The organism is Rhodopseudomonas infernalis (assembly GCF_022271405.1).
Lineage (GTDB): Bacteria > Pseudomonadota > Alphaproteobacteria > Rhizobiales > Xanthobacteraceae > Rhodopseudomonas > Rhodopseudomonas infernalis.
Genome location: NZ_JAJNAL010000014.1, coordinates 57,672 through 113,773, shown reverse-complemented (window position 1 = coordinate 113,773; position 56,102 = coordinate 57,672). Strand labels below are relative to the sequence as shown.

At 66.4% G+C, this 56,102-nt stretch carries 50 protein-coding genes, 1 tRNA gene and 2 riboswitches (2 of these 53 cut by a window edge); of the genes, 24 read left to right on the top strand and 27 right to left on the bottom strand.

Annotated features, from left to right (window positions below; translation table 11 throughout):
• From fdhD to LPW26_RS12105, 6 genes are all read right to left on the bottom strand, one after another.
• On the bottom strand, positions 1–317 hold the start of the coding sequence (fdhD, locus tag LPW26_RS12130) for a formate dehydrogenase accessory sulfurtransferase FdhD (protein WP_238735483.1). Its footprint begins 508 nt before the window's first position; 317 of the gene's 825 nt are visible here — the first part of the coding sequence; it begins with the start codon at positions 315–317; the stop codon falls past the left edge of the window.
• A gap of 2 nt (positions 318–319) precedes the next feature.
• The gene (gene fdhF, locus LPW26_RS12125) at positions 320–3,166 is read right to left on the bottom strand and encodes a formate dehydrogenase subunit alpha (protein WP_238735482.1); all 2,847 of its coding nucleotides are present in this window, start codon (positions 3,164–3,166) and stop codon (positions 320–322) included.
• An 11-nt stretch (positions 3,167–3,177) separates the two neighbouring features.
• Positions 3,178–4,734, bottom strand: coding sequence for a formate dehydrogenase beta subunit (locus tag LPW26_RS12120; protein ID WP_238735481.1), 1,557 nt, complete (start codon positions 4,732–4,734; stop codon positions 3,178–3,180).
• Positions 4,731–5,201 (bottom strand): formate dehydrogenase subunit gamma, encoded by a 471-nt coding sequence (locus LPW26_RS12115; RefSeq protein WP_238735480.1) that lies wholly within the window; start codon positions 5,199–5,201, stop codon positions 4,731–4,733. Before LPW26_RS12115 ends, LPW26_RS12120 begins: the two co-directional genes overlap by 4 nt.
• Positions 5,202–5,319: 118 nt before the next feature.
• A complete protein-coding gene (locus tag LPW26_RS12110) occupies positions 5,320–6,219 on the bottom strand; it encodes a LysR family transcriptional regulator (protein ID WP_238735479.1) in 900 nt (299 codons plus the stop codon).
• Between the two features lie 277 nt (positions 6,220–6,496).
• Positions 6,497–7,720 carry a DUF3419 family protein gene (locus tag LPW26_RS12105; RefSeq protein ID WP_238735478.1) on the bottom strand — a complete coding sequence of 408 codons (1,224 nt, stop codon included), beginning with the start codon at positions 7,718–7,720 and terminating at the stop codon, positions 6,497–6,499.
• A gap of 152 nt (positions 7,721–7,872) precedes the next feature.
• Between LPW26_RS12105 and LPW26_RS12100 the strand changes: the two genes are divergently transcribed.
• The 7 genes from LPW26_RS12100 (at position 7,873) to cbiB (ending at position 13,927) form a co-directional block, all read left to right on the top strand.
• A complete protein-coding gene (locus LPW26_RS12100) occupies positions 7,873–8,577 on the top strand; it encodes a class I SAM-dependent methyltransferase (protein ID WP_238735477.1) in 705 nt (234 codons plus the stop codon).
• A complete protein-coding gene (locus LPW26_RS12095; RefSeq protein WP_238735476.1) occupies positions 8,574–8,897 on the top strand; it encodes a DMT family transporter in 324 nt (107 codons plus the stop codon). The genes LPW26_RS12100 and LPW26_RS12095 overlap by 4 nt, the downstream gene beginning before the upstream one ends.
• Positions 8,898–8,950: 53 nt before the next feature.
• Positions 8,951–9,158: riboswitch (cobalamin riboswitch) on the top strand.
• Positions 9,159–9,232: 74 nt separating this feature from the next.
• Positions 9,233–10,306, top strand: coding sequence for a HoxN/HupN/NixA family nickel/cobalt transporter (locus LPW26_RS12090; RefSeq protein ID WP_238735474.1), 1,074 nt, complete (start codon positions 9,233–9,235; stop codon positions 10,304–10,306).
• A gap of 7 nt (positions 10,307–10,313) precedes the next feature.
• Entirely contained in the window at positions 10,314–11,339 is a 1,026-nt protein-coding gene (locus tag LPW26_RS12085; RefSeq protein WP_238735498.1) for a FecCD family ABC transporter permease, read from the top strand.
• Positions 11,336–12,112, top strand: coding sequence for an ABC transporter ATP-binding protein (locus LPW26_RS12080; RefSeq protein WP_238735471.1), 777 nt, complete (start codon positions 11,336–11,338; stop codon positions 12,110–12,112). Before LPW26_RS12085 ends, LPW26_RS12080 begins: the two co-directional genes overlap by 4 nt.
• A 2-nt stretch (positions 12,113–12,114) precedes the next feature.
• On the top strand, positions 12,115–12,954 hold the full coding sequence (locus tag LPW26_RS12075; protein ID WP_406677457.1) for an ABC transporter substrate-binding protein: 840 nt from the start codon (positions 12,115–12,117) through the stop codon (positions 12,952–12,954).
• A gap of 1 nt (position 12,955) precedes the next feature.
• On the top strand, positions 12,956–13,927 hold the full coding sequence (gene cbiB, locus LPW26_RS12070) for an adenosylcobinamide-phosphate synthase CbiB (protein ID WP_238735468.1): 972 nt from the start codon (positions 12,956–12,958) through the stop codon (positions 13,925–13,927).
• Here the strand turns inward: cbiB and LPW26_RS12065 are convergent.
• The 6 genes from LPW26_RS12065 to LPW26_RS12040 form a co-directional block, all read right to left on the bottom strand.
• On the bottom strand, positions 13,900–15,381 hold the full coding sequence (locus LPW26_RS12065) for a cobyric acid synthase (RefSeq protein WP_238735466.1): 1,482 nt from the start codon (positions 15,379–15,381) through the stop codon (positions 13,900–13,902). The two genes, cbiB and LPW26_RS12065, sit on opposite strands and share 28 nt — an antisense overlap.
• Positions 15,382–15,772: 391 nt before the next feature.
• Positions 15,773–16,399 (bottom strand): cob(I)yrinic acid a,c-diamide adenosyltransferase, encoded by a 627-nt coding sequence (gene cobO, locus LPW26_RS12060; RefSeq protein WP_238735464.1) that lies wholly within the window; start codon positions 16,397–16,399, stop codon positions 15,773–15,775.
• Positions 16,396–20,283, bottom strand: a complete 3,888-nt coding sequence (gene cobN / locus LPW26_RS12055; RefSeq protein ID WP_238735461.1) for a cobaltochelatase subunit CobN — start codon at positions 20,281–20,283, stop codon at positions 16,396–16,398. Before cobN ends, cobO begins: the two co-directional genes overlap by 4 nt.
• Before the next feature lie 165 nt (positions 20,284–20,448).
• Positions 20,449–21,456 (bottom strand): cobalamin biosynthesis protein CobW, encoded by a 1,008-nt coding sequence (gene cobW / locus LPW26_RS12050; RefSeq protein WP_238735458.1) that lies wholly within the window; start codon positions 21,454–21,456, stop codon positions 20,449–20,451.
• Positions 21,453–21,995, bottom strand: a complete 543-nt coding sequence (gene cobU / locus LPW26_RS12045; protein ID WP_238735457.1) for a bifunctional adenosylcobinamide kinase/adenosylcobinamide-phosphate guanylyltransferase — start codon at positions 21,993–21,995, stop codon at positions 21,453–21,455. The genes cobW and cobU overlap by 4 nt, the downstream gene beginning before the upstream one ends.
• Entirely contained in the window at positions 21,992–22,441 is a 450-nt protein-coding gene (locus LPW26_RS12040; RefSeq protein WP_238735454.1) for a DUF1636 family protein, read from the bottom strand. Before LPW26_RS12040 ends, cobU begins: the two co-directional genes overlap by 4 nt.
• Before the next feature lie 122 nt (positions 22,442–22,563).
• Positions 22,564–22,780, bottom strand: a riboswitch (cobalamin riboswitch).
• A 96-nt stretch (positions 22,781–22,876) separates the two neighbouring features.
• Between LPW26_RS12040 and cobT the strand changes: the two genes are divergently transcribed.
• From cobT to LPW26_RS12025, 3 genes are all read left to right on the top strand, one after another.
• Positions 22,877–23,932, top strand: coding sequence for a nicotinate-nucleotide--dimethylbenzimidazole phosphoribosyltransferase (gene cobT, locus LPW26_RS12035; RefSeq protein ID WP_238735452.1), 1,056 nt, complete (start codon positions 22,877–22,879; stop codon positions 23,930–23,932).
• Between the two features lie 18 nt (positions 23,933–23,950).
• Positions 23,951–24,628 (top strand): 5,6-dimethylbenzimidazole synthase, encoded by a 678-nt coding sequence (gene bluB / locus LPW26_RS12030; protein ID WP_238735449.1) that lies wholly within the window; start codon positions 23,951–23,953, stop codon positions 24,626–24,628.
• A gap of 141 nt (positions 24,629–24,769) precedes the next feature.
• Positions 24,770–25,015, top strand: coding sequence for a hypothetical protein (locus LPW26_RS12025; RefSeq protein ID WP_238735446.1), 246 nt, complete (start codon positions 24,770–24,772; stop codon positions 25,013–25,015).
• A gap of 201 nt (positions 25,016–25,216) precedes the next feature.
• On the opposite strand, the gene LPW26_RS12020 is transcribed toward LPW26_RS12025, so the two are convergent.
• Both LPW26_RS12020 and LPW26_RS12015 read right to left on the bottom strand, forming a co-directional pair.
• Positions 25,217–25,714, bottom strand: a complete 498-nt coding sequence (locus tag LPW26_RS12020) for a hypothetical protein (protein WP_238735443.1) — start codon at positions 25,712–25,714, stop codon at positions 25,217–25,219.
• A 95-nt stretch (positions 25,715–25,809) separates the two neighbouring features.
• The gene (locus LPW26_RS12015) at positions 25,810–26,022 is read right to left on the bottom strand and encodes an FmdB family zinc ribbon protein (protein WP_238735440.1); all 213 of its coding nucleotides are present in this window, start codon (positions 26,020–26,022) and stop codon (positions 25,810–25,812) included.
• A 98-nt stretch (positions 26,023–26,120) separates the two neighbouring features.
• Here LPW26_RS12015 and cutA point away from each other — a divergent pair, with 98 nt between their 5' ends.
• Together cutA and LPW26_RS12005 are read left to right on the top strand one after the other, a co-directional pair.
• Positions 26,121–26,447, top strand: coding sequence for a divalent-cation tolerance protein CutA (cutA, locus tag LPW26_RS12010; RefSeq protein ID WP_238735438.1), 327 nt, complete (start codon positions 26,121–26,123; stop codon positions 26,445–26,447).
• A gap of 8 nt (positions 26,448–26,455) precedes the next feature.
• Complete coding sequence (locus LPW26_RS12005; RefSeq protein ID WP_238735436.1) at positions 26,456–27,430, top strand: YheT family hydrolase; 975 nt, start codon at positions 26,456–26,458, stop codon at positions 27,428–27,430.
• Between the two features lie 51 nt (positions 27,431–27,481).
• On the opposite strand, the gene LPW26_RS12000 is transcribed toward LPW26_RS12005, so the two are convergent.
• From LPW26_RS12000 to LPW26_RS11990, 3 genes are all read right to left on the bottom strand, one after another.
• Positions 27,482–28,699 carry an ABC transporter substrate-binding protein gene (locus LPW26_RS12000; RefSeq protein WP_238735434.1) on the bottom strand — a complete coding sequence of 406 codons (1,218 nt, stop codon included), beginning with the start codon at positions 28,697–28,699 and terminating at the stop codon, positions 27,482–27,484.
• A 59-nt stretch (positions 28,700–28,758) separates the two neighbouring features.
• Positions 28,759–29,736, bottom strand: coding sequence for a Bug family tripartite tricarboxylate transporter substrate binding protein (locus tag LPW26_RS11995; protein ID WP_238735432.1), 978 nt, complete (start codon positions 29,734–29,736; stop codon positions 28,759–28,761).
• A gap of 79 nt (positions 29,737–29,815) precedes the next feature.
• Entirely contained in the window at positions 29,816–30,688 is an 873-nt protein-coding gene (locus LPW26_RS11990; protein ID WP_238735431.1) for an IclR family transcriptional regulator, read from the bottom strand.
• Positions 30,689–30,697: 9 nt separating this feature from the next.
• Here LPW26_RS11990 and LPW26_RS25405 point away from each other — a divergent pair, with 9 nt between their 5' ends.
• The 7 genes from LPW26_RS25405 to LPW26_RS11955 all read left to right on the top strand — a co-directional run bounded on the left by LPW26_RS25405 (position 30,698) and on the right by LPW26_RS11955 (position 37,042).
• Positions 30,698–31,036, top strand: a complete 339-nt coding sequence (locus LPW26_RS25405) for a hypothetical protein (protein ID WP_406677450.1) — start codon at positions 30,698–30,700, stop codon at positions 31,034–31,036.
• Between the two features lie 253 nt (positions 31,037–31,289).
• A complete protein-coding gene (gene fsrB / locus LPW26_RS11980; RefSeq protein WP_238735429.1) occupies positions 31,290–32,603 on the top strand; it encodes a siderophore utilization protein FsrB in 1,314 nt (437 codons plus the stop codon).
• A 230-nt stretch (positions 32,604–32,833) separates the two neighbouring features.
• Positions 32,834–33,043, top strand: a complete 210-nt coding sequence (locus tag LPW26_RS11975) for a hypothetical protein (protein ID WP_238735428.1) — start codon at positions 32,834–32,836, stop codon at positions 33,041–33,043.
• Positions 33,040–34,431, top strand: a complete 1,392-nt coding sequence (locus LPW26_RS11970; protein WP_238735427.1) for an amidohydrolase family protein — start codon at positions 33,040–33,042, stop codon at positions 34,429–34,431. The genes LPW26_RS11975 and LPW26_RS11970 overlap by 4 nt, the downstream gene beginning before the upstream one ends.
• Complete coding sequence (locus LPW26_RS11965) at positions 34,424–35,164, top strand: ABC transporter permease (RefSeq protein WP_238735426.1); 741 nt, start codon at positions 34,424–34,426, stop codon at positions 35,162–35,164. The genes LPW26_RS11970 and LPW26_RS11965 overlap by 8 nt, the downstream gene beginning before the upstream one ends.
• Positions 35,165–35,216: 52 nt before the next feature.
• Entirely contained in the window at positions 35,217–36,035 is an 819-nt protein-coding gene (locus LPW26_RS11960) for an ABC transporter ATP-binding protein (protein WP_238735425.1), read from the top strand.
• A 35-nt stretch (positions 36,036–36,070) separates the two neighbouring features.
• Positions 36,071–37,042, top strand: a complete 972-nt coding sequence (locus tag LPW26_RS11955; protein WP_238735424.1) for an ABC transporter substrate-binding protein — start codon at positions 36,071–36,073, stop codon at positions 37,040–37,042.
• Between the two features lie 45 nt (positions 37,043–37,087).
• Here the strand turns inward: LPW26_RS11955 and LPW26_RS11950 are convergent, their stop codons facing one another.
• A complete protein-coding gene (locus LPW26_RS11950) occupies positions 37,088–38,029 on the bottom strand; it encodes a LysR family transcriptional regulator (protein ID WP_238735422.1) in 942 nt (313 codons plus the stop codon).
• Between the two features lie 131 nt (positions 38,030–38,160).
• Between LPW26_RS11950 and LPW26_RS11945 the strand changes: the two genes are divergently transcribed.
• The 3 genes from LPW26_RS11945 (at position 38,161) to LPW26_RS11935 (ending at position 41,004) form a co-directional block, all read left to right on the top strand.
• Complete coding sequence (locus LPW26_RS11945; RefSeq protein WP_238735420.1) at positions 38,161–39,378, top strand: acyl-CoA dehydrogenase family protein; 1,218 nt, start codon at positions 38,161–38,163, stop codon at positions 39,376–39,378.
• 75 nt (positions 39,379–39,453) lie between these two features.
• Entirely contained in the window at positions 39,454–39,957 is a 504-nt protein-coding gene (locus LPW26_RS11940; protein ID WP_238735418.1) for a flavin reductase family protein, read from the top strand.
• A gap of 105 nt (positions 39,958–40,062) precedes the next feature.
• On the top strand, positions 40,063–41,004 hold the full coding sequence (locus LPW26_RS11935) for a sensor domain-containing diguanylate cyclase (RefSeq protein ID WP_238735416.1): 942 nt from the start codon (positions 40,063–40,065) through the stop codon (positions 41,002–41,004).
• Between the two features lie 599 nt (positions 41,005–41,603).
• Here the strand turns inward: LPW26_RS11935 and LPW26_RS11930 are convergent.
• The 4 genes from LPW26_RS11930 to LPW26_RS11915 all read right to left on the bottom strand — a co-directional run bounded on the left by LPW26_RS11930 (position 41,604) and on the right by LPW26_RS11915 (position 45,783).
• Positions 41,604–43,925: a S8 family peptidase gene (locus LPW26_RS11930; RefSeq protein ID WP_238735414.1), complete on the bottom strand. Its 2,322-nt coding sequence runs from the start codon at positions 43,923–43,925 to the stop codon at positions 41,604–41,606.
• Between the two features lie 19 nt (positions 43,926–43,944).
• Positions 43,945–44,808 carry an AAA family ATPase gene (locus LPW26_RS11925; protein ID WP_238735413.1) on the bottom strand — a complete coding sequence of 288 codons (864 nt, stop codon included), beginning with the start codon at positions 44,806–44,808 and terminating at the stop codon, positions 43,945–43,947.
• Positions 44,809–45,190: 382 nt separating this feature from the next.
• Positions 45,191–45,267, bottom strand: a tRNA-Arg gene (locus LPW26_RS11920).
• Between the two features lie 108 nt (positions 45,268–45,375).
• Positions 45,376–45,783 (bottom strand): YccF domain-containing protein, encoded by a 408-nt coding sequence (locus tag LPW26_RS11915; protein ID WP_238735412.1) that lies wholly within the window; start codon positions 45,781–45,783, stop codon positions 45,376–45,378.
• Between the two features lie 228 nt (positions 45,784–46,011).
• Between LPW26_RS11915 and LPW26_RS11910 the strand changes: the two genes are divergently transcribed.
• Both LPW26_RS11910 and LPW26_RS11905 read left to right on the top strand, forming a co-directional pair.
• Entirely contained in the window at positions 46,012–47,616 is a 1,605-nt protein-coding gene (locus tag LPW26_RS11910) for a histidine kinase famiy protein (protein ID WP_238735411.1), read from the top strand.
• A 99-nt stretch (positions 47,617–47,715) separates the two neighbouring features.
• On the top strand, positions 47,716–48,249 hold the full coding sequence (locus LPW26_RS11905; protein WP_238735410.1) for a hypothetical protein: 534 nt from the start codon (positions 47,716–47,718) through the stop codon (positions 48,247–48,249).
• A gap of 349 nt (positions 48,250–48,598) precedes the next feature.
• Here the strand turns inward: LPW26_RS11905 and LPW26_RS11900 are convergent, their stop codons facing one another.
• The 5 genes from LPW26_RS11900 to kdpB all read right to left on the bottom strand — a co-directional run.
• Positions 48,599–50,191: a gamma-glutamyltransferase family protein gene (locus LPW26_RS11900; RefSeq protein WP_238735409.1), complete on the bottom strand. Its 1,593-nt coding sequence runs from the start codon at positions 50,189–50,191 to the stop codon at positions 48,599–48,601.
• Between the two features lie 125 nt (positions 50,192–50,316).
• The gene (locus LPW26_RS11895) at positions 50,317–51,009 is read right to left on the bottom strand and encodes a response regulator (RefSeq protein ID WP_238735408.1); all 693 of its coding nucleotides are present in this window, start codon (positions 51,007–51,009) and stop codon (positions 50,317–50,319) included.
• On the bottom strand, positions 51,006–53,702 hold the full coding sequence (locus LPW26_RS11890) for a sensor histidine kinase (RefSeq protein WP_238735407.1): 2,697 nt from the start codon (positions 53,700–53,702) through the stop codon (positions 51,006–51,008). The genes LPW26_RS11895 and LPW26_RS11890 overlap by 4 nt, the downstream gene beginning before the upstream one ends.
• Positions 53,702–54,322 carry a K(+)-transporting ATPase subunit C gene (locus LPW26_RS11885; protein ID WP_238735405.1) on the bottom strand — a complete coding sequence of 207 codons (621 nt, stop codon included), beginning with the start codon at positions 54,320–54,322 and terminating at the stop codon, positions 53,702–53,704. Before LPW26_RS11885 ends, LPW26_RS11890 begins: the two co-directional genes overlap by 1 nt.
• A gap of 11 nt (positions 54,323–54,333) precedes the next feature.
• Positions 54,334–56,102: the 3' portion of a potassium-transporting ATPase subunit KdpB gene (gene kdpB / locus LPW26_RS11880; protein WP_319942179.1), read on the bottom strand. It continues 304 nt past the right edge of the window; the window shows 1,769 of its 2,073 coding nt (coding positions 305–2,073); its start codon lies off the right edge, out of view — the gene reads right to left on this strand; it ends in the stop codon at positions 54,334–54,336.

Sequence of the window (56,102 nt, the reverse complement as noted above, 5' to 3'; positions counted from 1 at the left end):
GGGCCGGCGATATGGCGGCGGCGCTGCTGCAGCCGATCGGCGACATCGCCGCCGATCCACATCCGCAGCTCGACGCCGTCGTCGTGCGGCACGATCTCGAAGCTCTCGATCTGCGCGGCGCGTTCGACCACGCCCTCGGAGAGGCTGAAGCCGATCGCGAAGTCTTCGAGATCGGCCGGCGTCGCCATCATCACGGCTTGGGTCGAGCCGTTGTAGCTGATCGCGACCGGCACCTCTTCGGGGATGGCGCGGGCGCCGTCCTGCATCCGGCCGTTGCGCCAGACTTTGCTTGCGGCGGTGTGGACCGTCGGCTTCATCGTCACTCCGCGGCTTCGGCCGGCGTTGCGATCCGGCGCGCGGCGGCTGCCTGTTCTTCATAGGCACGCTGCCATTCGGACGGGCCGTTCGATGGCGCCACCTGCACGGCCGTCACCTTGTATTCCGGGCAGTTGGTGGCCCAGTCCGAATACTCGGTGGTGACGACGTTGGCCTGCGTGTCCGGATGATGGAACGTGGTGTAGACCACGCCGGGCGCGACGCGGTCGGTGATCAGCGCGCGCAGCGTGGTTTCGCCGGCGCGGCTGGCGAGCCGCACCCAGTCGCCGTCCCGCACGCCGCGCTGCTCGGCGTCGTGCGGATGGATCTCGAGCCGGTCTTCCTCGTGCCACACCGTGTTGGCGGTGCGCCGCGTCTGCGCGCCGACATTGTACTGCGACAGGATGCGGCCGGTGGTCAGCAGCAGCGGGAAGCGCGGCCCGGTGCGCTCGTCGGTGGCGACATATTCGGTGATGACGAACTTGCCCTTGCCGCGGACGAAATGATCGATGTGCATCACCGGCGTGCCTTCGGGCGCGCGTTCGTTGCACGGCCACTGGATCGAGCCGAGTTCTTCCAGCCGGTCGTACGACACGCCCGTGAAGGTCGGGGTGAGCGCCGCGATCTCGTCCATGATCTGCGACGGATGCGTGTAGTTCATGGTGTAGCCGATCGCATTGGCGAGGCGCTGCGTGACTTCCCAGTCTTCCAGGCCGTTCTTGGGCGTCATCACCTTGCGGACGCGCTGGATGCGGCGCTCGGCATTGGTGAAGGTGCCGTTCTTCTCCAGGAAGGTGGAGCCGGGCAGGAAGACGTGGGCGTAGTTGGCGGTCTCGTTGAGAAACAGGTCGTGCACGATGACGCATTCCATCGCAGCGAGGCCCGCGGCGACGTGCTTCGTATTCGGGTCGGACTGCAGGATGTCCTCGCCCTGCACGTAGAGCGCCTTGAACGAGCCGTCGACGGCGGCGTCGAGCATGTTGGGAATGCGCAGGCCCGGCTCGTTGTCGAGCTTGACGTTCCACAGCGCCTCGAAGCTCTCGCGTACCGCGTCGGTCGAGATGTGCCGATAGCCCGGCAGTTCGTGCGGGAACGAGCCCATGTCGCAGGCGCCCTGCACGTTGTTCTGGCCGCGCAGCGGATTGACGCCGACGCCTTCGCGGCCGAGATTGCCGGTGACCATCGCGAGGTTCGCGATCGCCATCACGGTGGTCGAGCCCTGGCTGTGCTCGGTGACGCCGAGGCCGTAATAGATCGCGCCGTTGCCGCCGGTGGCGTACAGCCGCGCCGCTTCGCGCAAGCTTTGCGGATCGACGCCGGTGAAGGCTTGGGTGGCTTCCGGACTATTGCGCTCGTCGGAGACGAACGCCGCCCAGTGTTCGTATTCGCTCCAGTCGCAGCGCTCGCGCACGAAGGCTTCGTTGGCGAGGCCTTCGGTGACGATGACGTGGGCCAGCGCGGTGAGCACCGCGACGTTGGTGCCGGGCTTCAGCGGCAGATGCTGTGCCGCCTCGATATGCGCCGAGCGGACGAGATCGGTGCGGCGCGGATCGACCACGATCAGCTTGGCGCCGGCGCGCAGCCGCTTCTTCAGGCGCGAGGCGAACACCGGATGGCCGTCGGTCGGATTGGCGCCGATGATCATCACCACGTCGGTGTGCTCGACCGAGTCGAAATCCTGGGTGCCGGCCGAGGTGCCGAACGCGGTGGAGAGGCCATAGCCGGTCGGCGAGTGGCAGACGCGGGCGCAGGTGTCGACATTGTTGTTGCCGAAGCCGGCGCGGATCAGCTTCTGCACCAGGAAGGTTTCTTCATTGGTACAGCGCGACGAGGTGATGCCGCCGATCGAGTCGCGGCCGTATTTCGCTTGAATCCGTTTCAACTCCGATGCCGCGTAGGCGAAGGCCTCGTCCCAGCTGACTTCGCGCCACGGCTCGCTGATGCTGGAGCGGATCATGGGATTGAGGATGCGCTCCTTGTGATTGGCGTAGCCCCAGGCGAACCGGCCCTTGACGCAGGAATGGCCGCGATTGGCCTTGCCGTCCTTGTAGGGCACCATGCGCACCAGCTCTTCGCCGCGCATCTCGGCCTTGAAGGTGCAGCCGACGCCGCAATACGCGCAGGTCGTCACCACGGAGCGTTCCGGCGTGCCGATCTCGATCACGCTCTTCTCGTTCAGCGTCGCGGTCGGGCAGGCCTGCACGCAGGCGCCGCAGGACACGCATTCCGAGCCGAGGAAGCTTTCCTGCATGCCGGGCGAAACGACCGAGTCGAAGCCGCGGCCCGCGATCGTCAGCGCGAAGGTGCCTTGCACTTCCTCGCAGGCGCGGACGCAGCGCGAGCAGACGATGCACTTCGATGCGTCGTAGGTGAAGTAGGGGTTGGACTCATCGAGTCCCGGATTGGGATGCTTGTCGCCGGAGTAACCGTAGCGCACGTCGCGCAGGCCGACCGCGCCGGCCATGTCCTGCAGCTCGCAATCGCCGTTGGCCGAGCAGGTCAGGCAGTCGAGTGGATGGTCGGAGATGTACAGCTCCATCACGCCCTTGCGGATCTGCTTCAGCCGCTCGGTCTGGGTGTGGACGACGAGGCCGTCGGCGACCGGCGTGGTGCACGACGCCGGCGTCCCGCTGCGGCCGTCGATCTCGATCAGGCACAGACGGCACGAACCGAACGCATCGACCATGTCGGTGGCGCAGAGCTTCGGGATCGCGGTGCCGATCTCCATCGCAGCGCGCATGATCGAAGTGCCCTCGGGCACGCTGACGCTGCGGCCGTCGATCGTCAGCGTCACCATATTGGTCGAGGGCGAGCGCGGCGTGCCGAAATCGGTTTCGTGTACCAGAGCCATATCGTCGTCCTTTATTCCGCGGCCTGCAGGCGGCGCGGCGCGAGGCCGAAATCTTCCGGGAAGTGCGTCAGCGCGGAAAGCACCGGATAGGGCGTCAAACCGCCGAGCGCGCACAGCGAGCCGAACTTCATGGTGTTGCAGAGGTCTTCGAGCACGGCGATGTTCGCCGCGGCCTTGTCGCCGGCGATGATCTTGTCGATCGTCTCTGCGCCGCGGGTCGAGCCGATCCGGCACGGCGTGCATTTGCCGCAGGATTCATGCGCGCAGAATTCCATCGCGAACCGCGCCTGCTTGGCCATGTCGACGGTGTCGTCGAACACCACGACGCCGCCATGCCCGACCATGCCGCTTCTTGCAGCAAAGGCTTCGTAGTCGAACGGCGTATCGAACAGCGCCCGCGGGAAGTAAGCGCCGAGCGGTCCGCCGACCTGCACGGCGCGCACCGGCCGGCCGCTCAGTGTGCCGCCGCCGATGTCGTCGATCAGTTCGCCGAGCGTGATGCCGAACGCGACCTCGAACAATCCGCCATGCTTGATATTTCCGGCGAGCTGGATCGGCTTGGTGCCGCGCGACTTGCCCATGCCGCAATCCGCATAGGCCTGCGCACCGCCATCGAGAATGTACGGCACCGCCGAGAACGTCAGCACGTTGTTGATCACGGTCGGCCGGCCGAACAAACCATGATGAGCCGGCAGCGGCGGCTTGGCCCGCACCGTGCCGCGCTTGCCCTCGAGACTCTCCAGCATCGAGGTCTCTTCGCCGCAGATATAAGCGCCGGCGCCGACCCGGACTTCGATGTCGAACGAGTCGGTCGAGTGGCAGATGTTGTCGCCGAGGAACCCGGTCCGCCGCGCGGCCTCGATCGCGGCGTTCATGGTTTCGATGGCGTGCGGGTATTCGGAGCGGATGTAGATGTAACCTTTGGTCGCCCCGACCGCGATACCGGCAATGGTCATGCCCTCGATGATCATGAAGGGGTCACCCTCCATCAGCATCCGGTCGGCGAAGGTACCACTGTCGCCTTCGTCGGCGTTGCAGCAGATGTATTTCTGGCCGCGGCCGGCGTGGCCGACAGTGCGCCATTTGATGCCGGTCGGAAATCCGGCGCCGCCGCGGCCGCGCAGCCCCGACTTTGCCACATCATCGATGATGGCTTCGGAGCTCATTTTCAGCGCCCGTTCGAGCCCGCGATAACCGCCATGGGCGCGGTAATCGTCGATCGACCGCGGATCGACGATGCCGCAACGCACGAAGGTGAGCCGAGTCTGCCGCTTCAGCCACGGAATCTCCTCGGTCAGCCCCTGCTTCAGCGGATGCGGACCGTCGCTGATGATCGCATCGAGGATCGTCGGCACATCCTCCGGCGTCACGGGGCCGAAAGCTACACGCCCGGCCGGCGTATCAACCTCGAGCATCGGCTCCAGCCAATACAGACCGCGTGACCCCGGCCGCACCAGATCGAGGCCCAGTTCGCGCTCATGGGCGACGCGGCTGAGTTCGGCCGCAACTTCGTCGGCACCGACCGCCAAAGCCCCGGAATCACGCGGGATAAACACACGGAGCGTCATCGCTGCGCCTCCGCCATCAGCCGGTCGAGCCGCTTGGTATCAAGCCGGCCGACCACCCGATCGTTCAGCATCGCAGCCGGTGCGGTTGCGCACAGTCCGAGGCAGTACACCGGCTCCAGCGTCACCGAGCCATCCGCGCAAGTGCCGCCGAACGCGACGCCAAGCCGGGTTTCGGCATGCACCGCCAGTGCATCGCCACCCGCGGCCTGACAAGCTTCAGCGCGGCACAGCTTGAGCACGTGACGGCCCGGCGGCTCGCGGCGGAAATCCGGATAGAAGGTGAGCACGCCATGCACCTCGGCGCGCGACAAATTCAGCTCCTGCGCCACCATCGGCACCGCCGCCTCCGGCACGTAGCCGAACGCCTCCTGCAACGCATGCAGGATGATCAGCGTCGGTCCTTCCTTGTGCGTCAACCCGGCGATGATCTCAGCGGCGCGGGTCCTGTCCCATGGTTCTTGATGCATCGGCGCTCTTTTCGGCGTTGGTTCGCGCGCGATGAAAATAAGAATCGTTCAAAGAATCAATAAAGCTATCGCATGCTGCGATAAGGAAACGGTATCGAGGGAAGGATCACGAGGTCTCTCAGGCGTCTCTTTCGAGCGACGGCGCGACCTCCCGTGCGGTTTGCATCAGCGCGGCGACCAGCGGCGTGTAAGGTTCGCGCGGCGGCACGACCAGGCCGATGCTGTAGGACACCACCGGATCGACGATCGGAATGGTGCGGACGCCGTCGCCGAGGCCGAGTGTTTCGGCGAGCTTGGCCGGCATCACGCTGGCCCAGCGCCCGGTTTTGACGTGGGTGTAAAGCACGATGATCGAATTCGACGTCAAGGTCGGGTGCGCGATGGTGCCGGCGGCGCGCAGCGCGCGGTCGATGATCCGGCGGTTCTGCATGTTGGGCGTCAGCAGGCACAGCGGAACCTGGCCGACCTCTTTCCAAGTGACCTGATCGCGATCGCCGAACAGGCCGTCCGGCGAGGTGATCAGCCGATAGCTCTCCTGATACAGCGGAACGCTGCGGACTTTGCCGAGCGGCTCGTTCTCGATGTAGGTCAGGCCGGCGTCGGCTTCGAGATTCTCCAGCAAGCCCAGCACGTCCGACGAGGTGCAGGAGATGATGCTGAAGCGGACGTTCGGATGGCGGGCCCGGAACGGCGTGGTGAGCTGCGCCACCATGCCGAGCACGGTCGGGATCGCCGCGATGCGCAGCTCGCCCGACAATTCGCCTTTCATGGCGCCGATATCCTGGCGCATAGCCCGTGTGTCGGCGACGATCCGGCGGGCCCATTCCAGCGTCCGCTCGCCTTCCGGCGTGAAGCCGAGAAAGCGCGAGCCGCGCTGCACCAGCATGACGCCGAGGATCTCCTCGAGCTGCTTGATGCTGGTCGACATCGTCGGCTGGGTCACGCCGCAGGCTTCCGCGGCGCGGCCGAAATGCCGTTCCTTGGCGAGCGCAAGCAGCAGCTCGAGCTTGTCGATCACACCGGTCCCTCGACGATCGTGAAGAGCAATGACTCTTGCCCGATCGCACAGGCCTCGGCAAGGCAGCAGCGCCGCATCGGCGCGCCGGCCATAAAAACCCCGCCTCCCGATGGCGGCATCGGAAGTGCGGGGCTCAGTCAGGGGAGAGACGAAACCAGCGCGTCAAAACAGGCACCGTCGCGCTAAGCATCGCCGGGTATTTAAGTATCTGATCCTGGCGACCCCAGATTGAGCTGAATCAAACAGCAGGCGCCGTTCAGATCATTTCGGCCTGCCCTCATGCGTCGCCGGCCGACCGCCGTGCGTAGCAGTGGAAGCCGCCATAGATGCCGGAGCGGTCGCGGTCGAAGCCGATGGCGCTGCGTTCGGCGTCGCGCTGCCAGACCTGCTGCAGCGGCGCCAGCGCTTCGGTTTCGAGCGGCGACTCGGCTCCCGCGGTGCGGAAGATCACCCGCACTGACTCCTTGCCGGAGCGGTCGATCGCGTCCCACAGCGCGCGGATTTCGTCCGGCGCCATCCAGTCCTGCGAGTCGAGCAGTACCACAGCGTCGATCTGCCGGGCGGGCAGGTTCTCGAGGAAAACGCGCAGGTTTTCGTGGACCGGAATGATCAGTCCGGCGCCCGAGCGCATCTGCGCATAGCGGCTGCGCTGCAGATACAGCGGCAGGCAGTCGTCGCCGGGGCCACGATAGCGCCGGCTCAGCGCCTGCCAGGCGAAGTAATTGGTCTCGTTCGGATAGACGTTGATCAATCGCAGCAGGCGCTGATGCAGCACCTCGTTGAGCGGCTGGTCACCGCCGAGCAGATCGCGCTGCTGCGGCGGGATGCCGAGGCTGAACAGCAGTGCCGGCGTGCGCGTCAGCAGCCGCGCGAAGCCTGAATGGAACAGATGATCGATGCGGCGCAGCGCATCCTGTCGCTCCGCCGAGTCCGGCGCGGCTTCGAGCAGCGCCGACAGATCGATCTTGGCGAATTTCGCCAGCAGATGCGCGAAGCCGATAAAGCTGCCCAGCGCGCCATGGCGATAGAAACCGTTGGTGAAGTAACGGTAGCGCGCCCGGCCGCGGAAGTCGCGTTCGTCCCAGTAGCTGCGGGCGTCGCGGTCGAGCTGCGGCCGCAGCCGCTGGCGATACAGATCGGCGTTGTCGTCCGCCTCGCCCTCGCCGAAGAAGCGCCAGAACTGCTCATAGTCCGGCAGCGCGCGCAGCCCCGCGAGCTTCAGCTTCAGCAGCGCCAGATGCGCCTCATTGAGATCGACCGCGAACACCTGCGCCGGCTTGGCGGTCAGATAGGACAGTGCGTTGCAGCCGCCGGACGAGATGGTGACGATGGTCGAGCCGATCGGGAGCTGCAGTGCAGCAAGATCCGCCTCGGGATCTTCCCAGATCTGGGTGTACACCAGCCGGCGGAACCAGATCGAAAACAGCCGGTCCCAGATCGTGGACTCGCTGCGATCCTTGCTGTTGCGGACCGCGTCCGCAATGAGTTGCTGCGTATTCATACCGTCCTCGACTCGCTCATCGGTCGAGAATAGCCGCGCAGCACTGCAGTTTTGCGACAGTCTGCGGGCGTTCGAGCCGGCTGCTGTCATCACTCTGTCGTGGCAAAATCGGATGGAAAGCGGACGATTCCCCGTGCGCGAGGGTGCATTCGATGACGATGATCCGCTCGGAACTAACCGTTGATCCGTCCTGGCCGGTCGATGCGACGACCCGCATGAACCGGATGTATCGCTATCAGCGACATATCTATGATATTAGCCGTCGGTACTATCTTCTTGGCCGCAACGAACTGATCGTCGGGCTGATGCCGCCGGCCGGTGGGAACGTGCTCGAAATCGGCTGCGGTACCGGTCGCAATCTGGTGACCGCGGCGCTGCGCTATCCGCAGGCGCGGTTCTACGGCTTCGACGTCTCGACCGAGATGCTGACCTCGGCAATCGGCGCGATCGCCCGCGCCGGCCTCGGCAGCCGGGCCAAAGTGGCGCATGGCGATGCGACGAACTTCACCGCCCAGGGCGTGTTCGGCCAGCCAGTCTGGTTCGATCGCGTGATGATCTCCTACAGCCTGTCGATGATTCCGGACTGGACCGCGGTGATCGAGCACGCGGTCGCGAGCCTGAAGCCGGGCGGGCAGCTGCACATCGTCGATTTCGGCGACCAGTCCGGGCTGCCCGGCTTCGCCCGCCGGGCGCTGCGCCGCTGGCTCGGACTGTTCGGCGTCGAGCCGCGCGATCAGCTCGAAGCGACGCTGAGCCAGATCGCGGTGCGCACCGGTGCCGGCCTCACATTCGATCGGCCGTATCGGGGCTACGCACAGGCCGCGGTGCTGACGCTGCCGCTCCGCCGACCGGCATGACCGGCTGGCTCGCGCTGTTTGCCGCGGGCCTGATGGAGATCGTCTGGGCGCTGGGACTGAAGCACTCGGACGGCTTCACGAAGTTCTGGCCCGCACTCGGGACGCTGGCGGCGATCGCCACCAGCTTCGGCCTGATGAGCATCGCGCTGAAGTCACTGCCGTTCGGCACCGCCTATGCGGTGTGGACCGGCATCGGCGCCGCCGGCAGCATCGTGATCGGTATGGTGCTGTACGGCGAGTCCGCCAACGCGGTGCGCGTGCTGTGCCTGTCGATGATCGTCGCCGGCATGGTCGGCCTCAAGCTCAGCACGCCGACCTGACCCACGCCGCGCGCCCCGACCAAGGCGGCGATTGACAAAGCAGGCCCCGCCGCCTTTGATCGCGCCGTTCAGGTGTGTCGGAGTGATCCGGCACAGGGAAGCCGGTGCAGGCGCCTTTCGTGGCGCCCCAAGCCGGCGCTGCGCCCGCAACTGTAGGCGGCGAGCGATCCTTCATCATGCCACTGGCCCTATGGGGACCGGGAAGGCGAGGGAGCGCGACGACCCGCAAGCCAGGAGACCGGCCTGAGCCACGTCATCTTCCAGCGTGCGGTGCGCGCGGCTGGGGCGGTCCGCCGCATGGGTGACAGGAAGCTGCTCACCGTTCGGGGACTCTCATGTCAGACTCACTCTCACGCCCGCCCGCCGCCGTCGCTCGTCCGGATGGATTCCGCATCCGGCTGTTTGCCGTATTGGGTGGCCTGGTGCTCGCCAATATCGCCGCCTGGGCCTGGGCGCTCACCGCCTTCGCGGGCCAGCCGGTGCTGATCGGCACCGCCGTTTTGGCCTACAGCCTCGGCCTGCGCCACGCGCTCGATGCCGATCACATCGCGGCGATCGACAACGTCACCCGCAAGCTGATGCAGGAAGGCAAGCGTCCGGTCGCGGTCGGGTTCTTCTTCGCGCTCGGCCATTCCACGGTGGTGCTGGTGGCGTCGCTGGCGATCGCGCTCGCCGCCAATTCCCTCACCGAGCGGTTCTCCGGCTATCGCGAGATCGGCGGCATCATCGGCACCTCGGCGTCGGCGCTGTTCCTGTTCGCGATTGCGTTGGCCAACCTGTCGGTGCTCAGCGGCGTGTATCGCGCGTTCAAGAAGGTGCGGGCCGGCGAGGTGGTGCACGACGACGACATCGATCATCTGCTGCAGCAGCGCGGCTGGCTGACGCGGCTGTTCCGGCCGCTGTTCCGGTTCGTCTCCAAGAGCTGGCAGCTCTATCCGATCGGCCTGTTGTTCGCGCTCGGCTTCGAGACCGCCAGCGAGATCAGCCTGTTCGGCCTCGCCGCCAACAATGCGGGCACGATCTCGCACTGGTCGATCCTGATCTTCCCGGCGCTGTTCGCGGCCGGCATGACGCTGGTCGATACGCTCGACGGCGTGCTGATGCTCGGGGCCTATGGCTGGGCCTATCGCAATCCGGTGCGCAAGCTGTACTACAACATGACCATTACGTCGGTGTCGGTGCTGGTCGCGATCGTCATCGGCGGCATCGAAACGCTCGGCCTGCTGGCCGGCCGGTTGCATCTCGAAGGTGCGTTCTGGGAATGGATCACCGACCTCAACGCCAATTTCGGCGCGCTGGGCTACGGCATCGTCGCACTGTTCGTCGCCAGCTGGATCGTGTCGACCATCATCTATCGGCTCAACGGCTATCACCGGCTCGACGCCCGCGCCTCGGTCGCACAGGAATGAGGACTTGATCGACGCACGTCCCTATCCGGCGTCGCGCCCGGCGGTCGTCACGGGCGCGTTGCTGCTGGCCGTCGCGCTGCTGGCGATCGGCTCGCTCGGCGTCGGTCCGGTGAAGCTGTCGCCGCTTGCGGTGATCGACGGCCTGATCGGCCGCGGCGGCGACGTGCAGCAGATCATCGTGCAGCAGATCCGTTTGCCGCGCGCCATCCTGGCGCTGGCGATCGGTGCGATCCTCGGCCTGTCGGGCGCGGCGCTCCAAGGGTTGCTGCGCAACCCGCTGGCCTCGCCGTCGTTGTTCGGCGCGCCGCAATCGGCGGCGTTCGGCGCGGTGCTGATCATCGCGCTGGGCTGGGCCGATGTACGCTCCTACGCGCTGCCGGTTGCGGCGATCAGCATGGCGTTCGTCTCGGTGTTCGCGCTGCTCGCGGTGGCCGGGCGGGGCGCGAGCCTGTTGCTGCTGATCCTGGCGGGCCTGGCGATTTCCAGCCTCGCCGGCGCCGCGACCGCGCTGGTGATGAACCTGTCGCGCAATCCGTTCGCCAGCCTGGAGATCGCGTTCTGGCTGCTCGGCTCGCTCGAAGACCGCAGCTTCCGCCATGTGATGCTGGCGCTGCCGTTCATCGTGGTCGGCGGAGCGCTGCTCTTGACCCAGCGCGCGGCGTTCCGCGCGCTTAGTCTCGGCGAGGAAACGGCGCAGAGCCTCGGCGTCGACGTCGGGCGGCTGCGGCTGATCGTGATCATCGGCGTCGCGCTCGGCGTCGGCGGCGCCGTGTCGGTGTCGGGCACGATCGGGTTCATCGGCCTGGTGGCGCCGCATCTGATGCGGCCGCTGATCGGGCACGATCCGGCGCGGCTGCTGGTGCCGAGCGCGCTCGCCGGCGCGGCGCTGTTACTCGCCGCCGATATCGCGGTGCGGATCATTCCGGCGACGACCGACATCAAGGTCGGCGTGCTGACTTCGATCATCGGGGTGCCGTTCTTCCTGTATCTGATCGTGCGCGAACGCCGTTCGCTGGGCGGAGGGGTCGGATGACCGCCTTGCTGATTGCGCGCGATCTTCGGGTGGCGCTCTCCGGCCGCGCCGTGCTGCACGGCGTTTCGCTGGAGCTGATGAAAGGTCATCTGGTCGCCTTGGTCGGCCCGAACGGCGCCGGCAAGACCACGTTGTTGCGCGCGCTGGCCGGGCTGATCGAGGCGAACGGCGAGATCAGCATCGGCGGCGATCTGCTGTCGGCGCTGCCGCTGCGCGAACGCGCGCGGCGGTTCGGCTATCTTCCGCAGGGCCATCTGGTGCACTGGCCGCTGCCGGTGCGCGATGTCGTCGCGCTCGGCCGCTTCCCGCACGGCGCCACCGATCCGGCACGGCTGTCGCCACACGACGCCGAGGCTGTGGCCCGCGCGATGGCAGCGACCGATCTCGAGCCGTTCGCGGATCGCAGCGTCACCGAACTCTCCGGAGGCGAGCGCAGTCGCGTCGCGCTGGCGCGCGTGCTGGCGGTCGAGGCGCCGGTGGTGCTGGCGGACGAGCCGACCGCGTCGCTCGATCCGCGCTATCAGCTCGACGTGATGCAGACGCTGCGCAAGGCCGCCGATGCCGGCACGCTGGTGATCGTGGTGACGCACGATCTCGGCCTTGCCGCACGCTTCGCCGATACGGTGCTGGTGATGGCGGCGGGGCGGCTCGCGGCGCAGGGCACGCCGCATGACGCGCTGTCGGACGAGGTGCTGCAACAGGTTTTTCGCGTCAGCGCCTATCGGGCGGACTATCAGGACAGCGGCGTGATCCTGCCGTGGTCCGGGATCTGACGATGCGCGCGCTGTGGCGCCTGATGCTCATCACGGCGCTGGCCGCCTGTCTGCCATCGGCCACGCAGGCGGCGCCGTTGCCGCGCATCGCCTCGATCAATGTCTGCACCGATCAGTTGCTCATGACGCTCGCCGATCCGGAGCAGATCCTCGGCCTCAGCCCCTATGCGCGTGACGAGGCGCGATCGTTTCTCGCCAGCAAGGCGGCCCGCTTCCCGAAGCTGTCGGGCGAGGCCGAGGACGTGCTGACGCTGAAGCCGGACATCATCGTCATGGGCCGCTTCACCAAGCGGGCGACCCGCGAGATGCTCCAGCAACAGGGCCAGCGTGTCGTTGCGTTCGACGCAGCCCGCACGCTCGACGAAGTCAAGGCGCAGATCGTCAAGATGGGCGAACTCGTCGGCCATCCCGATCGCGCTGACGCCGCCAATGCTCGCATCGATGCGGCGGTGGCGCGCGCACGGAAAGCCGCGTCCGACAAGCCCTTTCGCGTGCTGCCGCTGGAGCGGCGCGGCTGGGTGTCGGGCAGCGATAGCTTGATCAACTCGCTGCTCAACACGGTCGGCCTCGTCAACGCCGCCGGCGCGCTCGGCATCAAGCACGGCGGCTTCGCCACGCTCGAAGTCGTGGTGGCGCTGCGGCCGGACTATCTGCTGATTTCCGAAGACGGCGATTTCGCCGAGGACGAAGGCCGCGCCTTCGTGCTGCATCCCGCGCTAGAAAAATTCTATCCTGCATCGAAGCGGATCGCGATTCCCGAGAAGCTGACGGTGTGCGGCGGCCCGATGCTGGCCGATGCGCTCGATCGGCTCACCGACGAACTCTCGCGCGTGGAGCGCTGACATGCTGATCGATTCTCATGCCTTGCTGATCGTGCTCGTTGCGCTGTTGATCGACGCGCTGATCGGCGATCCCGACTGGCTGTGGAAACGGATGGCGCATCCCGTCGTGCTGATGGGCGCGCTGATCGGGCGGCTCGATCGGGCGCTCAATCGCGATGCCTGGTCGGAAGGGCGGCGGAAGTTGGCCGGTATTCTGGTGGTGATTTTGCTCGTCGTGCTGTCGGGCGCGATCGGCTTTTTGCTGCAGACACCCTTGCGGCAAACTTGGGGCGGCTGGATTGCGCTCGGCGTGCTGGCCTCGGCGCTGATCGCGCAGCGGAGTTTGTACGATCACGTCGCCCGGGTCCGTGATGCGTTCGCCGAAGGCGGGCTCACCGCAGCGCGCGAAAAGGTGTCGCTGATCGTCGGGCGCGATCCGGAGGTGCTGGACGAGGTCGGGGTGTGCCGTGCGGCGATCGAATCCTGCGCGGAGAATTTTTCCGACGGCGTGGTGGCGCCGGTGTTCTGGCTGGCGCTGTTTGGGCTGCCAGGGTTGCTGATCTACAAGATGGTCAACACCGCGGATTCGATGATCGGGCATCTGACGCCGACGCATCGCTCGTTCGGCTGGGCGGCGGCGCGGCTCGACGACGTGCTGAATCTCATTCCGGCGCGGTTATCGGGGCTGCTGATCGCCGCGGTGGCGCCGGTGGTGGGCGGATCGATCAAGCAGGCCTTCGCGGTGATGCGCCGCGACGCAACTAAGCATCGCTCGCCCAATGCCGGCTGGCCGGAATCGGCGATGGCGGGCGCGCTCGGTGTGGCGCTGGCGGGGCCGCGGGTCTATGGCGGGCAAGTGGTGGATGATCTGCCGCTCAATGCCGAGGGACGTAGTTCGGCGACGCCGGCCGATATCGGCCGTGCGCTGCGCCTGCTGTTCGCTGCCTGCGCGCTGCAGGCGGTGATCTATGCGGCGCTGGCGTTGGTGCTTTGACGGCTGCGGGCGATCGCCAGCATCGCGTCGATGTCGAGATGCGCTTCGAGATGATCGGCCAGCGCGTCGAGCGCGGTTTCGATTTGTGAGTCGTAAGCGAGCTGCGAGGCGATGCCGAGGCCGGCGAGCCAGGCCTTGCGGAAATTGTCGTTGGTGAACAGCCCATGCAGATAGGTGCCCTGCACGCGGCGGTCGCGCGAGATCGCGCCATCGGGCCGGCCCGCGATAGTGACGACGGGACGGGCGCAGTCGGGCCCCGAGGTGCGGCCGAGGTGAATCTCGTAGCCTTCGACCGGCGCACCGGTGGCGCTGTGGGTGCCGCTCACCAGCGTGGTCGATTTGTCGCCCTGCATGATCGTGGTGATATCAAGCAGTCCGAGTCCATCGACCGTGCCGGGCGCGCCGTCGATGCCGTCCGGGTCGGCGATGGTGCGGCCGAGCATCTGATAGCCGCCGCACAGGCCGAGCAGATGGCCGCCGCGGCGGACATGGGCGGCGATGTCGATGTCCCAGCCCTGCGCGCGCAGAAAAGCGAGATCGCCCAGCGTCGATTTGCTGCCCGGAATGATCACCACGTCGGCCTCGGCCGGGATCGGATGACCGGGCGGCACAAACATCAACTTCACGCCGGGCTCCATGCCGAGCGGATCGAGGTCGTCGAAATTGGCGATCCGCGCCAGCATCGGCACGGCGATGACCCGCGTCGCCGCGGAGGCGCGGGCGCGGTCGAGATCGACGGCGTCTTCGGCCGGCAGCAATGCGGCGCTCGGCAGCCATGGCACGACGCCGAGTGACGGCCAGCCGGTCAGCTCGGTGATTGAGACGAGGCCGGCATCGAACAGGCTGACGTCGCCGCGAAACTTGTTGATCAGATAGCCGCGCACCAGCGCGCGCTCATCGTCGTTCAGCACCAGATGCGTGCCGGCGAGGCTGGCGATCACGCCGCCGCGTTCGATGTCTCCGGCGATCACCACCGGGACGTTTGCGGCCTGGGCAAAGCCCATATTGGCGATGTCGCTGGCGCGCAGATTGACCTCGGCCGGCGAGCCCGCGCCTTCGATCAGCACGATGTCGGCGTCACGGGCCAGCCGCGCGAAGCTGTCCAGTACATGCGGCAGCAGCGCCGCCTTCTTGTCCAAGAAATTCCTCGCGCCGAGCCGGCCGAAGCGTTGGCCCTGCACGATTACTTGCGCGCCGGTGTCGGTCTCGGGCTTTAGCAGCACCGGGTTCATATGCACGGTCGCTGGCAGCCTCGCGGCGCGCGCCTGCACCGCCTGCGCCCGCCCGATCTCGCCGCCATCGACGGTGACAGCGGCGTTGTTCGACATGTTCTGCGGCTTGAACGGCGCCACCTTCATGCCCCGCCGCACCAGCACCCGGCACAGCCCCGCCACCAGCGTCGACTTGCCGGCATTGGAGCAGGTGCCCTGGATCATCAGCGCGGGGGTGGGCATGGCGCGCTTTCAAGAAAAGGATGCGTGAGGTGCCTATGGCGCAGTGCGCCTGAAACACGCACGGCGCGCTCCCTCTCCCCGCGAGCGGGGAGAGGGGTGGGGTGAGGGGGCGCCAGCCACGCGGCCGAGCGGCGCGATGAAATGACGAAGTATGTCAGCCGCTGCTGTTGAACGTTGTGGTGAGTCATCAACCCCCTCACCCGGATGGCTTCGCCATCCGACCTCTCCCCGCAAGCGGGGAGAGGTGAGGAGGCCGTGCGATGCTGCGCACGCCGTGCCCGGGGCTCACCCCACCCCAGCGCGTACCGCGCTTCGCGCGCTACACGCCGACCCTCCCCCTCCAGGGGAGGGTGAAGAGGGCGCCCCGGAATGACTAAGGATAGGATGTTGTTCAAAACTCCACGCCCTTCTGCGCCTTCACGCCGCTGCGGAACGGGTGTTTCACCAGGGTCATCTCGGTCACCAGGTCGGCGATGTCGATCAGGGCCGGGTTGGCGTTGCGGCCGGTGATGACGACGTGCTTGTCGGCCGGCTTCTCGTCGAGCAGGAAGGCGATCACTTCGGAGATCGGCAGGTAGTCGTAGCGCAGCACGATGTTGAGTTCGTCGAGCAGCACCATGCGATGGCGGTCGTCGCGGATCAACTCCTTGGCGCGTTCCCAGCCGGCGCGGGCGGCGGCGACATCGCGTTCGCGGTCCTGGGTTTCCCAGGTGAAGCCTTCCCCCATGATGTGCAGCGTTACCAGATCGGGAAATTTCGCCAGCAGCTTGGCCTCGCCAGTGTTCCACTTCTCCGATTTGGTGAAATGCACCACGCCGACCGGCATGTCGTGGCCGATATGGCGAAATACCATGCCGAGCGCGGCCGAGGTCTTGCCCTTGCCGGTGCCGGTGTGAACGATCAGCAGGCCCTTCTGATCGGTCATGCCCTCCAGCTTCTTGTCGTGTGCGGCCTTGCGCTTCTTGGCTTTCTCGGCGTGGCGCGTGTTGTCGTCGCGGCCTTGCGCGGCGTCGGTCATGCGATTTCCTTGTGCGTCGTGAGTTCTGCGAGCAGGTCGGCGGCGCGGTTGGAGCGCGGCGTCCACAGCTCGCGGCGGATCGCTTCGGCGAAACGCTCGGCGATGTCACGCAGCGCCGCCGGATTGGCGTCCTGCAGAAAGTCGCGCACCGTCTCGTCCTCGAGATAGGCGGCGAACAGCTGATCGAAATGATGCGGGCCGACGGCGTCGGTCGAGGCGGCGAAGCCGAACAGATAGTCGACCGTGGCGGCGATCTCGAACGCGCCCTTGTAGCCGTGCCGCATTACGCCCGCGATCCATTTCGGATTGGCGGCGCGGCCGCGCACCACGCGGGAGATTTCGTGCGCCAGCGTCCGCGGCAGCGGCGCCTCGGGCCGCGAGGTGTCGACATGGGCGATGCGCGGCGCCGCGCCGCTCAGCGTCTCGATCGTCGCGGCGAGGCCGCCGATGAACTGGTAGTAATCGTCGGAATCGAGGATGTCGTGCTCGCGATTGTCCTGCGCCTGCGCGACGAGCTGCGTGGTCTGCAGCCGCGCCGCGAAGCCGTCGCGGGCCTCCGCGCCGTCGCGGCCGGACCCGTAAGCGTAGCCGCCCCAGGCCAGATACGCGTCGGCGAGATCGCCCCGGGTCTGCCAGCCGCCATCGTCGATCAGCGCCTGCAAGCCTGCCCCATAGGCGCCGGGCTTGGCGCCGAACACGCGGTCGGCCGCCTGCTGCCGCGCGCGCTCGGGGGCGTGCCCGGCCTTGATCAGCTCGTCGGCGCGGGCGCGGACATGCGCGGCGATCGGATTGGCATCGTCGGGCTCGTCCAGCGCGGCGATAGCCGCGACTGCGCTGGCGATCAGGTCCATCTGCACCGGGAAGGCGTCGCGAAACAGGCCGGAAACCCGGAAGGTGACGTCGACGCGCGGGCGCTTCAAGTCGGATAGCGGCACGATGGCGAAGCCGGTGACGCGGCCAGTGGCATCCTCCCAGGTCGGGCGCGCGCCGATCAGCGCCAGCGCCTGGGCGACGTCGTCGCCGCCGGTGCGCATGTTCGCGGTGCCCCACGCCGACAGCGCGACCGAGCGCGGCCACTCGCCTTCGTTCTGCCAATAGGATTCGACCAGCCGTTCGGCCGCGAGCGCGCCGATCCGCCACGCCGACGGCGTCGGCACGGCGCGGACATCGACCGCGAAGAAATTGCGCCCGGTCGGCAGGACATCGGGGCGCCCGCGGGTGGGCGCGCCCGAGGGGCCGGGCCGCACGAAGCGCCCGCCGAGGCCGCGCAGCAGCGCCGCGCGCTCGGCATCGCCGGAGATTTCGATCGCCGGGCGGAGCGAGGCGGCGATCCAGTCGAGCACGGGCTGGGTGTGGGGCCAGCACGCCTCTTCACCCTCTCCCCTCGTGGGAGAGGGTGGCGCGGACATCGTCCGCGCCGGGTGAGGGGGCGCCGCGCGAACTGCTAACAAATCGAGCGCACGGTCTGCGGCCAACCCCTCACCCGGCACCGACTGCGTCGGTGCCACCCTCTCCCACAAGGGGAGAGGGGTGGGCCGTGCTCGGGGGAGAGCCGAGACCAGGCGAGATGCAAGTAACTCGATGCGTTCGACTGTGTCGCCGGTGGTGCGCCATAGGCCGTCGCTCAGCGCGGCGAGCAGCGCCGGGCGGGGGCCGGTGTAGTCGGCGGCGAGGTCGCGGGTCAGCGGATCGAACGGGCCGCCGGTTGCATCGGTGAGTCCGAGATCCAGCGCCAAAGCCCGGTGCAGCGAAGCGTCCTGCGGCTTCAGGTCGGAGCGCGGCAGCCGTGCGATCGACACCAGCAGGTCGTCGCGCTGCGCCGGCTTCGGCGTGCGGCCGAAGATGTGCAGGCCGTCGCGGATCTGCATTTCCTTGAGGTCGCACAGATGCGCGTCGATCGCGCGCAGCGCATCCAGTGTCGGCGTGCCGCGATCGATCGCCACATCGGCGTCGAGCCGCGTCGCGCGCGCCAGCGACAGGATGTCTTCGGCGATGGCGTCGGCGCGCTTCGGGTCGAGGTCGGCCGCGAGCGCGTATTCGTCGACCAGGCCTTCCAGCCGCGCCATCTCGTCGTGCAGCTCGGCGCGCGTCAGCGGCGGCGTCAGATGATCGACGATCACCGCGGCGGTGCGGCGCTTGGCCTGGATGCCTTCGCCGGGATCGTTGACGATGAACGGATACAGATGCGGCAGCGGGCCGAGCAGCGCACTCGGGAAACAGTCGCGCGACAGCCCGGCGCTCTTGCCCGGCAGCCATTCGAGATTGCCGTGCTTGCCGAGATGGATCACCGCATGAGCGTCGAAGCCGCGCCGCAGCCACAGATAGAACGCCAGATAATGATGCGGCGGCGGCAGGTCAGGATCGTGGAAGCTCGATTTCGGATCGATATTGTAGCCACGCGCCGGCTGCACGCCGACCAGGATGGCGCCGAAGCGATGCAGCGCCAACCGGAAGCAGCCATCGGCCACATGCGGATCGGCCTCCGGCCTGCCCCAGCGCGTCTCGACCGCGCGGCGCACGGCGTCGGGCAGCGTCGCGAACGCGGCCTTATAGTCGGCGACCGGCCAGCTCACGCCGCCGCTGCGCTGCTCGCGCGCGCCGAGTTCGTTGGTCGGTCCGTTCTGCAGCGTCTGCATCAGCTCGGCGGTGTCGGACGGCAGCGCGCCGGTGGTGTAGCCCTCTTCGCGCAGCGCGTAGAGCAGGTCCTGCAGGGATTGCGGGGTGTCGAGGCCGACGCCGTTGCCGAGCCGGCCGTCGCGGTTCGGATAGTTGGCCAGCACGATTCCGACGCGCCGCTTGCGGATCGGCAGCCGGCGCAGCCGCACCCATGCCTTGGCGAGATCGGCCGCGGCGTCGATCCGGTCGTCCAGCGGTTGATACACTGTCGGCGCGTAGTTGCCGTCGTCGCCGCCGCGCTGCTTGAACGCGACCGCGCCGGCGAAGATGCGGCCGTCGACTTCCGGCAACACCACATGCATCGCCAGATCGCGCGGGTTGAGGCCGCGGCTGGATTGCTCCCAGTTCTCGCGGCTGACGCCGGCCTGCGCAATCTGCAGGATCGGGCAATCGGCGGCGGCGAGGATGCCGGCCTCGTCCGCGGCGGTCGCGGTGGCGAACGCGGTCGCGTTGAGGATCACATCGGGCGGATCGGCCGCGATTGCGCTTCGCAGGAACGCGATCGAGCGCGCATCCTTCAGGCTGGTGACGTAGAGGCACGCTGCATCGAGGCCGCGCGCCTCCAGCGCGGCGCGTAGTGCCGCGATCGCCGCGGTGTCGCCGCTCGCCATCAGCGCCCGGTAGAAGATGATCAGCGCCCGGCTGCGCTTTGCGGTGGGCGGCTCGTCGGGCCAGAAGCCGGCGGCCGGCATCGGCCGCGGCGGCGGCGGCGGGTCGTCGCGCAGGATCATCCAGGCGGCGTAGCGCAGCGCCAGCCGCAGATTGTCGACGCCGCCTTCGGTGCAGTAGCGCCACAGCGCGTGGGCGTCGTCGATATCGGCATTGCCGCGCGCCGCGAGGTCTGCGTTCCAGTACATCTCGCCCGGGATGCAGACGAACAGCGCGCCGCGCGCGAATGCATCGCGGCGCAGGCTCTCGACGCCGTGCGGCCAATAGGCTTCGCCGCCCAGCATCCGCAGGATCACGATCCGCGCCTTGGCGAGCGTGCGTTCGACATAGAGATCGACCGACGCCGGATGGCCGAGCGCCAGCAGATTGGTCAGGCGCAGGCTCGGGAAGTCATCGGGGAGTTCGGCACGCGCCGCCGCGAAGGCGGCGAGGTCGGTGTCGGCCGCCGACAGCACGACGATCTCGGCCGTCTCCTGCCCGAGGTCGCGCGCGACGTCGCCGTCGTCGATACTCGCCGTGGCGTCGAGCTTCAGGTGCATGGGATGCACCTCGTCGTTTCAACGCATATCAGCGTCATCCTGAGGTGCGCGCACGCAAGTGCGCGCCTCGAAGGATGGCCGCGAGTCCGTGCCCCCGCCATCCTTCGAGGCACGCCGAAGTCGGCGTGCACCTCAGGATGACGAACGCGAGGACTTATCATCGTGTCAGGCACCGACCAGCGCGCGGCGGGCGGCGTCGGCGTCGAAGCCTTTGAGGCCGATCACCACCAGATGGTCGGCGCGGGCGGCGTCGGGGCGGGCGAAGGCGAGGTCGATTCGGGTGCCGACGGCCTGCACCACCACCGCGGCCGGCTTGCCGGCGATCCGGCCGTGGCCCTTGACGCGGAGCACGCCGTCGAGCCCGAGCGCCGCATCGACACGGCTGCGCATCGCGTCGAGCGTGTCGGCCGGTTGCGGCGTCACCACGATGGAGTCGAAATCGTCGTGGTCGTGTTCGACGCCCTCGGGGTGGTGGCCGATGCGGGCCGCCAGGTCATCCTCGGCGGCGGAGCCGAGGCCGATCAGCACCGACGGCGCCAGCGCGCCGTGCGAGCGCACGATGCGGACGTTCGGCCGCAGCCGCGCCGCGAGTTTTGCTTCCAGCGCGTCGAGCAGATCGGGCGCCACCAGGTCGCTCTTCGACAGCACCACGAGATCGGCGCAGGCGAGCTGATCCTCGAACACTTCCTCGACCGGATCGTCATGGGTGACGTCGCGCTTGGCCTTGGTGGCATCGTCGTCGAGCGGGATGCGGCCTTCGCTGAGCGCCAGCGCATCCACCACGGTGACGACGCCGTCTGCGGTGGCGCGGGTCTTCACCGCCGGCCAGGCGAAGGCCTTCAGTAGCGGCTGCGGCAGTGCGAGCCCCGAGGTCTCGATCACGATGGCGTCGAGCGGGCGGTCGCGGTTCAGCAGCTTCTCCATGGTCGGAATGAAGTCGTCCGCCACCGTGCAGCAGATGCAGCCATTGGTGAGTTCGACGATGTCGTCGGGCGCGCAGGCGGCGTCGCCGCAATCCTCGACCAGCGATCCGTCGAAGCCGGCGTCGCCGAATTCGTTGACGATCACCGCGATGCGGCGGCCGTTCGATTGAGTCAGCAGTTCGCGCAGCAGCGTGGTCTTGCCGGCGCCGAGAAAGCCGGTCAGCACGGTGACGGGGATACGGTTCGTCATGATGGGGTCTCCGGATTCGAACGCTTTAGCCACAGCGGCAGGCCCGCGGCGACGAACACGACTTGAGGGACGGTGGCGGCGACGATCTGATTGAGGCGGCCCTGCGCGTCGCGGAAAGCGCGGCCGAGCGGCGTTTCCGGCACCAGGCCGAAGCCGACTTCGTTGGAGACGAGCACGATCGGCGCGGTGGCGACGCCGAGATAGCGGGTCAGCCGCTTGGCTTCGACTTCAGGATCGCGGCCGGCTTCCATCAGGTTGAACAGCCACAGCGTCAGGCAGTCGACCAGCACGGCGCGGCCGCGGCCGGCTTCGCGCGTCAGCGCATCGACCAGCGCCAGCGGCTCCTCGACGGTGGTCCAGCCGGAAAAGGCGCGGCGACTGCGGTGATGCGCGATGCGCTCGGTCATCTCGCCGTCGCTGCGCGTCGCGGTGGCGAGATAGATCTTGGAGAGGCCGCTGCCGAGCACCAGCTTTTCGCCGAACACCGATTTGCCGGAGCGCGCACCGCCGAGCACCAGCGTGGAGACCAGCGCGGTCATGTCGGTGCGCGGCCATCGTCGGGCGACCAGCCGAGCGGCGGCAGCCGTGTCACCATGCCCTTGCGCAGCACCTCGGCGCGCTGCCGCCACGGCACCAGGCCGTAGGGACTATCGCGATAGGACGCGGCGAACGACGCGATGGCCTCCGCGGCCGTCTCCGGGACAAGATCGCCGAACACGAAGCTGTAGCCATCCGCGCTTGTCACCGCGACGGTGGTGGGGCGCTTGCAGACGCTGAGGCACTGCACCGGCCGCACCTGGACGTCGGCGGCGTCGGCCAGCGCGGCACGCATCGCCTCCAGCATCGGCGCGCCGGCATTGAGGCCGTCGGCCGATTTGCAGGAGACGCAAACGCTGATCACCACCGGGCCGGTCGGCTGCGGCGATGCCACAGCGTCGCCGGCAGATGGCGTGCTCTTCGATTGATCGGTGGGGCGGTGATCCATGCCCTCGCTCGCGGCTGCGCCGTCGGCGCCTGACAGCTTCGAGCTTTGTCGGATCGCGCGAGGTGACGCGCGATGCGCCACCGTGCTGCTTTCCGTCCGGTGCACCCCGCCCCGACGCCTCCAAAGCACTGTTGCCGATGGCAGGTCTCCTGGCTCGCGAGTCGTTGCCCTGTCGCCGCCTTCCCAGGATCCCGTTGTCAGGAATGTCCCAGTGGCAGAGGCGCGGGCTCGTCGCTTACAGTTGCGGGGGCAGCACCGGGATTGGAGCGATCAAACGTCGCCCGCACCGGATTCCCTTTTCACCTTCCATGCGGAAGGACCATCACCGGTCACGGTATCTGCGGCCACCGCCTGGGTCAACCGCGCGGAAGGTGGAGTTGACGTCGCTGCCGACTTCCGTCACTTGCGCAGGTTCACGCATAGCAGGGACCGACGATGCCGATCGATACACTCGTTGCCTGGCAGCCGCCGACGATCGTGCCGGTGGACCGCGCGCTGGAAGCGGGGCTGCGCGCCCGGATCGACGGCAAGGCCAAGCCGCCCGGTTCGCTCGGCCGCATCGAGGATCTGGCAGTCGCGCTCGGCGCGATGCGTCAGCCGGCGGAGCCGTGCTGCGACAACGCGGTGCTGATGGTGTTCGCCGGCGATCATGGCCTCACCGCCGAGGGCGTGTCGCAATATCCATCCGCCGTCACGGTGGCGATGGTGATGACCTATCTGGCCGGCAAGGCCTGCGCCAACGCCTTCGCGGCCGGCAGCCATGTTGATGTCAGGGTGATCGACGCCGGCGTCGCGGCCGAACTGCCGAAGCATCCCGATCTGATCGACGCCAAGGTGCGGATGGGCACCGGGAATGCGGCGCGCGAGCCGGCGATGACGCCGGATGAGGCGGCGCTGGCGCTGAGCCGCGGGGCCGAGCTGGCGATCGCCGAGATCAAGGCGGGCGCCGACGTCATCGCGCTCGGCGAGATGGGCATCGGCAACACCGCATCGTCGTCGCTGCTGCTGCACCGGCTGGCGCCGGCGCCGCTCGATGCCTGCATCGGCGTCGGCGCCGGGCAGGACGCGCCCGGCATGGCCAAGAAGCGTGCGGCGATCGAGATGGCGGCCGCTCGCAGCGCCGCGACCGAGCCGTTCGAGGTGCTGTGCGAATTCGGCGGGCTGGAGATCGCCATGATGGCGGGCGCCGTGCTGGGCGCGGCGTCGCAACGCCGGCCGGTGATCATCGACGGCTTCATCGCCACCGCGGCGGCGCTGCTGGCGGCGCGGCTCGTCCCCGCCGCGCGCGATTACTGCGTGTTCGCGCATCGCTCGGCCGAGCGCGGCCACGACCTCGCACTCACGGCGCTGCAGGCGCGGCCGCTGCTCGATCTCGACCTGCGGCTCGGCGAGGGCACGGGCGCGATCCTGGCGGTGCCGCTGCTGCGCGCCGCCGCGCGTCTGATGACCGACGTGGCCGATTTGTCCGACGTTCTGGCCGGTAAGCTGTAGATCGATCGGGAGAGCCAGATGGCCGAGCCTCGCAACGGTGACCAAGCCCATGTTCAGCCCAGGCCGCCAGTGTTCGACGCGGCATTCCAGCAGAGATTCGCCGAGCTGATCGCGTGGCGGCGCGACGTTCGCCGCTTCAAGCCGGATCCGGTGGATTCGGCCCTGATCGAGCACCTGCTCGATCTCGCCCAGCTGGCGCCCTCGGTCGGCAACAGCCAGCCGTGGCGCTGGGTCAGCGTCGACAGCGCGGCGATGCGGGCCAGGATCCGCGGCAATTTCATCCGCTGCAACGAAATGGCGGCGAGCGCCTATCGGGGCGAGCGCGCGGTCCAGTACGCGCAGCTCAAGCTCGAGGGCATCGACGTCGCGCCGCGGCAGTTCGCGCTGTTCTGCGACCGCGCCACGCCGCAGGGGCTCGGCGTCGGACGCCAGACCATGCCGGAAGCGCTGGACTATTCGGTGGTGGCGATGATCGAGACGTTCTGGCTGGCGGCCCGCGCGCTCGGCCTCGGCGTCGGCTGGGTGTCGATCCTCGATCCGCAAGCCGCGACCGCCGATCTCGACGTGCCGGAGGACTGGAAGTTCATCGCCTATCTGTGCGTCGGCTGGCCGGTCGAGGAGCATGTCGACCCGGAGCTGGTGCGCTTCAACTGGCAGGATCGGACGTCAGCCGGACGCGGCGTGCTGTATCGCTGACCTTGATAAGTACGCATCCGTACGCATGCGGGTGGCTTTTTAACAGCCATTAAGCAAGACGTCTTTGGCGCGCCACATTTGCAAGAAGTTGTCACAATTTGTCGGAATAGTCCGGCCCGTTCCGACAAAGGAGGACCGGACATGACATCTTCCCGCATTCAGATCTTAGGCATCGCGACCCTTGCGGCAACGACGCTGCTGTCGGCGCCGACGCTGGCCAACAATCAGGGCCAGCAACGCAACGCCAGCGAAGCGACCTCGAACGGCTGCACATCTTATATGAAGGCCCCGGACGGGAGCTGGACCCCGATCCCCTGCAGCGAAGCCGGCGCCAGCGCCTCAGCCGCGCGCCGCGGCACTACGCGGACGACGGAGAAGGCGGAGTAGCTCGCGTCGCGGCTGAATTTCTTGCAATAGCAATCGAGGGACTGCCGAGCCGCAGCCCCGCGCACCCCATCTCCCGCCTGCGGGAGAGGGCTGGGGTGAGGGCGCCTCAGGCATTGAATCCGCGATCCAAGAAGCGGAGTGCCCTCAACCCTATCGCTATGCGATCCGACCTCTCCCGCTGGCGGGAGAGGCTAGGCAGCATCAGCTGCGCTTGGTCGAATCACCCGTCAGCTTCGGCGTCGGCCGGATCAGTAGCGGGAAGCCCGAGAAGAACGTATCCGAATCAATCAGTTCGGGAATGCCGAGCAGCTGCGACAGGGTGCGCGGACCGCTCCTGACGCCGTCGTGCGAGCCGCTGCGAGCCGGCGCGGCGGTCTTGGCGCCAACGGTCTTGGCTGGGGCGGTCGAGGCCGGCGCGGTTTGCGTCCGCGGGACGGGTTGCGGCTCTGCGGCGGGGGGCGCAGCGGCCGGCGCGGCCACCGGCTCAGGCTTGGCCGGCGCACCGCCATTGGCATGGCGCTTCAGAATGGCTTCGACCTTGAGGGCGGTGCCGAACGGCGCGTCCACCCGCAGCAGGCTGCGGCCGCGCTGCTCGGCGATCGGCGTCAGTTCGGCATCCGCAAAGCCTTGCGCCTTCAATTCGCCGAGCGCGGCCTGGGCGCGGCCAGGATTTTCGAAAACGCGGGTGATCTGCGCCATAATGCTTCGCTGCCTTTGGAGAGTGAGAGGTCAGCGGGCAGAACGGCGACGGACGCGGGTTCGTTCCTTCAGGCAAAGCGCCGCAAGGTCGCGGATCAGGCGCACAGATCGGGCGAGCAGCGGCCGCAGCCGCCGGCGCCGTCGCACATCGGCACGTCCGGGCCGGCCTTGGCCGGTTTGGCGATCAGCGACAGCTGCTGGTCGAGGTCGGTGCTCTGGCAGGACGGGCAGTTCGCGGTCTCGTTCGCGTACAGCAGCGTTTCGAAGCGGTGCCCGCATTTGTTACAGACATAGCCGTAGATCGGCATGACGGCCTCCTGAGCGGAACTGCGGATCGGGCTGCGTTAGCAAACAACCAAGCCCGCGCGCAACGCACGGGACCTAGGCCATAAGGAGCATGACGGTGATGGATCAGGCCGACGCCTGCGTGGTGATGGTCACGGCGCCCAGCAAGGAAGAAGCGGAACGATTAGCGGTCGCAACGCTCGAAGCCCGGCTCGCCGCCTGCGTCCAGATCCAGGCGATCACCAGTCACTATTGGTGGGACGGCAAGATCACCAGCGACGCAGAGCAGTTGCTGCTGTTCAAGACCATGCCGGAGAGATTCGCCGCATTGCGCGATCTGATCGTCTCGCTGCACAGCTACGACACGCCGGAGATCATTCAGCTGCCGGTGACAGCCGGCGCCGACAAATATCTCGGCTGGCTGCGGCGCGAGGTGGCGGCGGAGTAGGGGATTTGATGCGCGACGTTCTGGGCGATTACCGAGCGCCGTGGTGGCTGCCGGGTGGCCATCTGCAGACGATCTGGCCGGCGCTGTTCGCCAGGCCGCGGCGGTCCGACGCGCTGCGGCTGGATCGCGAGCGCTGGCAGGCGCCGGACGGCGATTTCATCGACGTCGATCACCTCGCGGGGCCGGCCGGCGCACCGTGGCTGGTTCTGTTTCACGGGCTCGAAGGCTCGTCGTCGAGCAGCTACGCGATCGCCTTCGCGAAGGCCGCACAGGCGCGCGGCTGGCGGTTCAGCGTTCCGCATTTCCGTGGCTGCTCGGGCGAGCCCAATCTGGCGCCGCGCTCCTATCACTCCGGCGACTTCGAGGAAATCGGCTGGATGCTCGGCCGGCTGCGCGAGCGCGCCGGTGCGCCGGTGATCGCCGCCGGCGTCTCGCTCGGCGGCAATGCGCTGCTGCGCTGGACCGAGGAGGCGGGAGACGGCGCGGCGCAGACGGTGCGCGCGGTGGCGGCGATCTCGGCGCCGCTCGATCTGCTCGCCGCCGGCGCCGCGATCGACTCCGGCCTCAATCGGCGGATCTACACCCGCAATTTCCTGCGCACCATGAAGCCACGTGCGCTGGCGAAATGGCGGCAGCATCCCGGCCTGTTCGATCGCGACCGGATGCTCGAGGCGACCACGCTGCGCGCCTTCGACGACGCCTTCACGGCGCCGCTGCACGGCTTTGCCGATGTCGACGATTACTGGACGCGGGCGTCGTCGAAGCCGCATCTGCACAGGATCCGCGTGCCGGCGCTGGTGTTGAATGCGCGCAACGATCCGTTCGTCCCCGGCGCCGCGCTGCCGGCGCCGCATCAGGTCGGCGACGACGTCAAGTTGGTGCAGCCGAACGACGGCGGCCATGTCGGATTCGCGACGGGGCCGTTTCCGGGCGAGGTCCACGCGATGCCCGAGGCGGTGTGCGCGTGGTTAGGCACGGCCTGAACTCTCCCGCGAGCGGGAGAGGAGGCGCGTCGTGCTTGGGGAGGGGCTACGCTACTCCTTCGCCTGGTCGGTGATGATGTCGCCGTAGCGTTCCCATTTCTGGCCGTCGAACTTGGCCATCTGGAATTGCTTGTTGACGCGGTAGTCGGTCGGCGTGGTGGTGACCGAGATGCCGGGCAGCAGCATGTCGAGTGGGACATTGGTGAGGTTGCTGGCCTGGCGCATGACGTTCTCGCGCGTCAGGTCGTCGCCGCACTGCTTCAGCACCTGCGCCAGCAGCTGCGCGGTGATGTAGCCGTAGACGTTGAAGCTCGAATTGCGGTCGCCGTCCGGATAGTATTTCGCCATGAAGTCGAGATAGCGTTTGTTGCCCGCATCGTTCGCCCATTGCGGATCGTCCGGCTCCTTGACGTAGCCGACGCTGATCACGCCCTTGGAGGCGTCGAGGCCGGCCGGCTTCAGCACCGCGCCGATCGAGCCGGCGTTGATGTCGATGATGTGGATGGGGTGCCAGCCGATTTCGTGCAGCTTCTTGATGGCCTGCGCGGCCTGCTTCGGCGTCGCGGCGCTGAACAGCAGGTCGGCGCCGGAGTCGCGGATCTTGAGGATCTGCGAGTCGATGGTCGGTTCGGACAGTTCGTAGGACGCTTCGGCGACGATCATGCTGGCGGCCTTGTCGCCGAGCCCGGCCTTGATGCCGGCCAGATAGTCCTTGCCGAGGTCGTCGTTCTGCCACAGCACGCCGACCTTGGCGTTCGGATGCTCCTTCAGAATAAACTGACCGTAGATCCGGCCTTCGACGAAGTAGCTCGGGTTGAAGCCCATCGTCCAAGGGAAGTTCTTCGGATCGGTGAAGCGCGCCGCGCCGGTGGCGGCGAACAGCTGCGGCACCTTCTTGGCGTTCAGATATTTCAGCACCGCGGCGTTGGGCGCGGTGCCGATGATCTGGAAGGTCAGCAGCACCTCGTCGCCCTCGACCAGCCTGCGCACCTGCTCGACCGTCTTGGGCGGCGAGTAGGCGTCGTCGTACTGGATCAGGTTGATCTTGCGGCCATTGACGCCACCCTGGTCGTTGACCATCCGCATGTAGGCGGCCTGGGTCTTGGCGATCGACGAATAGGCCGACGCCGGGCCGGACAGCGGCACGGTCTGGCCGACCTTGATCTCGGCGTCGGTGGCGCCCGCATCGTACTTCTTCTGGGCGTGGGCGGACGGAGCCGCGCAGGCGATGGCCATCGCGGCGGCGAGGCCGGCGATCAGTGTCCTCATGACGTTCCTCGTTGGTTTTTGTCTTTCGATCGTCGCATCGTGGCCGCCGGCGCGGCGGCCTATGGCTGTCCCTTCAGCCCGGCCTCCTCGATCACCTTGCTCCATTTGGCGGTTTCTTCGTCGATGAAGGCTGCGAACGCGGCGCCGGGCCGGCCGCTGGCTTCGAGGCCCTGATCGAGCAGCTTCTGCTTGACGGTGGGGTCCTGCAGCGCGCGCAGCACGGTGTCCTGCAGCTTGGCGACGATCGGCGCCGGCGTCGCGGCCGGCGCCATGAAGCCGTACCAGCCGGCCGCGACGATCTGCGGGAAGCCCTGCTCGACCAGCGTCGGCGCGTCCGGATAGATCGTGCTGCGCGTCGCGGAGGCGACGCCGAGCACGCGGAAATTGCCGGCCTGGATGTGCGGCAGCGCCGAACTGATCGCCGTGAAGGTCGCATCGACCCGGCCGGCGAGCAGCTCGGTGTACGAGGCGGAGTCGCCGCGGAACGGGATGTTGAGGCCCTTGACGCCGGCGGTCTTGAACAGCAGTTCGGCGGCGAGATGCGGCTGCGAGCCGGGGCCCGGGGACGCGAAGGTCAGCCCGTCCTTCTGCGCCTTGCCGTAGGCGATCAGTTCCGGCAGCGTCTTGTACTCGGACTTGGCGTTGATCATCAGGAAGATCGGCGCCGTCACCGCCATCGCGACCGGCGCGAGGTCCTTGCGGTCGTAGCCGAGCTTGCCGAACAGCGCCTCCGCGGTAGCGTAGGGCGCCGCGACATACAGGAAAGTGCTGCCGTCAGGCGCGGCCTTGGCGACCACCTCGTTGGCGATGCGGGTGCCGGCGCCGGGCTTGTTCTCGACGATGAACTGCTGCTTCAGCTCGCGCTCGAAGAACTCGTTGAAGATCCGCAGCGAGATGTCGTTGGCGCCGCCGGCGCCGTAGGGCGATATCATGCGCACCAGCCGCGTCGGCCATTCGGCATTGGCGAGGGCCGGCAGAGCTGGTGCGGCGGCGAATGCGGCCGCCGAGGCCAGCAGCGTGCGTCGGGTCAGGGGCATGTCGTCCTCCTTGGTTGCTCCGGTCCGCTCGTTGGGCTGGCGGACCTGAAGGTGTGCGATCGCCTGAGCGGCGCGCGGTTCAGGCGGGCTCGTCCTTTCGGGGCGGGATCACCGGCTCGGCCTCGCCGACCAGCGCGCGGATGCTGGCGGCCAGCGCGCGCAGCCGCGGGCCGATCTCGGCCTCGAGCTGGCCCGGCTGCAGGCGAAATTCGGGGATGCCGCAATTGATCGCGAAGGTCCGCTGCAGCGACTTGGCGCGAAACAGCGGCGCCGCGACCGCGTGGATCGCCGGCATGTATTCGCCGAAGCACGTGCAGAAGCCGCGCTCGGCGCATTGGGTCAGGCCGGCGCGATACAGCTCCGCGTAGCTCTCCCACATCGCCGCGTCGGATGCGGCGAGTTGCGCCGCCAGCGCGCCGGCTTCGTCGTCCGGCAGCAGCGCCGCGGCGGCGCGGCCCATCGCGGTGCGAACGACCGGGATCGGCAGGCCGATGTCCGGGCTGTGCGGGCCGACGTCGCCGGAGCGCGCGGTCTCGACATAGATGATCGACGGGCCGTCGAGCAGGCCGATCGATACCGTGCCGCGGACGCTGACGGCGAGGTCATGCATCAGCGGCCGCGCCAATTGGCGGAACGGCATGTCGGCGAGCAGCGGGCGGACGATCCGCAGCGCGCGGGTGCCGAGGCCGTATTTCGACAGCGCCGGGTCGTAGCGCAGGTAGCCGAGCTCCGCGAGCGTGTGGGTCAGCCGCGCCACCGTCGGCCGCGGAATGCCGGTGCGGGCCGAGATCTGCATATTGCCGAGCAGCGGCGCCGCGGCATCGAACGCTTCGAGCACGATCAGGCCCTTCGCGAGCGTGGTGGCGAACGCAGCGTCGCCGGCGCTGTCCGCCAGCATGGCGGCGGTCAGGGTCGGCGCAGCGGTGAGATGAGGCGGGGTGTCTTCAAGCATGAGCGCATTATGAAGACGATCGACGCGATGTCCAATTATTATCAATACGACGCAATATTCGTCCACTATGTGGACAAAACTGGCGCTGTGCAAAGGTGGCACCATTGGGGCGCACGAACGTTGTTCCCTACAACGACAAGCCAAGGCGGAGGACGAGCGATGCCCGACGAGATCAAAGGAGACAAACTCGAGCCCGATGACTTCCCGGTTCATGCCGAGCGGACCGAGCTGAAAACCCAGGACGGCGAAAAGATCGCCGAGGCGAAATCCAAGAAGATCGCCGAAGACATTGCGCAGCGGCTGAACGAGCAGGCGCATCGCGAGGAGGAAGACCGCTGGTCGGCCTGATGGTCCTGTGACCCGCGAGGTCGGCCGAGGCACGATGTCGCAACGCGGCCTGAGAACCCTTAAGACGCAGCACGCGCCTTTCAGCGCGTGCCCAGTTTGAAACGATTCCAAGCGCGCAGCCCTGCAATCTGCGGCGCGACGGGGTAGAGCGGGTCAAACCGGCTCTGACCCAGCGACCACGCGCCATGACCCAAACCAGCCTTCTGTCGATCGCCCTCACGCTCGATGCGCGATCCGTACTGCGGAGCGTCGCATGAGGGCAGCGTTCGGGCGTCTGCATCGCTGGGCCGGGCTGCTGACCGCGGCTTTCCTGTTCTTCTCGGGCGTCACCGGCGCGGTGATCTCGTGGGATCACGAGATCGACGAGACGCTGAACTCCAGGCTGTTCGACGTGTCGAGTTCGGGGCCGGCAATCCCCTCGGTCGACCTCGCCAAGCAGATCGAGCAGCGCGATCCGCGCGCGCGCGTCATCTTTTTCCCAATGACGCCTGAGCCGGGCCACTCGCTGGCGTTCTTCGTGCAGCCGCGGATCGATCCGGCCACCGGCAAGCGCTATACGCTCGACTACAACCAGATCTTCCTCGACCCCAACACAGGGGCCGAACTCGGCCGCCGCTATTGGGGCGCGGTGTGGCCGGTCAATCGCGAGAACTTCGTCTCGTTTCTGTACAAGCTGCACTACACCATGCACGTCCCCGAATTCTGGGGCAGCGACCGCTGGGGTGCGCGGCTGCTCGGCATCATCGCGATCATCTGGACGATCGATTGCTTCGTCGGCTTCTATCTGACGCTGCCGGCGCGCCGGCTGCTGCGCGCCGGACAGGCGCCTGCGGTGAAACGCGAACTCGGCAAGGGGTTCTGGGCGCGCTGGGCGCCGGCCTGGAAGATCAAGACATCGGGCAGCGCCTACCGGATCAATTTCGACATTCACCGCGCCTTCAGCCTGTGGACCTGGGCGGTGCTGTTCGTGGTCGCGTTCACGGCGTTTTCGCTCAATCTGTATTTCGAGGTGTTTTCGCCGCTGATGAAGACGGTGTCGAACTACACGCCGACCCCGTTCGAGCAGCGGCCGTATCGCAGCCTCGACGATCCGATCGAGCCGAAGATGACGTTTGCCCAGATCGCCGAGCGCGCCAGCGCCGACGCCAAGGCGCGCGGCTTCACCGAGCCGCTCGGCTCGCTGTTCTACGGTCCGGCCCACGGCGTGTTCGCCGCGCAGTTCTTCAAGCCCGGCGAGGAGCACGGCGCCGCCGGCGTCGGGCCTGCGCAATTGTACTACGACAGCGAGGACGGTCGCCCGATCGGCGAGCGGCTGCCCTGGGTCGGCACCGCCGCCGACGTCTTCGTGCAGATGCAGCTCCCGCTGCATTCCGGCCGTATCCTCGGCCTGCCGGGCCGCATCCTGATCTCGGCGATGGGTCTCGTGGTCGCGGCGCTGTCGGTGACCGGTGTGGTGATCTGGGCGCGGAAGCGACGGGCGCGGCTCGCCTCCCGCCGCAGCGCCGCGGACAAAGGTCCACGCGGCGCGCGGATCGGGCTGTCGACGAGTCCGGAGCGGGCGCGATAAGCGCCGCTGACAGCGAGGGGCCATCGTCCGGCCCCGGCGCAGCTCGGCGCCGGGAGATTCCGCTTTCCGAGATAGTCTCCCCGGCGATTGCGTCGGCGTGACGCAGCCGGTCGAGCACCGACGTGCGCGATGACCGCAATCTATATCTCGCACCTGCAGCACGGGCGCTGTGCAGGCCATGAACTAATAACTAGCAGGCGGGCGAATTACTGTGCAGCGGATTGACTTCCATGAATGAGTTTCATGGAAGGAATTACTGTCATGAATTTGACTTAGCTCAACAAGCCGGCCATTTTTTCTCAATGAGCCGTGCAAAGCAAAGCCGCCGGGCGACCAACTACGAGGTATTTACCGGCCTCGGAGCTTCCGATTTGTCCGGTGCTGCCATCCAGGCGTTGGCTTCGGCACGCATCTCGATGCACCATCGAGAGCCGCGATGACGCGTACCGCCATTCAGCACGGGCTGGTGCTCACGATGGACGGTGCGGACCGGATCATCGAGGATGGTCTGGTAGTGATCGAGGGGCGCGACATCGTCGCGGTCGAGACTTATACCGCTGCGGCTGCTGCGAGCTGCGATACCGTGATCGATGCGACCGGGCGGATCGTGTTACCGGGCCTCGTCAATTCGCACACCCATCTGTGCATGACATTCGGCCGGACCATCGGGCCGGAGCGGCGCCTGCTCGAATGGCTCGATCTCATCATGCCGATGATGGCGGCGATGGACGAGGACGCGCTGTATGTCGCCGAGCTGCTCGGCTGCGTCGAGAACATCAAGAACGGCAACACCAGCCTGGTCGAAAACATCTTCATGCCGCCGCAGGCCAGCTCGGACGTCGAGGATGCGGCGTTTCGGGCGATGCGCGACAGCGGTATCCGCGGCACCGTGGCGCGCGCCACCGAGGCTCGCGCATTCGATCCGCGCTTCTGCGAAACCGCGGCCGAACAGGCGTCCCGGGTCGCGCGGCTCGCCGGTCGCTGGCATGGCGCGGAGCGCGGCCGACTGCGGCTGTCGATCGGGCCGCTGTTGCCATGGGTGCTGGATGAGGCCGGGTTTCGCATCACGCGGCGCATCGCGCGCGACAATGGCCTCGCGCTGCACATGCACGTCGCCGAGTCGCCGGAATTCAACCGGATCATCGCGCAGCATTTCGGCCGCGACATCCGGCAGGTGGAGTTGCTCGAGGAGGTCGGCTGCCTCGGGCCGGACGTCCAGGCGATCGCATGTTCGGACGTGTCGCCGCACGAGATCGAGCTGCTGGCGGCGAGCAACACCGCCGTTCTGTTCGATCCGCCGACCCGGCTGTTCTGGGGCACAGGATTTCCGCCGATCCGCGAGTTTCTCACGGCCGGGATTACCTGCGGCCTCGCCACCAATGGCGCCGCGGCGAATTGCGGGCAGGATATTTTCGAGAGCATGAAATACGCCTGCGCCACCGCCAAGACCGCGGCGAACGACCCCGAGGCGCTGACCGCCGCACGGGCGCTGCGGATGGCGACGGTCGAAGGTGCACGGGCGATCGGACAGCCCGATACCGGCTCGATCGAGATCGGTAAGCGCGCCGACCTGATTACCCTCGAGGCCCGGCAGCCCCATCTGTCGCCGCTGTTCGATCCGCAGAAGGCGCTCGTCTACAGCGCGCGGGGGGCCGACGTCCGCGACGTCGTGATCGACGGAACGCTGGTGATGCGGGACCGCAAGGTTCAGACTGTCGACGAGGACGAGCTGCTCGCGGAGGTCGATCAGGTCGCCCGCCGCTGCGCTGCCCGCTCCGGGATCACTCTTCCAGACGCACGGATCATCCGGGAGTCCCACCATGCTTAAGGTATTTTCCTTCGTGGCGGCGGCGATCGTCTGGGGATTGCTGTCACTGACGCTGCCGCCCGAGATCTTCCCGGGTCCGGTCGAGACCGCCAAGGTGTTGTGGGGCGAGATCGCCGGCGGCCGGGTCGAGACCGATGTGGCGATGACAATGCTGCGCGTCGTCGGCGGCCTGCTGCTGGCGCTGCTGCTCGGCGTGCCGATCGGCGTGCTGATGGGGCTGAACCGCCGCGCCGAAGCCGTGCTCGACGTCTGGGTGATGATCGGGCTGACGGTGCCGAGCCTGTGCTACGCCATCATGGCGTTCATGTGGTTCGGGCTGAACGAGGGCGCGGCGATCATCGCGATTGCCGTGACGGCGGCGCCGTCGATTACCATCAATATCTGGGAGGGCGTCAAGAACGTCGATACCAAGCTGGTGGCGATGGCGCGGGTGTTCGAGGCGTCGCGGCCCGACATCGTGCGCCGTGTGCTGCTGCCGCAGATCTTCCCCTATGTGATGGCATCGGCGCGGTTCGGCCTCGGTATCATCTGGAAGATCACCGTGCTGGTCGAGCTGATCGGCCGGCCGAACGGCGTCGGGTTCAAGCTGTTCTATTGGTACCAGCTCGCCGATATGCGGCAAGTGCTCGCCTGGACTCTGCTGTTCACCATCATCATGCTCATGATCGAGCTGTTGGTCCTGAAGCCGATCGAACGTCGCATCTTCGCATGGCGCCCCCAAGTCTCGGTATGAAGCTCTCGGTATGAAGCTCTCGGTGTAAAGCCCTCAGTATGAAGTTGTCAGTATGAAGCCCGCAATTCAGGTCGCCTCGCTCCGCAAGACCTTCAAGGACCGCGACGGCAATTCGCGGGCCGTGCTCAAGAACCTCGACCTCGAGGTCGGCGCCGGCGAGTTCCTGTGCATCCTCGGCCCATCGGGCTGCGGCAAGTCGACCCTGCTCAACGTGCTGGCCGGCCTCGACAAGGTCTACGAGGGCCAGGCCCGCGTCAGCGCCGGACGGGTGGGCTATCTGTTTCAGGAGCCGCGGCTGCTGCCGTGGCTGACCGCCGAAGGCAATCTCGACTTCGCGCTGTCGAGCTGCAAGGTGCCGCCCGCGCGCTGGGAAGAGCTGAAGTCGCGCTATCTGGCGATGACCGGGCTGTCGGAATTCCGCGATTACTATCCGCACCAGATCTCGGGCGGCATGGCGCAGCGGCTGGCGCTGGTGCGCGCCCTGTGCGTCGAGCCCGGCATACTGCTGATGGACGAGCCGTTCTCGGGGCTCGACGAGATCACCGCGCGGCGGATCCGCACCGATCTGCTGACGATCTGGGAAGAAACCCGCAAGACCATCGTGTTCGTCACCCACAACGCTTACGAGGCCTGCTTTCTGGCCGACCGCATTCTCGTGATGTCGGGCGGCGCGTTCCAGCAGGAGATGCGCGTGCCGATCCCGCGTCCGCGCAGCTACGATGACTCCGCGGTGTTCGAACTCAGTCGCGACGTGATCCGGGCATTCGGCGACGGTTTTGGTCGCGACGCCAGCGCGCCTCCGGCGCCTGCGCCGCAAGCCAGGCTGGTCGACGACCTCGACCGCGTCACTGCTGCCCGCATGAACCTCTGAACCGTCGATATCAACCACCGACCCATGGAGCCCGTATGCTAGTTCGACTTGGTGTTATCGCCGCCGTCATGCTGGCGACGGCCAGTGCTGCCACCGCTGAGGTCAAGGTGCGGATCGGCGACCTCGCGCAGTCTCTCAACGAGATCGGCTCGCGCGCGATGATCGATCAGGGCATCGACAAAAAATATGGCTTCGCGGCCGAGTATCGCGCCTATCCGACGCTCGACGGTCTGTTCACCGCGATCCGCGGCAAGGATGTCGACGTCGGCTTCGGCGGCTGGACCGCGATCGCGCAGTTCCGCGGCAAGGGCATGCCGGTGACGATGATCTTCCCAGTCGGCCGCGGCGTCACCGTCGACGTCATCGTGCCGGCGGCGTCGCCGATCAAGAGCATCGCCGATCTCAAGGGCAAGAAGGTCGGCTCGTTCGCCGGCGCCGCCGGCACCGCCACGGTACTGTTCCGGGTGATCGCGTCGAAATTCCATAACTTCGATCCGGGCAAGACCGGCGACCTGCAGTTCGCCGGCCCCGGCCTGCTGCCGGCGCTGCTCGACAAGGGCGAGATCGATGCGGCCGTGATGTTCGATCCGCTCGCCGCCAAGCTCGAAGCGTCAGGCAAGTACCGGTCGATCGGCAATCTGGCCGACGCCTACAAGGCCGGCACCGGCGACGACTTCCTGTGGATCGGCTACTCGACCAACGACGATTTCATCAAGGCGCAGCCGGAAACGCTGACCAACTTCAACAAGGCGTGGCTGGAAGCGATCGACTACGTCAAGACCCATCCCGAGGTGTTCGAGGCCTATGGCAAGAAATACGGGCTCGACGATGCGGCCGTGAAGCTGTTGCGCGAGCGCGTGCTGGCGGACTACACGACGAAGTGGGACGACGCCACCATCGCGGCGCTGCGGCGCTTCGGCGCGATGGCCAACGAGGTGATGGGCGGCGGATATCTCGACACCGTTCCGGCCGAGGCGTTCTCGACCAAATTCGATCCGCGCAAGTAACGGAGCAAGTAACGGAGCAAGTAACGGAGCAAGCAGCGGCGCCGATCAGCGCCGCTCCTTGGTTCGGCGCTGATCGTCGTTCTCCTGGCTGAGCAGGGCGGCGCTGGTCTGGCACATCCATTTGATGCCGGTGTCGTTCGCGAAGCGGGAATGACTGTGCACCCGGACCTCGATCGGCGGCAGTTCGAACGGCAGTTCCAGCAATCGGAAATCCCGCGCACGATGCAGATCCAGCGCGAGCAGCCGCGGGAAGATCGCCGCCAGGTCCGAGTGGCGGATGATTTCCGGCGCGGTGGTGAAATGCCCCCGCACTGCAATGCGCGGGCGCGCGTCCTCATCGGCGAGCCATTGCTCGGCGAGCTGATGCACCGACGACGTCGTCCGGGCGAAGAAGAAACGCATCCGCGACAAATTCGACCGTGTCAGCCGCGACTTCGCGATCGGATGGTTGGCGCGCACCAGGCAGATGTAGCGATCGTTGAAGGTGTCGATGCTGATCAGGTCCTTGTCGGGCGCGCTGATGGCGCCGATCGCCAGATCGATCTCGCCGGACCGCATCGAACTCACCACGCTGTCGGGCAGCAGCGGCACGACATGGACACGCACGAATGGCGAGATCCGCGACAACTCGCTCATCAGGCGCGGCAGGATGTAGACCTCGGCGATATCCGACATCGCCACCCGGAAGGTGCGCTCGGTGATGCGTGGATCGAACACCACGCCGCTCTGCAGCGTGCGATTGAGCAGCTCGAACGCCTGATCGAGCGGCTCGTGCAGACGCACCGCCGCGTCGGTCGGCAGCATCCGATTGGCCACGCGCACGAACAACGGATCGCCGAAGCGCTCGCGCAATCGCCGCAGCGCATGGCTGATCGCCGGCTGCGTCAGGCCGAGCCGATCGCCCGCCGCGGTGAGGCTGCGCAGGTCCCAGATCGCCAGGAACACGCGTAGCAGATTGAGGTCGAGGTGTTCATGAATTCGGCTCATGCAGGAGATTATGACTATGAATTTGACTTACATCAAGGCGGCCGACATCGTGCTGCTACGCGCAGACTAACAGTGGCCAAGGTCGCGTCGCGCTGCGGCGCCAAGCTTATCACCCGCTCAGGAGATCTGAAATGAACAGCGCTGTCGCCATCGAAAAGTCTCACGCCGACGCGATCGGTTCCGAGTTCGATTACAAGGCTGCGGTGCGCTCCATCCTTCCGCGTATCGCCGCGACCACCCATGAGAGCGACAAGCAGCGGCGGCTCGCCGACGACGCCGCCAACGCGCTGCGCGAATCCGGCCTCGCCCGCATGATCACGCCGCGGCAGTTCGGCGGCTACGAAATGTCGCCGAGCGCCCACATCTGGGCCTGCGCGGAGATCGGCAAGGTGTGCTCGGCGGCGAGCTGGGTGCTGATGGTGTGCGTGGCGCACGACTACATCATCGGCCGGTTCCCCGAAGAGTGTCAGCGCGAAGTCTATGAGGGCGACGCCGACAACCTCGTGGCCGGCTCGCTGGCGCCGGCCGGCGTGCTCACCCCGGTCGAGGGCGGTTGGCGCCTGACCGGGCGCTGGCAGTTCGGCAGCGGCAGCGATCATTCGCCGTGGTTCATCGTCGGCTCGCGTCATGCCAGCCCCGGCCCGGACGATTACTTGATCCATCACGTCATGGTGCCGCTCGCAGACGTCGAGATCGTCGACACCTGGCACACGCTCGGCATGCGCGGCACCGGCTCGAAGGATCTGGTCGTGACCGACGCCTTCATCCCGGCGCATCGCGCGGTGCCGACGCAGCCGACCTTCCTCGGCCTCAGCCCGCACGCCAAGGCGCCGACCTATCGGCTGTCGGTGTATTCCGGCCTGCCGGCGATGCTGTCGGGCTCGGTGCTCGGCATGGCCGAGGGCGGCCTCAAGGCCTTCATCGAAGCCACCGCCAAGCGCGTGACGCCGGCCGGCGTGGTCAAGGCCGTCAATGCCTCGATGCAGAAGCGCGTTGCCGAGTCGAGCGCCGAGATCGCCGCGGCGCGGCGGCTGCTGACGGATATGTGCGAGCGCTTCGACGTGCTGATGGCGGTCGATCAGGCGCCGATGTCGACCGAGGACCGCATCCAGATGCGCTGGGATGCAGCCTATGTGGTCGAGCTGTGCCGCCGCGCGATCGACCGGATCTATGCCGCGTCGGGCGCAGCCGGCATCTACGAAGGCAGCCCGGTCTACCGCGCGTTTCGCGACATCAGCACGGCGTGCCACCACGCGGTGATCGATTTCGACACCGTGTCGGGCATGATGGGCCAGTTCAAGCTCACCGGCGATCTCGGCGAGAATCCGCGCGCCGCGCCGTTCGCCTGAGGCCGGCGGCGTCGGACGCGATGTCGGACGTCGTGTCGGCCGCGGCGGCCGACCGCGCTGCGCGAGGAAGGTGACATGATCTCCGAAACACCGATTTCATCGGACCTGTTCAAGCAGAGCATGCGCCTCCTCGCCGGCGGCGTGTGTATTGTGGCGACCAGCGACAACGGCGCGTGGCACGGGCTGACCATGACGGCGGTGTGTTCGCTGACAATGGATCCGCCGTCGCTGATCGCCTGCGTCAATCGCGGCGCGGGGACGCGCGGCGTCATCAGCGTCACCAGGCGTGTCAGCATCAACATCCTGTCGCGCGATCAGGCCGGCATCGCCGAATTGTTCGCCTCGCCGCAGGTGCGGGGCGCGGACCGGTTCGATCCGCAGCAGTGGACCGCGCTGGCCAGCGGCGTGCCGGCGCTTGCCGACGCGCTCGCCGTGCTCGACTGCGAAGTCATCCAGGAGACCGAGGTCGGGCAGCATTCGGTGTTCTTCTGCGAAGTGAAGTCGTCGTGCCTGCAGCCCGACGGCGAGCCGCTGGTCCACTTCAACCGCGCCTTCTGCGCCGTCCAGCCGGTGTGCTGAGCGCATCGCAGCCAAATGGTCGCAGCTGGCATAGAGGGATCATTAACTGGCTCGCTTTAGGTTACAGGTAATCAGATAAAGTCTTGGACTGCTGCCGGATCGTCGATGAGGGAAGACCCTGCTGCTTCGGGTTTGTCGGACGAGGTGCGGCTGCGGCTGTATGATCAGGCTCTTCAGGCCGCGCGCATCGGCGCCTGGGAATGCGACCTCGCCACCGAACGGCTGAGCTGGACCAGTGGCGTCTACGACATCTTCGGCTATCCGCAGGGCAATCCGCTGCGCCGCAGCAGCATCGTCGACCTCTATGTCGACGACTCGCGGCGGCACATGGAGATCGCCCGCGCCGAGGTGATCCGCAGCGGCCGCCCGGTCACGCTCGATACCGAGATCCGAACATGGCGCGGCGAACGGCGCTGGATGCGGCTGTCGATCCAGGCGGCACGGGATGGCGGCCGGCCGGTCCGGATCTTCGGCGCCAAGCAGGACGTCACCGCCGAACGGCAGGCGATCGACAGCCTGCGCCTGCAGGCCGAAACCGATCCGCTCACCGGGCTCGCCAATCGGGCGATCTTCCAGGCCCGCTATCTCGAGGTCGTCAATGATAGCCTCAATCACGGCTCCGCGTCGGCGCTGGTGCTGATCGACCTCGACGGCTTCAAGGAGCTCAACGACACGCTCGGCCATCTCGCCGGCGACGCCTGCCTGTGCGAAGTCGCGCAGCGGCTGCGGCACGCCTTCCGCAACGCCGGCCTGGTCGGCCGGCTCGGCGGCGACGAATTCGCCATCATCCTGCAGGCGCCGAGCACACCGGCGCGGATCGCCGAGGTGCTGCGGCAAACCACCGTGATGCTCAACCGTCCGCTGTTCTGGAGCGGCCACCGCATCGAAGTCAGCGCCTCGATCGGCGCCGCCCTGATCGGCCGCCCCCACCGCCGCCGCATCGTCGACCTGTTCGCCGAAGCCGACGCCGCGCTGTATCAGGCCAAAGCGGCCGGCCGGAATCGCGTGCATGTGATCGGGGACGAGGCGGAGAGCAGGGCGGCGTAAGGGGGCGAGCGGCGGCCGTGGGATTGCGGCGTCGGAGATATGGTCTGAGACGCAGGCTGGCGCACCCGACACGATTGGAACGTGTGACCTTTGCCTTCGGAAATATTAGTGAGTAGCAATGTAGCCGTCCCCTGCCTCCAATCGCTCCAATAATAGCGAGGGATGGCGATGTTAACAGGGGTACTGCGGGGCAAATGCAGTTGGTCATCCGTTCCTTTTGGGACCTTGAACCCCAGCCATACTGCTACAGGATGCGTTTCACGCGAATACAATGTCGAGCGCGTGCTGGCTCTCTGCACATTCCAATTGATGGTGTCTTCCGCGAATTTCACGAGAAGCCGATCAGCGCTCTTGCGTAGTTGTGCCGTCACCCCACGTTTTCCGAGAGTGGCCCCGAGATGGTGCGCTCATTGAACAATACGAGCAAGGTCTATGCACCAATTTATCCGTCGTCGGCTGATCTGGCAGCGTCTACACCCGCCGCTCTGAGTGCTGGCGCACGCAGAAGGAGCCATTGTAAATTGCAGGAGAGGCTTGTGAGGAAGATTAAGTTCGCAATTTATCTTACTGCGCTTGACTGCCTGTCGGCTCGATCCAAGCTACACACGCACACGGACCCTCTCTTGGATGCGAGCGTAAAGCGGGATGTCCGCACTTGCCCTCATTTCGATTGCTACAGCAAATTTTTGGTCGGCGGCCGACCATCCGCTCTCATGTCGTACGACCAGGTAGTAACTGTTACCGTATCTCCCGGTATCCTGCCGCATCGTAAGCGTTCCACACTGCAAGGTGCCTCGCTCTCTGCGTTGAGAGCCGGGTTTGAGATCGCACTGCTTAGCGCCACCGATAATGGTGGCCTCACCCTCTCCGGCCTCCCATTTGCGGAACGCATCAAAGACGTCCTTAGAGCTTGCCCCTCTTATGAGCCGAAAGCTCAGTTTGCTCCCGGCATAGTCAAAGCGCGTATGGCGTACCGGTGGGTCGAAGGCCAAAGCAACCCGTATCTGCCGCTCGCCCTTATTCTGGAAAACCTCCGGTATCGGGATTTCGTACACAAAAAACTTGTCGGCTGGTACGGTATCTTCAGCATATAAAATCACGCGATTGTCTTCGGAAAAAAGTGCTCGCTCGACATCACAGATGCCGTAGCCAAGCACGTTAAATAGGTCGTCATCATCGTCGCCCAAGCAACGGACAGCAGCTTCTGGATGCTCGGCACAAAGACAAAGCAGACTACGGATCAAGTTTGCAGATGCGTCCGGTAAACTCTCCAGAAGTAAAGCGGCCTTATGAGCGACGAGTGGAGCTGCGAATGAAGTTCCTGAACTTGTGTTGAAGAGGTGCTGGAGGTAACGGTGATGGGTGGACAAGATTCCAGCACTCGATCTATTTGCTCCGTGCTGAAGGGCTTGCGTTGGTCCATCGAAGACAGCATTGCCGCCGAAATCAACAAGATCAGGTTTCATAACCTTGCCAGCACCGGGGCCAACCCGAGTGAATGGGGAAGGCTGAGCTATGTCCGCGATAGGGCGGACCCCTACGTTGTCCTCATCAGCGGCCGATAGTCCGTTCGAGTGAGCAATAGAGCCAACAGTCAATACATTGACCGCGCTTGCGGGCTCCAAAATGCGGTTCCAGGGTTCGAGCAAATATTTAGGATAATTGTCGGAAATTCTGTCTCCATATGCTGCTAGCTTTGCAGACGAGGCATTTCCCGCTGACACCACGATAACGAGGTTAAGCTCGCGTGCCATAGTGTCGAGAGCAGCCGCCCAAGAGCTCGGCTTATCGCTCACGAGTCTGCTGATGTCTCCAAGTGAGACGTTGATTACTCGGCATCCATACTCGCTGTGGAGTCGCCGTATTGCATTCTCCATTTGTACCGGAACGAGCTGTGCGTCATCAAAGCGACCTTCGCCGTTTACGACTCGCGCGCTTGCGATACGAAACTTTGCGTCAACTGGCGGGGAAGAAAGCGCCTGTCGTAAATCACCGAAAGCGGCAATTCCGGATACCGGAGTGCCGTGCCCCTTTTCGTCACTGTCTCCGAGAGAGTTAGGCTCCCCGAACGCCGCAATAATCGACCCAGCCAAGAAAGGGTGGGCTGTAGTAAGGCCACTATCTACTACCCCAATAACCAGAGCATCCTCAGGGGCGTCTGTCATTTGCGGCACGTTTTCCAGCGTAATCTCGCTATGTGGTAGGTCGGGCCAATCGGGGACTGGAGGTCGGTCAATCGATGAAACTTCTGGCAGTTGGAGCAAGGCTCTGATTGCATCGCCTCCGCAGGTTACTCGCATGAGCAGCGCAGAGTTTCCGCGATAGGTGCTGATTACCGAACCCGCATTCTGCTGCAAGGAGGTGGTCACCCTATGGATGAAGAGGTCGGCGTTAAAATCTGCTACCGGCCATAGCTCGACATCGAGAGTCAGCTCGTCACCTCGAAATGCATCTCCGGAAGTGAATCCTTCGGATAATAATATGTGCCCAATCCGATTTTCGGGACTCAACTCGCCAACAGTCTCGATGGCCTCGATCAGCCCAGCATATGGTTGCGCCTTTTGCCCTTCCGGCTTCTCGCCGTTGTAAGATTCAATACGCTCCTTGAATTTTGTAAGTTCGGCATCGTCAGCAAAAAGCACGATTGTTTTGTCTGGCTCGATTGCCAATACGGTCAAATCAAGTTTCGACCATTCGTCTTCTGAAACCAGTCCGGTTGTGACTACTTTCAAAATCAATGCAGGATTAACATCGCCAATCGCAGGCCGCTCTCTATGGCGCTCTATCGTTCGCGAAACGTCATCTCGAATCTTTGCCCCATGCGTTTTTGGCTCTCGGCCAGAGGCTGCTCCAAATCCATGCTTGCGACGATCCAATTCCCCAACAAGCTTTTGTAAAATAAGGTGCTTATATTTTGCCATTTTCTCAAATCTGTAAGAACTAACGTGGCTGTAGCTTCTTCCTAACTTCTTTGCGACGCAGCGCTTCTCGAATTGCAAAGCTGAAGTCGACATCCATCATCGTCTTCGAGCGTTTGAGAATTGTCCGTTTGATCGCATTCTCACAAATACGATCGATATCTGCGAATGACATCCCCTCCAGCTCGCCCACTCTGTCGTACAGGGACGAAGGGGCGGGGAAGTTTTTGAACTTCAACGCAAGCAGACGGCGTATCTCTCGCTTGGTTGGCAATTCAAACACAATTACATCATCGAACCTCCGCCAAATCGCGGTGTCCAATGCTTCTTCGAGGTTTGTGGCTGCGATCAGAAATCCTGTTCCCTTGAATCGGTCAATGAGCATAAGGAGGCTGTTTACAACGCGTCGAAGCTCGTTGTGCTCAGACCCGTCGGCTCTTGTTCGAGCCAGTGCATCAAACTCGTCAAGAAATAGAACGCAGGGTTGTTCAGCGGCGACCTCAAAAACCTTTCGGATATTAGTGGCAGTCTCGCCAAGAAACGACGATATGATGGCGTCAAGCCGAGCGACTATGAGCGGCAAGCCCAATTCGCGCGCAAAGACTTCAGCAGTCAAAGTCTTCCCGCAGCCCGGCGGGCCGCAAAACAAAAGTTTTGATCTCGTTTGCAAGCCATGCCGGCGCAGCAAATCGGCTCCGCGAAACTCTTCTAGCAATCCCAAAAAAGTCCGAACATTTTCAGTCGAGAGTACGAGTTCGTCTCGACTGCACTTAGGGACAACCACCTCGACTAGATTGACGAACGAAGCGTCCTTTGGCATCCGGAGAGAGATGAGCGGCAGTGCAGGTTCAATTGCTGTAATAGGCTTCCGTCGAGGCGACTTCATAATGCCTCTCCGACAATTGCCTCGACCTGGGTTTTTGGCATCCAGGCCAATCCAGCAGCGTTTTTATGCGCTGGGTGTCTCATTGTGAGAAATGTGCCTTTCGAATACACTCGGAGCGACGCGCAATAGCTTCTAGCACATCGCTTTAGAACGCGAACGTGCGCGATTGTTTTAGTTTCATTCTGGCGGCGCCTGTGTCGATGGCAAAATCATCGAGCCGTGAACGCGGCGAGATCATCGCGCCGTTTTTCCTAGACGCTTCTTGGAAGAAGTTGTGCCATCCTGGACGATTTCAACCCGATTATCCGGTTGTATATAGACGTTCACGCCGAGTTGAACGGTAAAAAATGCCTTAACCCCTTGGAACAAATTACTTTAATATTGGCGCACCCGACACGATTCGAACGTGTGACCTTTGCCTTCGGAGGGCAACGCTCTATCCAGCTGAGCTACGGGTGCGTGCTTCGTTCCTGTAGCCGATTGGCGGCGGCTCGGCAACGGGCCAGAGGGGCGGCGTGGTCGGTTTGGCCGACCCGCACCGCCGGCCCTTTACTCCCCCGTCCCCCTTCACTCCGCCGGCACGATGGCCTTCCCGATCGGCCACAGGGCGATGCCGGCGAGTTTGATGTGGGCCCAGGCGAACGGGATGCCGATGATGGTGACGGCGAGCAGGACGGCGGTGATCAGATGGCCGAGCGCCAGCCACCAGCCGGCGACCACGAACCAGATGATGTTGCCGATGACGCCGAGCGGGCCGGTGCCGAGGTCGTCGCGGCCGGTGACCATCTCGCGCGGCACCGCCATGTAGCCGAACGGGAACAGCGTATAGGCGGCGATGCTGAAGGCGGCGCGGGCCCAGGGCAGGCCGATGATGGTGATGGCCATGATGACCGCGGCCAGGACCCAGCCGGCCGCCATCCAGAAGCCGCCGAGCGCAATCCAAAGAATGTTGAGAAGCAGGGAGACGGGCGACATGGTCGGGGTTCTCTCGGAGAAGGGGGAACTGTCGATGAGTCGGAGTGCGAGGTCTGTGGTGTGGCGGCGGACCGGCGAGGCCTGAGTTCGATGTCCCGCGAACGCGTGCGATTTCCGTACTGAATTACCGTTTTTAGGCGGGATGCTGCGCTGCAACTGGCTGCGGTCCGGAACGGAACCGGAATTACCGCATTAAAGTTCCCGTTGCCACCTTGGAGCTCCTATTGAATGCCGGACGATCAGCACCACCGTAAGCGCGCGGTCGTCGATCGCGGCGATGCTACCGATCTCAGCCATCCGAATCACGACATCTTCTTCGCCGCGGTCGAGACCACGCGGATGCCGATGATCGTCACCGATCCGCGCCAGCCGGACAATCCGATCATCTTCGCCAATCGGGCGTTTTTGGAAATGACCGGATACGATCTCGGCGAGATCGTCGGCAACAACTGCCGCTTCCTGCAGGGGCCGGAGACAGATCGCGACACCGTCGCGGTCGTTCGCGAGGCGATCGCCAACCGCCGCGATGTCGCCGTCGAGATTCTGAACTATCGCAAGAACGGCGCGGCGTTCTGGAACGCGCTGTTCGTCAGCCCGGTGTATAATCGTGACGCCGAGCTGGTGTACTTCTTCGCCTCGCAGCTCGACGTCTCGCGCCGCCGCGACGCCGAAACCTCGCTGGTGCAGGCGCAGAAGATGGAAGCGATCGGCCAGCTCACCGGCGGCATCGCGCACGACTTCAACAATCTGCTGCAGGTGATCATCGGCTATGCGGACACGCTGCAGTCCGCCAGCGACAGCCTGGCGCCGCGGCACCAGCGCGCGGTCGACAATATCCGCCAGGCGGCGGCGCGCGCCGCGACGCTGACGCAGCAGCTGCTGTCGTTCGCCCGGAAGCAGCGGCTCGACAGCCGGCCGATCAATCTCAACAACATGATCGAGACGCTGGTACAGCTGGCGCGCCGCACGCTCGGGGAGCACGTCGACGTCCAGGTCAAGACGCAGAGCGAGCTGTGGAACAGCCGCATCGACCAGACCCAGGCCGAGGTCGCGCTGCTCAACCTGTTCGTCAATGCGCGCGACGCGATGCCGAACGGCGGCACGCTGACGATCCGCACCGAGAACAAGGAGGTCGCCGAGGAAGACACGCTGCAGTTCGGCGTGCCGCGCGGTGGACGCTACGTCATCCTCAAGGTGACCGACACCGGGAACGGCATTTCGCCCGATATCCTCAAGCGCGTCACCGAGCCGTTCTTTACCACCAAGGAAGAGGGCAAGGGCACCGGCCTCGGCCTCGCGATGGTGTACGGCTTCACCCGCCAGTCCGGCGGCAGTACGCATATTTACAGCGAGATCGGCCACGGCACGAGTGTGCAGCTGCTGTTTCCCGCCACCATGCAGGATCTGCCCAAGCCGTCGATCCGGGCCCCGATGGCGATGGATCGCGCCGGCAGCGAGCGCATTCTGGTGGTCGAGGATCGGCCGGAGGTCGCCGAGCTGGCGCGATCAATCCTCGAGGATTTCGGCTATCAGACCGAAATGGCCGGCAATGCCCGCGAAGCGCTGGAGCTGCTCGACGCGGAGACGCGGTTCGATCTGTTGTTCACCGATCTGGTGATGCCCGGCAGCATGAACGGCGCAGTGCTGGCGCGCGAAGCGCTGAAGCGGCAGCCGAAGCTCAAGGTGCTGCTCACCACCGGCTATTCCGAGGCCATGGTCGAACAGCAGGACGCTTCGTCCGAAGAGTTCGACATCATCAACAAGCCGTATCGCCGCACGGATCTGATCCGCCGTGTCCGACATCTGCTCGACGGTCCGACCGGCGTGACCTGAACGCTCAATCGCGCGAGGCAAAGCACTCGCTCCGATCCCCGCCGTCATCGTCCGGCGTGTCCGGACGCCCCAGCCTTCCGGGGTCCTCATGGCTGCGTCGTGCGCTACGCCGCGAAGATACCGACACCAAGCGCGCGGACGCGGGTGTTCCGCGCATCGCAAAATCGCCACCGTGGCGGCGAATTGCGGCCAAAGCCCTCGGCCAGATTCGACGCGCGACTTCGACAGGAGACACCACGCTTGCCTTACACCGTGACGGCGATCCGCGATGACGAGAAGATGCAGAGCGTGCGCAACAGCGCGCTGATCGCGCTCGCCAAGGCGCGGGTGTGGGAAAGCGAAGGCTGGCGCGTCTCGATCGACGGGCCGGACGGTCGCAAGCATGCCGTCGCGCAACTCGACGCGATCACGTCGTTCAAGCCGGAGAAGTGGAAGGCGTTCGCCGCGATCGTGCCGGCGCAGGACGCATTGAGCGATACGTCTGCGTTGGATTTGCTTGGATCCGACCTGCTCGATTCCGGGCCGACGTTGCAGCCGGACGAACTACAGGGGCCGTGGATGAGTTACGGTCCTTTGCGGGTGGAGTCGCGCAGCGCCGCGGCCGCGAACGGGCTGGCGCTGGAGTCTTCCTGAATCACCACATTATCGCAGCTGTCGCAGCGGTACACCATCACACGCCGCCGCAACTGCAGCTTCGGCAGCCGTCCGATCAGCAGCATGTCGCGCGCGCAATTCGGGCACGCCAGCCGGCACTCACGGTTGGTGTCTGACATCTCCGCAGCTCTCAGGCAGTGGCCGCGTCGCGGCCGGTCGGCGCCTGTGTAGCAGCGGGTTGTAAAGTGACCGCGACGGGATCGTTTGCAACTCTCCCGCGCCGATTACATCGATCTTCAGACCTGATCGATTCAGCCTGGTAATTCGCGCAGGACTGCGCGTAGTTGCCCCTGGTGGGCAGCGCGAGCTGGGGTTCTTTCGAGCGCGCTCAGCTCTCGGCGACGGCGTCGCCCCAGGGCTGCGCGATCTCGGTCGCGCCGGCGTTGCTGTCGCGCTCGCGCAGCACCACGCTCGGGCAGGCGAACTTCATCGGCACCGTCTGCACCCGCGCTTCTGCGTAAGGGAACCGCTCTGCCAATGCGGCGCGTGTCGCGGTCGGGAGGCGGACGTCGCCGATCACGACCGCGCCTTCGCTGGCGTCGATCCGCGGCTGATGCATGGCCGCCTCCAGGTCCATGCCGTAGTCCATCACGAACGACAGGATCTGCGCGACCGCCGGCAGGATGCGGCGGCCGCCCGAGGCGCCGAGCGCCAGGCGGCGGCCGTCGGCGGCCTGCGCGACCACGGGCGTGTAGTTGGTGAGGCAGCGCTTGCCCGGCGCCAGCGAATTGGGACGGCCCGGCTCGGGATCGAACCACATGATGCCGTTGTTCATCATGATGCCGGTGCGCGGCGTTTCGAATTTCGAACCGAAACTCGACAGCAGCGTCTGCGTCACCGCCGCCATGTTGCCGTCGCGGTCGACCACGGAAAAATGAGTGGTACAGGCCGGCGCCAGATGCTCGGCGCCGAGCGCGCGGCGGCCATCGGCATCGCCCATGTCGGCCAGCCGCTCCGCATAGGCCGATTGCAGCGCGCGCGCATAGGCCGCGTAGGCCTCGGCGTCGGGCTCGCCGTCATGCGCCTGCAGCTCCTGCGCCAGCACGCGCAACGTATGCGCGAGCGTCGGACCGGCGGTGAGTTCGGGCGTCGCATAGACGACGCCGCCGCGATACGGGATCTTCAGCGGCTCGCGCACATGGGCGCGGAACGACGACAAATCCGCGACCGTCAAGGATCCGCCGCCGGCGCTGATATCTGCGGCGATGCTGTGCGCCAGATCGCCTTCGTAGAAGTCGCGCGGACCTTGCGCGGCGAGCTGCGCCATCGTCGCCTGCAGCCGCGTCTGCGGCAGCCGCGTTTCGGCCTGGATGCCCCATGGCGACTGCGGCGGCAGCCCGTCGATCAGATAGGAGGCCGTGCTCGCCGTGTAGCGGCGCAGATCCGCCGCCGCGCTGCCGATCATCAGCGTCGTCCACCAGTCGACCGCGAGGCCTTCGCCGGCCAGCGCGATGCTCGGCGCTACCAGCTCCTGCCACGGCAGCTTCGCGTAGCGGCGATGTGCCTCGTCCATGCCGGCGACGACGCCCGGCACCGCGATCGAGCCCGGCCCGTGCAGATTGCGGTCGTCCTTGACGCGCGGCCAGGGAAACAGATCGGACGCCGCGCCGGCGCCGGTCAGCGGATAGTCGGCGGTGCGCAGGCTGCCGGGCGTGCACATGCCGTAGTCGATTACTTCGTATTTGTCCTCGCGCGCCCGATACAGCACCATCGCGCCGCCGCCGCCGAGCCCGCTCATCCACGGCTCGAGCACGCCGAGCGCGAAGGTGGTGGCGATCACCGCGTCGATGCAGTCGCCGCCCGCCGCCAGTACCCGCGCGCCGACCTCCGCGGCACGGCGCGATTGCGCCGCCACGATGCCGCCCTTGGAGACGATCGCGGGCTTGCGGATTTGCTGCAGATTGCTGAACTGATCGGGCATCACGGGTCGTGCTCTCGCTGCATGCTGACAATCGCCGGCGCAAAATCGTGGCGTGCCGCATCAAACACACGAACGCGCGGCGCCACAATCCTCGCTTGCAGCATGGGGCCTTGCGGCTGAGTGCGTCAGCCTGCTTCGCCGATGCGATAGCCGATGCCGGGCTCGGTCAGGATGATCTGCGGCGCGTCGGCGCGGGCTTCGATCTTCTGGCGCAGCTGGCCGATATAGACCCGCAGATATTGCGTGTCCGAGGTGTGCGCCGGCCCCCACACCGCCGCGAGGATCTGGCGGTGGGTGACGACGCGGCCGGCGTGGCGCACCAGGAAGGCCAGCAGGTCGAACTCCTTCGGCGTCAGCTTGATCTCGCCGCCATCGCGGGTGACGCGGTGTCGCAGCACGTCGATCTCGATGCCGCCGACCGATAGCGTCACCGGTTCTGCCTTGCGCTGCATCCGGTGGCGCAGCGCAGCACGCATCCGCGCCATCAGCTCGCCGGTGTTGAACGGCTTGTTGACGTAGTCGTCGGCGCCGAGGTCGAGCGACTCGATCTTCTCGGCCTCGCGCTCGCGCGCCGACAGCACCAGGATCGGCAGATCCGACCACGCGCGGACCTGCCGTATCACGTCCTTGCCGTCGCCATCGGCGAGGCCGAGGTCGAGCAGCACGATGTCGGGCGCGTCCGCGGCGATCCGCTTGATCGCCTCGGCCACGGTCGCGGCGTGCGCCACGTCGTAGCTGTTGGCTTCCAGCGCCGGCTTCAGGAAGCGCAGGATCGCCGGCTCGTCGTCGACCACCAGCACGCGCGATTTCACGCTCATGGCTCCGGCGTCTCCTGTGTCGGGTCCCGGCCGAAGCTGAGCACGAAACGGGTGCCGTGCCCGTTGGCCAGCAGACTGGCCGACACCGTCCCGCCATGCGCTTCCATGATTCCCCGGGTGATGGCCAGTCCCAGCCCGACGCCCTGGCCGCGATCGGACGATGGTGGCGCGTCCCGCGTGCCGCGCACGAAGCGGTCGAAGATATGCGGCAGCTCGGTCGCCGGGATGCCGGGACCGTTGTCGGTGATCCGCAGATGCACGGCGGCATCGTCGGCCTCGGCATCGACGACGATACGCGAAGTGGCCGGCGTATACGCCACCGCATTGGCGACGATGTTGCCGAGCGCCTGCTCGACCAGCGCGGCGTCGGCCCGCACCAGCGGGATATCGGGCGGCCAGGCCAAGTCGAGCTGCTGGGCCGCGCCGCGGCGGCGCGCGGCCTCGATCACCCGCGCGGCGATCTCGCGCAGGTCGACCCAGTCGCGGCGCAGCTCGAGCGCGCCGGATTCGATCCGGGTGATCGACAGCAGATTGCGCACCATCTCGTCGAGGCCTTCGGCCTCTTCGCGGATGTTGGCGAGCAGGTCCCGCGTGGCGGCCTCGTCGAGTTTGTCGCCGTAGGTCGACAGACTTGTGGCGGAGCCGAGGATCGACGACAGCGGCGTGCGGAAGTCATGCGAGATCGAGGCCAGCAGCGTGTTGCGGATACGTTCGGTTTCGGTCGCGGTGCGGGCGCTCACCATGTCGCGGGTCAGCGCGGCGCGCTCCAGCGCTGCCGCCGTCTGCTCGGTCAGGGTGTCGAGCAGGGCCTGCGCCTCGGCGTCGAGCGCCGCACTGTTCGGCTGCTGCATCACGCCGATCACGCCGTAGGTCTTGGCGCTGGTGCGGGCCGGCACGAAGCGCCACGGCACGATCGGCAGCGTGCCGGTCTCGAAGCCGGCCGGCTCGTTGTGGGTGAAGGCCCAGCGCGCCGCGGTCATCGCCGCCTCGTCGAGCGCGTCCTCCGGCGGCCAGGCGGCGGCCAGCGTCAGATCGTCGCCGCGCGGCAGCAGCACCATCACCGGCCGGGCGAGGCTGGCGTGGATCTCGCTCGCGGCGCCCTCGGCGATGTCGTCGCTGGTGGCAAGGCCCGACAGCCGCCGGGTGAATTCGTACAGCCGCCGCATCGCCCGCACGCGGCCGGCGGAGATGCGCGCCTGCTCGCGCAGCCGGCCCGCGAGCGTCGCAGCCACGAAGGCGACCACCAGGTACACCAGCAGCGCCAGCAGTTCGTACGGCTCGGCGATGGTGAAAGTGTAGAGCGGAGCGATGAAGAAGAAATTGTAGGTGAGGAACGACAGCACCGACGCGAAGATCGCCGGCCAGACCCCGGACTTCACGGCGCTGAACAGCACCGCCATCAGGAACACGACCGACAGATTGGCCGTGGGGATCAGCTGCCCGACGGCTTTGCCGACCAGCACGGCGCCGGCCACCGCGACGGCCGCGTAGAGGAAGTGCGCCGGGGTCGAAGCTTCGAAGCGCGCCGCCAGCGACGCGTGCCCGCGCTCCGCGGGATCGGCCTGGGTCGGCACCAGGTGAATGGCGATGTCGGTCGAGCGCTGCAGCAGCTGCAGCGGCAGCGAAGGCGACAGCAGCCGCCGCCACGTACGGCAGGGCCGGCCGATGACGATCTGGGTGACGTTCTCAAACCGCGCGAAGCGCAGCAGTTCGTCCGGCAGGTCGGCGCCGGTCAGCGTGTGGATCTCGGCGCCGAGGCTCTCGGCCAGCTTCAGCGTCGTGTCGATCTGCCTGCGCGCGGCGGTCTGCAGATTGACGCCCGGACGCTCCACCGTCACGGCGATCCACGGCGCGTCCATCAGGTCGGCCAGCCGTTTGGCGGTGCGCACCACGCCGGGTGAACCGGCGTCCGGCCCGACGCAGGCGAGGATGCGCTCGCCGGCCGCCCACGGCCCCTCGATCGCGTGCGCCTGCATCCGCTCGACCAGCGCGGCGTCGACCCGCTCGGCGGCGCGGCGCAACGCCAGCTCGCGCAGCGCGGTCAGGTTCTGCGGCTTGAAGAAGCTCTCGACCGCGCGGGCGGCCGTGTCCTGCACATAGACCTTGCCCTGGGCGAGCCGCTTCAGCAGCTCGTCGGGCGGCAGGTCGACCAGCACGATCTCGTCGGCGCGGTCGAACGCGGTGTCGGGCACGGTCTCGCGCACCCGAATTTTGCTGATCTTCAGCACGACGTCGTTGAGGCTTTCGAGGTGCTGGATGTTGAGCGTGGTCCAGACGTCGATGCCGGCGGCGAGCAGTTCATCGATGTCCTGCCAGCGTTTCGGATGCCGGCTGCCGGGCACGTTGGTGTGGGCATATTCGTCGACCAGCAGCAGCCCGGGGCGGCGCGCCAGCGCGCCGTCGAGGTCGAACTCGCCGATCACCCGGTTGCGATACACGATCGGGCGGCGCGGCAGCTGCTCCAGCCCCTGTAGCAGTTGCTCGGTCTCGAGCCGGCCGTGAGTCTCGATCAGGCCCGCCACCACATCGCGGCCGCCGCTCCGCTCGCTGCGCGCGGCGGACAGCATCGCATAGGTCTTGCCGACGCCAGGGGCGGCGCCGACGAAGATCTTGAGCCGGCCGCGCCCTTCCTTGCCGGCGAGCGCCAGCAGGGCGTCAGGCGAGGCGCGTGCGGTGACGGTGGAGGTCGACATCAGGTGCCCGGCTGCTTCGGAGCCCGAAGTCTATCCAGCGCCAGGTTTAATTTCAGTACGTTGAGGCGCGGTTCGCCGAGGACGCCGAGTTCGCGGCCGGCGGTCTGCTGTTCGACCAGCCCACGCAGCGTGGGTTCCGGCAGGTTGCGCGCCTTGGCGATACGCGGCACCTGGAACAGCGCCGCCTCCGGCGAAATGTCCGGGTCGAGGCCGCTGGCCGAGGTGGTGACCAGATCGACCGGCACCGGCTGGCCGGGGTTTTCCTGCCGGAGCGCCGCGACATCGTCCTTGAGCCGGTCCGCCAGCGCCTTGCTGGTCGGGCCGAGATTGGAGCCCATCGAATTGGCGGCGTTGTAGGGCGCCGGCACGGTCTTGCTGGCGTCCTGCGGGTCGGGCGCGGTGGTGGCGGACAGACGGCCGTGGAAGTAGGTCGGCGCGGCGAACGACTGGCCGATCAGGGTCGAGCCGATCACCTGGCCGTCCTTCTCGATCAGGCTGCCATTGGCCTGCGTCGGCAGCAGCACCTGGGCGAGGCCGGTCATCGCCAGCGGATAGATCAGGCCGGTGAGGCAGGCGAGGGCCGCGAACGACACGATCGCCGGGCGGATTTCTTTCAACATGGCGGCACCTTTCAGGCGAGATGGAGAGCGGTCACCGCAAGATCGATGACCTTGATTCCGATGAACGGCAGCACCAGGCCGCCGAGGCCGTAGATCAAGAGATTGCGCCGCAGCAGCGCGGCCGCGCCGACCGGCCGATAGGTCACGCCCTTCAGCGCCAGCGGGATCAGCGCGATGATGATCAGCGCATTGAAGATGATCGCCGACAGGATCGCGCTCTGCGGCGTCGACAGCCCCATCACGTTGAGCGCGCCGAGCTGCGGGTAGAACGCCACGAACATCGCCGGAATGATGGCGAAGTACTTGGCAACGTCGTTGGCGATCGAGAAGGTGGTCAGCGCGCCACGCGTCATCAGCAACTGCTTGCCGATACCGACGACCTCGATCAGCTTGGTCGGATCGCTGTCGAGGTCGACCATGTTGCCGGCCTCGCGCGCCGCCTGCGTGCCGCTCTGCATCGCGACGCCGACGTCGGCCTGCGCGAGCGCGGGGGCGTCGTTGGTGCCGTCGCCGCACATCGCGATCAGCCGGCCGTTGGCCTGCTCGGTGCGGATGTAGCGCAGCTTGTCCTCGGGGGTGGCCTGGGCGATGAAGTCGTCGACGCCGGCTTCCGAGGCGATCGAGGCGGCGGTCACCGGGTTGTCGCCGGTGATCATCACGGTCTTGATGCCCATCCGGCGCAGCGCCGCGAAGCGTTCCTTGACGTCCGGCTTCACCACGTCCTTGAGGTGGATGACGCCGAGCAGCCGGCCGCCCTCGGCGAGCCCGAGCGGCGTGCCGCCGGCGCGGGCGATGCGGTCGACCGCGGCGCGGAACGCCGGCGGTTCGGCGACATCGGCGCCGGATTGATCGCGCACGAATTTCAGGATCGAATCGACCGCGCCCTTGCGCAGCTTACGCGCACCGAGGTCGATGCCTGACAGCCGGGTCGTTGCCGAGAACGCGATGAACTGCGCGCCGGCCGGCGCGGCCTCGCCCGAGACCGCGTACTTCTCCCGCGCCAGCGCCACGATCGACCGGCCCTCGGCAGTCTCGTCGGCCTCGCTGGCCAGCAGCGCAGCCTGCGCCGCCTCGGCGTCGCTGACGCCCGGCACCGCGATGATCTCCGACGCCAGCCGGTTGCCGAACGTGATGGTGCCGGTCTTGTCGAGTAGCAGCGTATCGATGTCGCCGGCGGCCTCGACGGCGCGGCCGGACATCGCCAGCACGTTGAAGCGCACCAGCCGGTCCATGCCGGCGATGCCGATCGCCGACAGCAGCGCGCCGATCGTGGTCGGGATCAGCGTCACGAACAGCGCCACCAGCACGATCACCGAGATCGAGCCGCCGGCGTAGCTGGCGAAGCTCGGGATCGTCACCGTGGCGAACACGAAGATGATGGTGAGGCCGACCAAGAGGATGTTGAGGGCGATCTCGTTCGGGGTCTTCTGCCGCTCGGCGCCTTCCACCAGCTTGATCATGCGGTCGAGAAACGACGAGCCGACCGCCGAGGTGATCTTCACGACGATCCGGTCCGAGATCACCGTGGTGCCGCCGGTGACGGCCGAACGGTCGCCGCCGGATTCGCGGATGACCGGGGCGGATTCGCCGGTCACCGCCGCTTCGTTGACCGAGGCGATGCCCTCGATGATGTCGCCATCGCCCGGAATGATGTCGCCGGCTTCGCACAGCACCAGGTCGCCGACCTCGAGACGTTCGGCCGCTACGCCTTCGTACAGCTCGTGATTGCCGGGCATCAGCAGCCGCTTGGCGATCGTCGAGGCGCGGGTGGCGCGCAGCG

What these genes read in the sequence shown, in the direction of transcription:
- LPW26_RS12120 (WP_238735481.1), bottom strand. Translation starts at nt 4,734, where the DNA reads ATGACGCTCCGTGTGTTTATCCCGCGTGATTCCGGGGCTTTGGCGGTC.
- LPW26_RS11945 (WP_238735420.1), top strand. Translation starts at nt 38,161, where the DNA reads ATGAACAGCGCTGTCGCCATCGAAAAGTCTCACGCCGACGCGATCGGT.
- cbiB (WP_238735468.1), top strand. Translation starts at nt 12,956, where the DNA reads ATGCTGATCGATTCTCATGCCTTGCTGATCGTGCTCGTTGCGCTGTTG.
- cobU (WP_238735457.1), bottom strand. Translation starts at nt 21,995, where the DNA reads ATGACCGCGCTGGTCTCCACGCTGGTGCTCGGCGGTGCGCGCTCCGGC.
- LPW26_RS12105 (WP_238735478.1), bottom strand. Translation starts at nt 7,720, where the DNA reads ATGAATACGCAGCAACTCATTGCGGACGCGGTCCGCAACAGCAAGGAT.
- LPW26_RS11965 (WP_238735426.1), top strand. Translation starts at nt 34,424, where the DNA reads ATGCTTAAGGTATTTTCCTTCGTGGCGGCGGCGATCGTCTGGGGATTG.
- LPW26_RS11950 (WP_238735422.1), bottom strand. Translation starts at nt 38,029, where the DNA reads ATGAGCCGAATTCATGAACACCTCGACCTCAATCTGCTACGCGTGTTC.
- fsrB (WP_238735429.1), top strand. Translation starts at nt 31,290, where the DNA reads ATGAGGGCAGCGTTCGGGCGTCTGCATCGCTGGGCCGGGCTGCTGACC.
- LPW26_RS12115 (WP_238735480.1), bottom strand. Translation starts at nt 5,201, where the DNA reads ATGCATCAAGAACCATGGGACAGGACCCGCGCCGCTGAGATCATCGCC.
- LPW26_RS11990 (WP_238735431.1), bottom strand. Translation starts at nt 30,688, where the DNA reads ATGCTTGAAGACACCCCGCCTCATCTCACCGCTGCGCCGACCCTGACC.
- LPW26_RS11975 (WP_238735428.1), top strand. Translation starts at nt 32,834, where the DNA reads ATGAATGAGTTTCATGGAAGGAATTACTGTCATGAATTTGACTTAGCT.
- LPW26_RS12065 (WP_238735466.1), bottom strand. Translation starts at nt 15,381, where the DNA reads ATGCCCACCCCCGCGCTGATGATCCAGGGCACCTGCTCCAATGCCGGC.
- LPW26_RS11885 (WP_238735405.1), bottom strand. Translation starts at nt 54,322, where the DNA reads ATGTTGAAAGAAATCCGCCCGGCGATCGTGTCGTTCGCGGCCCTCGCC.
- cobN (WP_238735461.1), bottom strand. Translation starts at nt 20,283, where the DNA reads ATGCACCTGAAGCTCGACGCCACGGCGAGTATCGACGACGGCGACGTC.
- LPW26_RS12015 (WP_238735440.1), bottom strand. Translation starts at nt 26,022, where the DNA reads ATGCCGATCTACGGCTATGTCTGTAACAAATGCGGGCACCGCTTCGAA.
- bluB (WP_238735449.1), top strand. Translation starts at nt 23,951, where the DNA reads ATGGCCGAGCCTCGCAACGGTGACCAAGCCCATGTTCAGCCCAGGCCG.
- cutA (WP_238735438.1), top strand. Translation starts at nt 26,121, where the DNA reads ATGGATCAGGCCGACGCCTGCGTGGTGATGGTCACGGCGCCCAGCAAG.
- cobW (WP_238735458.1), bottom strand. Translation starts at nt 21,456, where the DNA reads ATGACGAACCGTATCCCCGTCACCGTGCTGACCGGCTTTCTCGGCGCC.
- LPW26_RS11925 (WP_238735413.1), bottom strand. Translation starts at nt 44,808, where the DNA reads ATGAAGTCGCCTCGACGGAAGCCTATTACAGCAATTGAACCTGCACTG.
- LPW26_RS12005 (WP_238735436.1), top strand. Translation starts at nt 26,456, where the DNA reads ATGCGCGACGTTCTGGGCGATTACCGAGCGCCGTGGTGGCTGCCGGGT.
- LPW26_RS11915 (WP_238735412.1), bottom strand. Translation starts at nt 45,783, where the DNA reads ATGTCGCCCGTCTCCCTGCTTCTCAACATTCTTTGGATTGCGCTCGGC.
- LPW26_RS11995 (WP_238735432.1), bottom strand. Translation starts at nt 29,736, where the DNA reads ATGCCCCTGACCCGACGCACGCTGCTGGCCTCGGCGGCCGCATTCGCC.
- LPW26_RS11890 (WP_238735407.1), bottom strand. Translation starts at nt 53,702, where the DNA reads ATGTCGACCTCCACCGTCACCGCACGCGCCTCGCCTGACGCCCTGCTG.
- LPW26_RS11955 (WP_238735424.1), top strand. Translation starts at nt 36,071, where the DNA reads ATGCTAGTTCGACTTGGTGTTATCGCCGCCGTCATGCTGGCGACGGCC.
- cobT (WP_238735452.1), top strand. Translation starts at nt 22,877, where the DNA reads ATGCCGATCGATACACTCGTTGCCTGGCAGCCGCCGACGATCGTGCCG.
- cobO (WP_238735464.1), bottom strand. Translation starts at nt 16,399, where the DNA reads ATGACCGACGCCGCGCAAGGCCGCGACGACAACACGCGCCACGCCGAG.
- LPW26_RS11895 (WP_238735408.1), bottom strand. Translation starts at nt 51,009, where the DNA reads ATGAGCGTGAAATCGCGCGTGCTGGTGGTCGACGACGAGCCGGCGATC.
- LPW26_RS12090 (WP_238735474.1), top strand. Translation starts at nt 9,233, where the DNA reads ATGTCAGACTCACTCTCACGCCCGCCCGCCGCCGTCGCTCGTCCGGAT.
- LPW26_RS12080 (WP_238735471.1), top strand. Translation starts at nt 11,336, where the DNA reads ATGACCGCCTTGCTGATTGCGCGCGATCTTCGGGTGGCGCTCTCCGGC.
- LPW26_RS25405 (WP_406677450.1), top strand. Translation starts at nt 30,698, where the DNA reads ATGAAGACGATCGACGCGATGTCCAATTATTATCAATACGACGCAATA.
- LPW26_RS12075 (WP_406677457.1), top strand. Translation starts at nt 12,115, where the DNA reads ATGCGCGCGCTGTGGCGCCTGATGCTCATCACGGCGCTGGCCGCCTGT.
- LPW26_RS12000 (WP_238735434.1), bottom strand. Translation starts at nt 28,699, where the DNA reads ATGAGGACACTGATCGCCGGCCTCGCCGCCGCGATGGCCATCGCCTGC.
- LPW26_RS12095 (WP_238735476.1), top strand. Translation starts at nt 8,574, where the DNA reads ATGACCGGCTGGCTCGCGCTGTTTGCCGCGGGCCTGATGGAGATCGTC.
- LPW26_RS12020 (WP_238735443.1), bottom strand. Translation starts at nt 25,714, where the DNA reads ATGGCGCAGATCACCCGCGTTTTCGAAAATCCTGGCCGCGCCCAGGCC.
- fdhF (WP_238735482.1), bottom strand. Translation starts at nt 3,166, where the DNA reads ATGGCTCTGGTACACGAAACCGATTTCGGCACGCCGCGCTCGCCCTCG.
- LPW26_RS11900 (WP_238735409.1), bottom strand. Translation starts at nt 50,191, where the DNA reads ATGCCCGATCAGTTCAGCAATCTGCAGCAAATCCGCAAGCCCGCGATC.
- LPW26_RS12025 (WP_238735446.1), top strand. Translation starts at nt 24,770, where the DNA reads ATGACATCTTCCCGCATTCAGATCTTAGGCATCGCGACCCTTGCGGCA.
- LPW26_RS11970 (WP_238735427.1), top strand. Translation starts at nt 33,040, where the DNA reads ATGACGCGTACCGCCATTCAGCACGGGCTGGTGCTCACGATGGACGGT.
- LPW26_RS11910 (WP_238735411.1), top strand. Translation starts at nt 46,012, where the DNA reads ATGCCGGACGATCAGCACCACCGTAAGCGCGCGGTCGTCGATCGCGGC.
- LPW26_RS12100 (WP_238735477.1), top strand. Translation starts at nt 7,873, where the DNA reads ATGACGATGATCCGCTCGGAACTAACCGTTGATCCGTCCTGGCCGGTC.
- LPW26_RS11935 (WP_238735416.1), top strand. Translation starts at nt 40,063, where the DNA reads ATGAGGGAAGACCCTGCTGCTTCGGGTTTGTCGGACGAGGTGCGGCTG.
- LPW26_RS11960 (WP_238735425.1), top strand. Translation starts at nt 35,217, where the DNA reads ATGAAGCCCGCAATTCAGGTCGCCTCGCTCCGCAAGACCTTCAAGGAC.
- LPW26_RS11940 (WP_238735418.1), top strand. Translation starts at nt 39,454, where the DNA reads ATGATCTCCGAAACACCGATTTCATCGGACCTGTTCAAGCAGAGCATG.
- LPW26_RS11930 (WP_238735414.1), bottom strand. Translation starts at nt 43,925, where the DNA reads ATGGCAAAATATAAGCACCTTATTTTACAAAAGCTTGTTGGGGAATTG.
- LPW26_RS12040 (WP_238735454.1), bottom strand. Translation starts at nt 22,441, where the DNA reads ATGGATCACCGCCCCACCGATCAATCGAAGAGCACGCCATCTGCCGGC.